We start from the raw sequence: 57196 nt of genomic DNA, 5'->3' as shown, positions 1-57196 counted from the left end.
TAAAGCGAAGGCCGGTGGCAACCGGCCCGAGTCGATCGCTGTCGTACCGCACCGAAGCCCGCTGATGCCGACGCATAGCGGGCTTTTTGTTTTTTGGCCTGGTTTTGATCTGGCCTGCGCGATGCGCGTGGCCATCGGATACGGAAAACGGAACATGGACGACTCCCTCAACTTCGACACGCTTGCCGTGCGCGCGGGCACACTGCGCAGCGACTTCAACGAGCACTCGGAAGCGCTGTTCCTCACGTCGAGCTTCTGCTTCCAGAGCGCGGCCGACGCGGCCGAGCGCTTCGCGAATTCGGAAGACTATTTCACCTATTCGCGTTTCACGAACCCGACCGTCACCATGTTCCAGGAGCGCCTCGCGGCGCTCGAGGGCGGCGAGGCGTGCATCGCGACGGCATCCGGGATGGCCGCGATCATGTCGGTCGTGATGTCCGCGCTGCAGGCCGGCGACCACCTGGTCAGCTCGCGCAGCCTGTTCGGCTCGACGCTAGGGATGTTCTCGCAGATCTTCAGCAAGTTCGGGATCACGACGACCTTCGTCGACCCGACGGACCTGAACGCGTGGAAGGAAGCCGTGCGTCCGGAAACGAAGATGTTCTTCCTCGAGACGCCGTCGAACCCGCTGACCGAACTCGCCGACATCGAGGCGATCGGCAAGATCGCGAAGGCATCGAACGCGCTGTTCGTCGTCGACAACTGTTTCTGCAGCCCGGTGCTGCAGCAGCCGCTGAAGCTCGGCGCGGATGTCGTGATGCACTCGGCGACGAAATTCCTCGACGGCCAGGGCCGCGTACTTGGCGGCGCGCTGGTCGGCTCGAAGGAATTCATCATGGGCAAGGTGTTCCCGTTCGTGCGCAGCGCGGGCCCGACGCTGTCGGCGTTCAACGCGTGGGTGCTGCTGAAGGGGATGGAGACGCTGTCGCTGCGCGTCGAGAAGCAATCGGCGAACGCGCTGGAGATCGCGCGCTGGCTCGATTCGCATCCGGCCGTCGCGCGCGTGTTTCATCCGGGCCTCGAATCGCACCCGCAGCACGAACTCGCGAAGCGTCAGCAAAAGGCGGGCGGGGCGATCCTGTCGTTCGAGCTGAAGGGCGACACGCCCGAACAGCAGCGCGCGAATGCATGGCGCGTGATCGACAACACGAAGCTGATCTCGATCACCGGCAACCTCGGCGACACGCGTACGACCATTACGCATCCGGCGACCACCACGCACGGCCGCATCACGCCGGAGGCGCGCGCGGCAGCGGGGATCAGCGAAGGGCTGATCCGCCTGTCGGTGGGCCTCGAGGATGCGGGCGACCTGCGCAAGGATCTCGCGCGCGGGCTGGAAGGCTGAGCGGGGCACGTCACGCATGTCGTGACGTGATCCGACGTGACGATGGACGAAGGGCCGTTCGCGCAAGCGAGCGGCCCTTCGTTTTTGTGCCGATGAAATCGCGCGGCTTACCCGGTGCGATCTTCGTTGGTGTGCGTGTCGTTGCGCATCGCCTCCACCATCCACCGCAGCGTGTCGTCGAGCGGCGTGACGGGCAGCTCGCCCACCGCGCGCCGCAGCTTGTCGCGCGACCCGGACAGGCTCTTCACCTCGTTGTGCCGCACGAAACGCGGATCGATCGTCACGTCGATCACGTATCCGGCGATACGCGACAGCATCGCCAGCACTTCCTTCAGCGAATACGCGCGCTCCGAGCACACGTTGAACGTCTCGCCGGCCGGCGCGGCTTCGACCAGCTTCAGGTACGCGGCCGTCACGTCGCGCACGTCGGAGAAATCGCGGCTCACGTCGAGGTTGCCGAGCGAGATCCGCGGGGCGTTGCGCGCGTAGTGCGCGACGAGCTTCGGCAGCAGGTACGCATCGCTCTGGCCGACACCCGTGTAGTTGAACGGCCGCGCGATCACGATCGGCAGACGGTCGGCCCACAGTTTCGCCGCGTATTCCATCGCGAGCTTGCTGACCGCGTAGTCGTTCGCCGGGGCGGGGGCGACGGTTTCGTCGAGCACGCCGGCCGTCGAATTGCCGTAGATGTTCGCGCTGCTGGCGAGCAGCACGGCCGACGGGCGGCGGTCGAGGCCCGCAAGCGCGGCCAGCAGGTTGCGGGTGCCGACGATGTTGACCGCGTAGGTTTCCGACGGCTCGTCCTGCGCGACATGCGCGCGCGCGGCGAGATGCACGACCGCATCGGGCCGGGCGTCGGCGGTCGCCGCGCGCAGCGCCTGTGCGTCGAGCAGGTCGACGGGCAGCAGCGTGCAGTGCGCGAAGGCCGGATCGTCGGGGCGCGCCGCACCGGGCGCGACCGTGCCCCAGACCTCATAGCCGGCCGCCTGCAGGCGCTCGGCCATGTAGCGGCCCGTGAAGCCCGTCAGGCCGGTGACAAATGCACGGCGCGACGGGCGTCCGGCTTCAGAACGTGTCATGGTGTTGATTCCGCGTCAAATCGGCTTCGACCATCATCTGGCAAAGTTGTTCGAGCGTCGTCTTCGGTTCCCAGCCGAGCTTGGACCGGGCCTTGTCGGCGCAGCCGATCAGCAGGTCGACCTCGGCAGGGCGATAGAACTTCGGGTTCACTTCCACGAGCACGTTGCCGTTCGACGCGTCGAGGCCGCGTTCCTGTTCGCCCTTGCCGGTCCATTCGATCTGGTAGCCGGCCGCCGCGAACGCCATCCGCACGAAATCGCGCACGGTCTCGGTGCGGTTGGTCGCGAGCACGTAGGTGTCGGGTTCGTCGGCCTGCAGCATGCGCCACATGCCTTCGACATATTCAAGTGCAAAACCCCAGTCGCGCTTCGCGTCGAGGTTGCCGAGCTCGAGGCGGGTCGCCTTGCCGAGCTTGATCTTCGCGATGGTGTCGGTGATCTTGCGCGTGACGAACTCGCGGCCGCGCAGCGGCGATTCGTGGTTGAACAGGATGCCGCTGCTGCCGAACAGGCCGTACGACTCGCGGTAGTTCACCGTCATCCAGTGCGCGTACAGCTTCGCGACGCCGTACGGGCTGCGCGGATAGAACGAAGTCGCTTCCGTCTGCGGGATCGACTGCACCTTGCCGAACATCTCCGACGTCGACGCCTGGTAGAAGCGCGTCTTCGGGCTCACGACGCGAATCGCCTCGAGCAGGTTCAACGGACCCAGGCCGGTCACTTCGGCGGTCGTCGCCGGCTGGTCGAACGACACGCCGACGAAGCTCTGCGCGGCGAGGTTGTACAGCTCGTCGGGCTGCGTGCGTTCGAGCAGGCGCAGGCTCGAGCCGGCGTCGGTCAGGTCGTGTTCGACGAGCGTGAGGTTCGGGTGCGTGTCGACGCCGAGCTCGGCGATGCGCCAGAAATTCACCGAGCTGGTGCGGCGGTAGGTGCCCGTGACCTCGTAGCCCTTGTCGAGCAGCAGCTTGGTCAGGTAGGCGCCGTCTTGCCCCGAGATCCCGGTGATGATGGCCTTCTTGCGAGTTTGGCTCATGACGTTGTCCTGGTAGAAACGATGGAGGGTGAAAGTCAGGCGGTCGTGCCGGCGGCGGCCGGCAGCGCACGGCGTGCGGGGCCGCGCGTCAGGCGCCGTTCGAAGCCGTACCAGCTCAGGGTCGCGTACGCGAGCGTGATCGCGAGCGCCAGCGCGGCCGTGACGAAGCGGTTCAGGTGCAGCGGCCACAGCGCGTACAGCACGCTGAGGTGGATCAGGTACACGGTGTAGCTGACGGTGCCCACGTAGACGAGCATCGGGTTCGTCAGCACGCGCTGCACGAGGCCGCGGCCGCGCAGCGCGATCACGACGATCGACGTGCACAGCAGCAGCGAGATGCTGTAGAGCGCGGCGTTCGACAGCGGCGTGTTCGCGGCGCGGAAACGCGGGAACGACAGGTGCAGCCAGCCGAGGATCGCGAGCGACACGAGCGCGCCGACGATCGCGAGCGGATAGAACGGTTCCAGCGCGCGCCGGTCGCGGCGCAGCACGATCGCGAGCAGCGCGCCGGCGGCGAGCAGGTCCATCCGGAACGGCGTCAGGTAGTAGATCGGCCAGAACGAGTCGAACCACGGCGTCGCGATCGCGCGCAGCACGGGGGCCGCGACGATCAGCGCGGCGGCGATCCACAGCAGCGCGCGCTCCGAGCACCACAGCACGACGAACGGCCAGAAGATGTAGAACTGCTCCTCGACCGCGAGCGACCACAGCACGTTCAGGCTGTCGTGGCCGATGCTGCCGAGCGACAGCCCGATGTTGGTCGAGAAGAACGCGAACCACGGCCAGTGCGGCAGCCAGCCCGCACCGAACAGGGTTGTCGACACCACCAGCAGCAACACGTACGGCGGCAGGATGCGGCGCACGCGGCGTGCGTAGAAGTGGCTGAAGTACGACTGCCCGCGCGCCTTGCGATCGAGCAGGATGCCGGTGATCAGCAGGCCGCTCAGCACGAAGAACAGGTCGACGCCCATCCACAGCGGCGCCTTCAGCGCGTGCTGCAGGAACACGGCGCCCACCGCGATCGCGCGCAGCCCGTCGAGCTGCACGATGCGGCCGTGTTGCGGCGGGGTGGGGGCCGCGGGTCGCGAGAGGCCCGTCATCGCGCCGCTCCTTCGCGACGCGCGGCCTGAGCCGGGGCGAGTCGCACATCCAATGCGTAAACGTGAACGTAATGCATGCCATTAAATGAAATATCGAATCGAAATCGATTCTAGGGAAAAGAAATCGGCAAAAAAACGCGCGTCATTTATCCGACGACAAACATTCAAATGCCGGTTATTTCGGTCGCGGGATGAACGGTCGCCGCCCGGGAGGCCCCGCCAGGCGGTGAAAAGCGGCATTTTCTACAGACTTGAAGGCGAAGGACGGTCGTAATTGCCGTTTTCGGGTGTCTTTGCGCGTCTGTTCCGGTTCGATATTTCAGGCGGAAACATCCCCAAATATTTCCAAATTTCTTGTGATTATTTTTGCTTGTAACCTGCATTGCGACGTTTGAAACCCATTTAGCGACAGGGTGCGCCGGCAGCGGTGCCGGTCGCTCTTGCATCAAGTCTGGAGAAGCGCATTGCGACGTCTGATTCTGGTAGGCATGACGGTATGCGCGACGCTGCTGACGAGCGCCGTACCGGCCGAAACGGTGTTGCCCGCGACGACGTCGTGGATCGGCAATACGTTCGGCTATGGCGACGGCAGCTGGACGCAGATCGACATCCGCGCGATCGCGGTGACGCCTGAAGGCAAGGTGTATACGAATGCGCCATGGGACGAGAGCGGCGCCGAAGCGAGCGTCTACCAGGACGGAAAGATGCTCGGCTTCGCCGGCGGCACGCACGGCTGGGGCAACCTCGGCGGCAGCGCGATCGCCGTGAACAGCAAATATGCGTACGTCGCGATCGGTGTCGGCAACGAGCGCGGCCACCTGCAGTCGCCCGGCATCTGGCCGGACAAGGGCAAGCAGTGGTTCGGCATCTCGCGCCGCACGATCGGCGACATGAAGCAGCCGGCGCCGTTCCGCGCGGCGCCGCAGGTGGCTCCTGGCGGGCGTGCCGATGCCGGCCGCGCGCGGATGGCCGCGAGCTTCATGATGATGAACGAGGTGGCGGCGCCCGCGCGCTCGGAAACGGGCGAGCAGAAGGCGGAAGTCGGCGGCCTCGCGGCCGACGACAAGACGCTGTTCGCGACGAATCCGTCGCGCGACGCGGTGGACGTGTACGACGCGGAGACGATGCAGCAGAAGGGCACGTGGAGCGTGCACGAGCCGGGCCGCATCGCGCTCGCGGGCGACGGCACGTTGTGGCTGCTCACGGACACGATCAAGGGGCCCGCGCACCTCGCGCACGTGCGCGCCGACGGTCGCAAGCTCGACGACGCCCCCGCGCTGCCGGAAGGCACCGACGCGGTGGACGTGGCAGTCGACGCGAAAGGGCGCGTGCTCGTCGCGGACAACGGGCCGCGCCAGCAGATCCTGATTTTCTCGAAAGGCGGCAAGGGTTATGCGCAGTCGGGCACGCTCGGCGAGCGCGGCGGCATCTTCGCGGGCCCGGTGCCGGGCCGGCCCGGGCCGCAGCGTTTCAACGGGCTGACGGGAGTCGGTGTCGACCGGGCGGGCAACATTTACGTGTCGATGAACGGCATCGGGCCGCGTCACGACACGATCGGTGCGGGGCTCGGTGCCGTGCTCGAAAGCTATACGCCTGACGGCAAGCTGCGCTGGCAGGTGCAGGGGCTGCTGTTCGTCGACGGCGCATGGCTCGACCCGGCGCGGCCGAACAGCGTGTACACGGGCAACAAGCGCTTCGAGCTCGACCTGTCGAAGCCGCCGGGCCAGGACTGGAAATACGTCGGCTTCCTGTCGAACCGCTTCAAGTATCCGGACGACCCCGTGTTCCATACGGACCAGTGGCCCGGCATGCCGATCGCGCGGCGCCTCGACGGCCGCACGTTCCTGTACCTGACGGACATGTACGCCGATCACCTGAAGATCTACCGCTTCGACGCGAAGCGCGACGGCGAAGTCGCGATTCCGTCCGGTCTGATCGCGGGCCGCGCGCGGCCGGTCGACAACGTGCCGAACAAGCCGCCGGGCGGCGACTGGCTGTGGCGCGACGCGAACGGCAACGGCCGGCTCGATGCCGACGAGTTCGAGATCAATACCACCGGCAAGGCGAAGGCGGGCGGCTGGGGCTGGTGGGTCGACACGAAGGGCGACATCTGGCGCACGAGCGACGTGCGCGGCATCCACCGCTTCCAGTACGGCGGCGTCGACAAGGCCGGCAACCCGATCTACTCGTACGACAAGGTCACGACCTATCCGATGCCGCAGCCGTTCACGCAGCTGCGCCGCTCGATCTACGACGCGCAGACGGACACGCTGTACGTGACCGGTTACACGGCCGACGCCCCGCCGCAGCCGGGCATCAATAAGGAAGTGGGCCGTGTGCTGGTCCGCTTCGACAAGTGGTCGACGGGCTCGCCGGTCGTGCGCTACCAGGTCGCGCTGCCGTGGCAGCTCGACGCGAAGCCGATCTTCGACCTGATCGGGATCACGGCCGAGGGCCGCTACCTCTTCGGGGTGGAGCCGGTCGGCAAGATCCACGTGTACGACAAGGAAACCGGCAAGGAAGTGGGCGTGATGAGCCCGGGCGCCGAGGTCGGCAAGGCATCCGGCTGGGTCGACGTGCCGTTCGGCATCAGCGCGTTCCGGCGCGAGAACGGCGAGTACCTCGTGTTCGTCGAGGAAGACGCGCGCGGCAAGGTGCTGATGTATCGCTGGAAACCGTGACGGACGACGTCACACAAGGCAGAAGCATGGACAAAGGCATACTCAAGAACGTTTCGATCAACTTCATCGGGCTGATCCTGCCGACCTTCGTGTCGCTGGTGACGGTGCCCGCGTACATCCACGCGCTCGGCGTCGAACGTTACGGTGTCGTCAGCCTCGTGTGGACGCTGATCGGCTATTTCGGGATCCTCGATCTCGGGATGAGCATGGCCGCGCAGAACCACATCTCGAAGGCGCTCGCGAGCGGCAACGGCGATGAAAGCGCGCGCGTGTTCTGGAGCGCGTTCTGGCTGAACCTCGGCACCGGCATCGTGGGCGGGCTGCTGATCTATTTCGGCGCGTTCATCTACACCGCCTACTTCACGAAGGTGTCGGCGGCGATGCAGCACGAGGTGTATCTCGCGCTGCCGTGGCTCGCGCTCGCGATTCCGCTGGCGAACGTGTCGTGGGTGTTCGCCGGCGCGATCAACGGCGCCGAACGTTTCGGCGTGTTCAACACGAACCAGACGATCGGCACGTTCCTGTTCCAGCTGCTGCCGCTCGGCGCCGCGTGGTGGATCGCGCCGAACCTGCAGACGGTGCTCGCCGCGGCGGTCGTCGCGCGCCTGATCGCGGCGGTGATGCTCGGCCACGCCAGCATCAAGGTGCTCGGGATCCGGCGCATCGATCCGCCGCAATGGGGCACCGCGAAAGGGCTGTTCAATTTCGGCGGCTGGATGCTGATCGCGAGCACGACGAGCATGATCGCCGACACGCTTGACCGCGTGATGCTCGGCGCCGGCATGGGCGCGAAGTTCGTCACTTACTACACGGTGCCGCAGAACCTCGTCACGCGCCTGAACATGCTGCCGAACGCGCTCGTGCGCACGCTGTTCCCGCGCCTGTCGGCGGTCGGCCGCGACCATGCGGACACGCTCGCGCGCCAGTCGCTCGAATTCCTGAACGGCGTGTTCACGCCGGTCGGCATCGTCGCGATCTTCGCGCTCGCGCCGTTCCTCACGCTGTGGGTCGGCGCGGATCTCGCCGCGCATTCGGCGCCGGTCGGTCGCGTGCTGGTGATCAGCGTGTGGCTCGTCGGCCAGGCGAGCGTCACGCGCATCCTGATCCAGTCGCAGGTCAATCCATCCCGCGCGGCCTTTGCCGGGCTCGTCCAGATGCCGTTCTTCGTCGGCGGCCTGTGGTTCGGTATCCATCACTTCGGGCTGATCGGCGCGGCGGTGGTCGTCGCGGCGCGCGCGTTCGTCGACTACGGCGTGCTGCTGTACCTGTCGGCGATCCGGATGCGCGCGATCGTGCTCGACATGCTCGCGCACCTCGCGTTCCTGCTGGCGAGCCTGTTTCTGGCGCAGGCATGGCCGGGGCTCGTCGAGTCGATCGGCATGTGCGCGGTCGTGCTGCTGCTGAACGTCGCGTGGTCGCTCACGATGACGCCGGGGCTGCGCGCGCTCGTGCGCGACCTGTTTGTCCGTCTCAATGCGAGGAGAACCGCTTGACGTCTTCCGTTGCTTGAAAGCAGCGGATTCCCACAACTGGCGATGCACGTCCGCATCGGAGAATGTTCAGAGCAGCGTTGGTATCCCGATCATGCACGACACCGCAACCATTGCAGGCCCACTCTCTTATTCGCAGTCCCGCGATACCTTTCGGCCGCGTCGTGCTGTCTTTCGATCCGCACGACGAACAGGACTGGGTAGAACCGCTTTCGTCGACTTCCTCGAACGTGACCCCGTGCGCCATCGCCTTGTAACGGAGCTTGTTGCGGAAGGACGACCAGGATGCGTCGTAGACGCTCTTTGCCATTCTGGTCCTGGCGAGTTTGGCGGCGGACACGTTGCCGACCGCGATGTAGTCGAAGCGCCGCACCAGATCGAGCGCGAGCTTGTACTGGAAATCGGCGCGGGCATTTGCCACCTTGCCGTGCAGCTTCGCGATATGGCGCTTGTGCTTGCGTGCTCGTTGCGCTTTCGCCAGCTTTTCCGCCGCGCGTCGACCGAACCGGTCGTTGGGAAGCTTCTCGCCGGTCGAAAGTGTGGCGAATTCTTTCAGACCGAGATCGATGCCGACACCGGAACGGATCGGGCGCGCGGGAACTTCGGGTACTTCGATCGCGACGTTCAGGAACCAGTTGCCGCGCGCATCCTGCGCGAAATTGGTTCCATCCTTGATCTTGCCTTCGGGAAGCGGGCGACTGTTGAACACACGGAACGTGTTGCCGGCGAAGCGAAATGCATCTCCTTCACGCTTCAGGTCACGCCCCTTCAGCGGCACCCAGCCGAGCGATTTCCTGCCGCGATAGCGCAGGTACGGGCGTCGGTGGTGGTCGCGCGACTTCGCGTATTGCTCACACGTTGCGTTGACCGTGCGGGAGTGAATGCCGAGCTCCTTGCTGCTGCCGGTTGTCAGTACGTTCAGGTCGAAGCCGGTCGGCCACCTCTTGCTCCACTTGAGCGCGTGCTTCTGCGTGTCGTTGCAGAAGTTCCAGACGTAGTTCACCGCTCGGCTCTGCTTGTTAAGCAGACCGCTGAGCGATTTCACCCGGTAGCGATAGACAAGAATCATGCCGGTCACTCTAACCTAGGAATGCCGTTTGTCGACGGCGCTCCTTTCTTCCCCGCCAACAATGGCAGGGCTTCTTGGAGCGACTGATGAATCGCGATCTGGCGGAACACGCCTTGTTGAATCTCGCCACGGCCGATGCCGCCGCGGCCGAAGCCGGCGATGTCGCCGCACTGCGCCGGCCCGTGCCGGCCGAGCGCGCCAGCGCGCGGCAACCGTCGCGCGCGCTGCGTGTGGCGATCGTCCACGACTGGCTCGTGACCTACGCGGGCGCCGAGCGCGTGCTCGAACAGATCGTCGCGTGTTTTCCCGACGCCGACCTGTTCAGCCTCGTCGACTTCCTCGACGACCGCGCGTTCGTGCGCGGCAAGCCGGTGACGACGTCGTTCATCCAGAAGCTGCCGTTCGCGCGCACCAAGTACCGCAGCTACCTGCCGCTGATGCCGCTCGCGATCGAGCAGCTCGACGTGTCGGAGTACGACCTGGTGATATCGAGCAGCCACGCGGTCGCGAAGGGCGTGCTGACGGGGCCGGACCAGATGCACATCAGCTACGTGCATTCGCCGATCCGCTATGCGTGGGACCTGCAGCACCAGTACCTGGAACAGTCGAACCTCACGCGCGGGCCGAAATCGCTGCTCGCGCGGATGATCCTGCACTACATCCGCAACTGGGATACGCGCACTGCGAACGCGGTGGACGGTTTCGTCGCGAACTCCGCGTTCATCGCGCGGCGCATCAGGAAGGTCTACCACCGCGACGCGGCGGTGATCTTCCCGCCGGTCGACGTCGACGCGTTTTCGCTGAACGCGGAGAAGGACGATTTCTACCTGACCGCGTCGCGGATGGTGCCTTACAAGAAGATCGACCTGATCGTCGAGGCGTTCTCGAAGACGCCCGAGCGCAAGCTCGTCGTGATCGGCGACGGCCCCGAGATGCAGAAGATCCGCGCGAAAGCCGGCCCGAACGTCGAGATCATGGGCTACCAGCCGTTCGCGGTGCTGCACGACCGGATGCGGCGCGCGAAGGCGTTCGTGTTCGCGGCCGAGGAGGATTTCGGGATCTCGGTCGTCGAGGCGCAGGCGTGCGGCACGCCCGTGATCGCGTACGGCAAGGGCGGCGCGCTCGAAACCGTGCTCGACCCGCAATCGAACCGGAATCCGACTGGGCTCTTCTTCGACGAACAGACGCCGCACGCGATCGTCGAGGCCGTCGACGATTTCGAGCGCGCGCCGCAGCGCTTCACGCCGGACGCATGCCGTGCGAACGCGGAGCGGTTTTCCGCCGATACGTTCCGGCGGCGCTTTCTCGACTACGTGGAAACCGCGCTGCCCGGCTCGACCGCGCAGCGCGGTACGGCCGTCGCGCCGCCGCCGGCCGCGCGCGGCCCGGTGACGCTCGTGCTCGACCAGAGCGGCGTGCTAGGCGGCGCCGAGCTGTCGCTGCTCGAGATCATGAAGCACATGCGCGCGAACGCCGACGTGCTGCTGTTCGACGACGGCCCGTTCCGTGCGGCGCTCGACGAGATCGGCGCGCGTGTCGACGTGGTCGATCAGGGCGCGCTCGCGGGCGTGCGCAAGCAGGGCGGCGTGTCGGTCGGCGCGGTGAAGCAGCTCGTGCGGCTCGTGCGCGATGTGGCGCGGCGCGCGCGCCGCGCCGAGGTGATCTACGCGAACACGCAGCGCGCGATGGTGGTCGCCGCGCTGGCCGGGCGGCTCGCGCGCAAGCCGGTGGTGTGGCACCTGCGCGACATCGTCAGCACCGACCATTTCGGCAGCAAGCAGTTGCTGGCGATCAAGTACTGCGCGCGGTTCGGCGTCACGCGCGTGGTCGCGAACTCGGACGCGTCCGCGCAGGCGTTCCGCGCGCTGACGGGCTTCACGCCGCAGCACGTCGACGTCGTGTTCAACGGCATTTCGGCCGAACCGTTCGATGCGCTGGAAGGCGTCAGCCAGGCCGCGCTGCGCGCGCGGCTGGGGTTGCCCGAGCACGCATGGCTCGTCGGCTCGTTCAGCCGCCTCGCGCACTGGAAGGGGCAGCACGTGCTGCTGGAGGCCGCCGCGCGGCATCCCGACATGCACGTGGTGCTGGTCGGCGCGCCGCTGTTCGGCGAGGACGATTACGCGGCGCAGCTGCACGAATTCGTCGCCCGGCACGGGATGGGCGAGCGCGTGCATTTCCTCGGGTTCCAGCGCGACGTGGCCGCGTGCATGACGGCGGTCGACGTCGTCGCGCATACGTCGATCACGCCCGAGCCGTTCGGGCGCGTGATCGTCGAGGGGATGCTCGCGCGCCGGCCGGTCGTCGCGGCCCGCGCGGGTGGCGTCGTCGAGATCATCGAGGACGGCGACAACGGGCTGCTCTGCGCGCCGGGCGATGCGGCCGCGCTGGCCGAGGCGCTGGATACGCTGAAGCGCGACGGTGCGCTGCGCGAGCGGCTCGTCGCGAGCGGGCGTGCGACGGCGGTGCGCCGGTTCGGCACTGAAACCTACGTGGAGCGGGTCGAGAAGATTCTCGCGGATACGGCGAAGGCCGCGAAGGCGAAAAGGCAGTAGCCGGCGCGAGCCGCCCCCCGGAACGAGCCCTCATGCGGCAATGCGCTGCGTGAGGGCTTTGCTTTTCAGCGTGGGGCCTGGTCGGGCGAGTGGCGGGCAGGTCGTTGCGTAGCGTGGCGGGCGCGTGCTTGCACGATCGCCGTTGGGGGGACGGCGGGCGATGCGAGACGGCAGCGGGATAGGGCGACGTGAGAAGGCGGTGCGAGAAGGCGGTGCGAGAAGGCAACGCGAGAAGGCGGCGCGAGAAGGCGGCGCGAGAAGGCGGCGCGAGAAGGCGGCGCGAGAAAGACGGTACCCAGGGCACCCCGCGCAGCGAAAGCCGGCCGAGGACGGCCCAGGCGGGTCGTGGCGCGGCCCGACGCCGGAGGCCTGCCTATCCGGTCAACCCGGCGTGCCGACGCGCTCAGGCCACGATAAAGCCCCCGCGCGACGGGGTGCCGCGCGGGGGCTCGGGAACCCGGGCCGGCCGGATCAGGCGGCCCGTTCGGGCGCCGGCGCGACGACGCGGGCGGGGCGGGACGGCTTGAAGCTGGCCGACCACGTCATCGCGGGCCGTTCGAACATCCGGTAGAACAGGTACGCGACCGGGATCGCGGCGGCCATGAACGCGAACGACGGCCAGATCGACAACTGCAGTTCGGAATGGAACAGCACCGAGCCGAGGCAGACGAACAGCGGCAGGTGAATCAGGTACAGCGAATAGCTGAAGTCGCCGAACCAGCTCAGCACGCGCAACGGCGGCGTCGTGCGCGGCGGGCGGGCGAGCGCGCAGTACAGGAAGCACGCGAAGCCGGCCGACCAGAGCTGGAACGCGCCGTACTGGCCGAAATGGAACGCGCCGCAGCCGGCGGCCAGCAGCACGGCGGCCGCGCCGTACCACGCGCGCGACGGCACGGCGGCCGCGTCGCGCGGCGACTGTGCGCGCACGTCGGCGATCCACGCGCCGATCGTCCAGGACAGCCAGTACGACGTGAAGAACTGCAGGTCGTGCCGTTCGAGCAGCCACGCCGACGCGACGTTGACGAGCGCGACCGCGGCCACGACCGCCGGCATGCCGATGCGCCGGCGTACCGCGAACAGCAGCGGGTAGATCGCGTAGAACTGCACTTCGAGCGACAGCGTCCACAGCGCGCCGTTCGACCCGTACGTGTAGCCGGCGACGCCCTGCAGCGAGAACAGGTTCACGAGGAACGCGACGAGGCCGACGTCGCGGATCTTGTGGCTGACGGGCTCGATCTGCAGGCTGACCGAGTCGAGCGCGAGCGTGAACAGCAGCGCGGCGAGCAGCACCGGGTAGATGCGCGCGAACCGGCGCATCCAGAAGTTCGGCGCGTCGAGCCGGTACGCGGGGTCGGCCGCGAGCTTGAGCGCCGCGTTGCGGTGGATGCAGTAGCCGCTGATCACGAAGAAGATCGGCACGCCGGCAGAGCCCCACGCGAACGGAAAGGTCAGGTAGCCGGCGATCGCGCCCGGGGTGAGCGCATGGCCGTAAGCGTGATGGAAGCTCTGCATGCCGACCCAGACGACCTGCCGGCAGTGGAAATAGGCGACGAGCAGCGCCGCGAAACCGCGCATCGCGTCGATCACGTGTTCCTTGTGATCGGCGACGGGCGGCGCGGTCAGAGACGATCCGCTGAAAGCTTGCATGCGATTCGATTCCTTGCGACGGATTGACGGGAAGTTTCATCCAATCGTAATGCGCAAGAATTCGATCAATGAATAAAAAAATCTCACCGGGAAATATCGGTATTCCACATCATGGTTTTATCGCGTTCGGAAAGCGGTTCCGCGAGGCAGGTCAATTATTTACCGATTTTTTTCTGATAGTTTGAAGCTCCAGTTGATTGATGCAAGGAGCGGCAAGATGGACATGCATTGGATCGCGAGCGCTGCAGTACTGCTGGTCATGGCCGTGCTGTCGGCGTACCGCGAGGCGCTGAAGAACGAACCGATTCGCCCGGGGCTCGAACGGGGCGGCGTGCCCTATATCGAGGAATTCGAATCGTAAGAATTTGTATCTGGAAAATCGGTAATTTGTTTCTGCCTCGGCACTCGGTTCGGCAATATCGACCGGGTTGAAAGGATTATATTTTTTCCGGAATCATTGGGCAATCAGTCCATATCGATAATGAGCGGAGTCGAATTGGCAGTACCGTCGATTCTCGATATGCCGTTCGGAACACAATCGCGCCGGGTCGCTGGTCGACGCGGCGCAGTCAACGCAATCAGGATGCGAACATGTTGAAAGTCACCAAGGCCGTGTTCCCCGTTGCCGGTCTCGGCACGCGGTTCCTCCCGGCAACGAAGGCGAGCCCGAAGGAAATGCTGCCCGTCGTCGACAAGCCGCTGATCCAGTACGCGGTCGAGGAAGCGATCAACGCCGGTATCACCGAGATGATCTTCGTCACCGGGCGCAGCAAGCGCGCGATCGAGGATCACTTCGACAAGTCGTACGAGATCGAGGCCGAGCTCGAGGCGCGCGGCAAGGAAAAGCTGCTCGAGCTCGTGCGCGGCATCAAGCCGAGCCACGTCAACTGCTTCTACGTGCGCCAGCCGGAAGCGCTCGGCCTCGGCCACGCGGTGCTGTGCGCGGAGAAGCTGGTGCACGGCGAGCCGTTCGCGGTGATTCTCGCCGACGACCTGCTGCACGGCGAACAGCCGGTGCTGAAGCAGCTCGTCGACGTGTTCGACCACTATCACAGCTCGGTGATCGGGGTCGAGACGATCGCGCGCGACGACAGCCGTTCGTACGGCGTCGTCGAAGGCCGCGAATGGGAAGAGGACATCATCAAGCTGTCGGGCATCATCGAGAAGCCCGCGCCCGAGGATGCGCCGTCGAATCTCGGCGTGGTCGGCCGCTACGTGTTCATGCCGACGATTTTCGATCACCTGCGCAAGCTCAAGCCGGGCGCCGGCGGCGAGCTGCAGCTGACCGACGCGGTCCAGTCGCTGCTCGCGAACGAGCAGGTGCTCGCGTATCGCTACTACGGCACGCGCTTCGACTGCGGCAGCAAGATCGGCTATCTCAAGGCCACCGTCGAGCTCGCGCTCCAGCATCCGGAAGTGAGCCGCGAATTCGAGGCCTACCTGCGTACCTGCTTGCCCGCGCTGGCTGCTGTCGCTTAAGCAGCCTCGCGCTCCGTTGTTTCAGGTGGTGGTTGTTCCGTTGGCCCCGGCCGCTCGCGCGCCGGGGCTTTTTTGCGTATACGGGCGAGCGGATGCGTGATTCTGGTGCGCACCGTCGAGGTGAGTGCGGTGACGGGTTTGCCGTGCGAGCGTTGCCGTGTGCGGAGCCGGACGCCCCGGCAAGCATGGGCGTCACGCCTGAAACCGGTGCCGCGACGGGTGACCGGGCGGCCTCTGTCGCGATTCGATTGCGCGCTGCACGTCGATGTTCGGTGCCGCAGCGGTGCTGCCGGTGCCGGTCGATGACGGGGCGCCACGCCACGCTGGCCGGGTGTCAGCTTCCGGGTGTGGCCCGAATCGCGGTTTTCCCGTTCGATCGTATCCGCATCCGTGCGGCGTTCAACGTGCCGACGTGCCCGGCTGTGCGACGAACCGCCGGGCCAGCATCGCGGCGACCGGCTTCTTGAAGTCGAGCAGCCGCTTTTCGAGGTAGCGCCAGGACAGGTGCGCGAGCAGCACGGCGAGCGCGAACTGCAGCATCTCGGGCAGCGTTTCGCGGACGATTTCCGGTATTGCCCCGTGCGCGAAGTGCGCGGGCAGCACGCCGAAGCGTGTCGGAATCAGGTTGTGGAACAGGTAGAAGCCGTAGCTGATCGTGCCGAGATAGACGAGCGGCGCCCAGTCGAGCAGCGCCACGACCGGATGCTCGGGTTCGCTGACGATCCACAGCAGCAGGGCGCCGAGCGACGCGGACAGGCCGAGATCCGCGAGGCCCGCGATCGCGTCGGGGAGTGCCGTGCATGCGGGCAGCACGAGGAAGAACACGACGCCTGCCGCGCCGAGCCAGCCGGGCGGCACGCGGCGCACGGCGTCCGCGCCGCGTCCGGCAAGCGCCATCGCGCCGACGCCGCCGAGCGCGATCAGCGCGAAATTCCACGGGGAAAATGCGTAGATCAGCACCGGCGACGCGTCGCACAGGTAGAGCGCGAGATGCGCGAGCGCGCACAGCACGACGGCCGCGATGCCGAGCGCGACGTGTCGCGCGGCCGGCACCGCGAGCAGCGCGAGCGGCGCGATCAGATAGAACTGCTGTTCAACCGCGAGGCTCCAGAAGTGCGACGTGGAGCCCGGCCAGCCGTCCTTCACGACGCCGATCCAGTAATTCGACAGGAACACCGCGTGCCACGCGAGCCCGAGATTGACGCCGCGCTGGTAGAACAGCGCGTGCGCGATCGCGAGCGCGGCGAGCAGCAGGTAATAGACGGGAAAGATCCGCAGCGCGCGCTTCGCGAGGAACAGCGCGAGCGCATGGCGGCGCGTCATGGTGCCGCATTCGACCGCCTGGCGATTGCGATGCAGCTCGCCGACGATCAGGAATCCGCTGATGAGGAAAAACGTCCACACGCCAAGCTTGCCGACGTCGACGGCAAGGACGTGGCCTTTGTGGGACAGGAAAACGAGGATGACGGCGAGGGCTCGCAGGCCGTCGAGTCCTTTGACGTATCGGGCTTCGCGCATGGAGGCATCCGGGCATTGAGCGCGCCCAGTATAGGTGCGCAAATATCGAACGTAATTCGCGTTCGGATGCATACGTGAAGGCGTTTTCTGATGCTGGAGCGTCGACGAAATCGCCCGCATGCAAAAAAACCTGCGGGAAACCCCGCGAAAACGCACAAAAGTACTCCACGAAGCGTCACGGCGCTTGTAGAATCCGGCGTTGAAGCGCGCGCGTTGCACGCTTCGTGTATCCAACGACCACACCTGGTAGGAGAAACATGGCGACTTCCGCAAAAAAGGTGGCCAAGAAGGCTGCCGCACCCGCCACCAAGAAAGTGGCTGCCAAAAAGGCTGCGCCCGCGAAGAAAGTAGTGGCAAAGAAGGTTGTCGCGAAGGCGGCACCGGCCGCTCCGACGCCGCTGAAGGACAAGTTCACGAAGGCATCGCTCGCAACGCACATCGCTGAGCGCGCAGCTGTCGAAGTGAAGGCGGTCAAGGCAGTGCTCGTCGCACTCGAGAACGTCGTGCTCGGCTCGGTCCACAAGAAGGGCGCGGGCGAGTTCACGCTGCCGGGTCTGCTGAAGATCACGGCACAAGTCGTGCCGGCGAAGAAGAAGCGCTTCGGCAAGGATCCGTTCACGGGCGAAGAGCGTTGGTTCCCGGCGAAGCCGGCCAGCGTGCGCGTGAAGGCACGTGCGCTGAAGAAGCTGAAGGACGCGGCAGCGTAATGCCGCGCGGCGGCTACCGAATGCATTCGGCAGCCGTTGCGAAGTCCGACGATCCCCGTACGCGAAAGCGTGCGGGGATTTTTATTGCGCTGCGCAAAGCGCGCGGCCGCGAAGAAGTGCAGAAGTGCAGAAGCGAAATGGCGGAAAGGCCGGTTCGACGTGTGATGCACGCCGGACGACGAGTCGTGCATGCGCCATGACGAACGGCAATCCACTCACAGGGGCTCGCGCTCGCCGCGCCGGTTGCGCCTGTTGCGCACGCATCGCGAGACACGCGCATCGTGACTGAAACCATTCCCGACGAAATCGCGGCGCAGGTCGCCGCCGCATGCGACACCATCGAGCGGCATCTCGGCGCGACGCTGAACGCGATCCACCTGTTCGGCTCGGCGCTCGACGGCGGACTGAAACCGCGCAGCGACATCGACCTGCTGGCGACGGTGTCGGCCCGGCCCGACGAGCCGACGCGGCGTGCGCTGATGCTCGGCCTGCTCGCCGTGTCGGCGCCGCCCGGCTGCACAGGTGGCATGCGCGCACTGGAAGTGACCGTCGTCGCGCACGACGAAATCGTGCCGTGGCGTCATCCGGCGCGACGCGAACTGCAGTTCGGCGAGTGGCTGCGTCACGATCTCGAAGCCGGCATCGTCGAGCCGGCGCTCGTCGATCACGATCTGGCGATCCTGTTGACGAAGGTGCGGCAGCACAGCGTCGCGCTGGCCGGCCCGCCGGCTGCTGCGTTGCTCGAGCCGGTGCCTGAGGGGGATTTTGTGGCCGCGCTGCTGGCGACCGTCGCGCAGTGGCATGCCGAACCGAGTTGGCGCGGCGATGAGTGCAACGTGGTGCTCGCGCTCGCGCGCATCTGGTACAGCGCCGCGACCGGCAGGATCGCGCCCAAGGACGTCGCCGCGACATGGGCGCTGGAGCGTCTGCCGGCAACGTACCGTCCGGTTGTAGCGGCGGCGCGCGCCGCCTATCTCGGCGGCGAGGAAGCCACGGCGATCCTGTCGGGCGAACCCCTCGCCGCATTCATCGGCTACGCGCGGCGAACGGTCGAATCGATGCTGTCGACGTCGCAGCCGATGCCGCGAACGTAGCCGGCTTGCGGGCGGGGCCGACGAGGGCCATGGGCGTTTGCGACGCTGTCGCACGCGTTTGCAGTCGAACCGGACGCCTGTCCGGCGACCCGGCGCATCATTCGCACGCGCTTATGCGATGTGCATCGTCAGCCGGCCGTACCGGCAAAGGCGGCCTTCAGCACGGCGTCGTCGAGCTTGACCATCTGCATCATCGCGGCGGCCACGCGCGTGGCCTTGACGGTGTCGCGGTCGGACATCATCGGGATCAGCGCTTCCGGAACGATCTGCCACGAGACGCCGTAGCGGTCTCGCAGCCAGCCGCAGGCGTCGGCCGTGCCGCCGTTGTCGAGCAGGGCGTTCCAGTAGCGGTCGAGTTCCGCCTGGTCGGCGCAGCTGACCAGCAGCGAGATCGCGTGGTTGAACGTGTCGGTGCGCGGGTGGCTCATCGCGAAGAACGGTTGCCCGAACAGCTCGAACTCGACCATTCGCGTGCCGTCGGTGCCGGGCACCGCCGTGACGCGCACGATGCGCGAATCCGGAAAGATGCCTGCGTAGAAGGCCGCTGCTTCTTCGGCTTCCGTCGAATACCAGAGGAACGGCGTGATCTTCTGAATCGTCATGACGAATCTCCTGTCTGTATGGATTGGCCGGGGCGCAAATCGCGTGCCGGCCTCTGTACGACGGATGAAGGCCGTCGAAATCGACACGCCGGGGCGAACGGCCGTCGCTCCGGGGACGTGGCACCGACAGTGCGGATGGTAGTCGTCCGGCGCACCCGTGGCGAGCGAGCCTGGCATCAGGAAACCGCGTTTCCGGCGCATTGCGGCCGTCAGGCGCCGCTGCCGGCCGGGTGACGAGTGTCGGGTACCCGGACATCGGCCATCGGCCCGTGCAGGCCGTGCGGGCCAGCCGGCGACGGACGAAAAAAAAGCCAGCCACGGCTGAAACCGGGGCTGGCTTTCCAGGTCGGCGGCAGGGCGTCGGAGACGCCATGCACGCCGGGTACGTCGTTTTTAGAACTTGTGGCGCAGGCCGAGTGCGACCAGCTCTTGCGAGCTCTTGCCGGCGATACCGTACGAGCCGATCGACGCTTGCGCATCGGTGCCGTCCGCATTCTTGCCGCTTGCGTGTTGATACGCACCAACCAGGTAGATGTCCGTGCGCTTCGACAGCGAGTAATCGGCGCCCAGCGAAACCTGATGGTACTTGCCGTTGTTGTCGCCGTTGCCCTTCGTGTAGATGTAGCCGAGGCCGAGCAGCAGCGGTGCCGATGCCTGATACGTGACGAACGCGCGACCCGTGTTGTACTTCTGGTTCGTGCCGAACGCCGAGTTGCCGTCCGCCTTGTATTGCGCGTTGCTGTAACCGGCGCCGACCGTCACCGGGCCGAATGCGTACTGGCCGGCCACTTGCGCGATGCCGATCGACGTCGACGACGTGAACGCGTTGTTGATGAAGGTCGTGCCCGAATCGCCGTCGAAGATCGCGTCCGACGAGCCGGCCCAGCCGCTACGCGTGCCGCTGGCGCTGAGTGCCGATGCGTTGTTTGCGTGGAAGTAGCCGGCAGCCAGGCCGAGCGGGCCGTTGTTGTACGCTGCTGCTGCTGCCCACGTCTGACCCTTGCCGGTCGAACCTGCAACACCGCCGAATGCGTACATCGCTTCGACTTGCAGGCCTGCCCAGACCGGCGACGTGTACTTCACTGCGTTGCTGACGCGCAGGCTGTTGTCGTTGTTGTCGACGTCGCCCGGCGTGGCGAACACGCTGCCGAAGTAGTTGTCTGCCGTGACTGCCTGGACCAGGTCGACGAGCGGGTCATATTGGCGGCCCAGCGTGACCGTACCGTACTGGTCGCTCTGCAGGCCGACGAATGCCTGGCGGCCGAACATGCGGCCACCCTGGCCCAGTGCGCCCGATGCCGAGTTGAAGCCGTTTTCCAACTGGAAGATCGCCTTCAGGCCGCCACCGAGGTCCTCGGAACCCTTCAGGCCGAAACGGCTGCCTTGCAGGTTGCCGCTACCCATCGACCACGAATTGTTGCCTTGACCTGCGTTACCGTGAACATAGGTGATCGACGTGTCGATCACGCCGTACAGCGTCACGCTCGACTGTGCCTGAGCAGCGCCGGCGGCGCCCAGCAGGGCGAGCGAGAGGGTCGAGAGAGCAAGTTTCTTCATCGTTGAGTTTCTCCACGCAAGTGATTCATCGTTATTTGTTGCGGATTGGAGAATAGCTCAGTGCCATAGACGCAAGAAAGCCTAAAAAATAAAGTGTCTCGAAAAGGTAACAGCGCGAAAAAGTCCATATATATCAAGCACATCAACGACTGTTCCCATTTTTGAAATAGTTGACATTTGCTGCGGCGCGATTGTTTCAAAAGTTGACGCGCATTGCGGCAGGCAGCCTGTTTTGGCACGTTGGCGGACGGAAATGGATGCTTGCAAACGTTTGCGGTTGCGGCAACGAAGCCGGGGCATGCAAAGGACGTATCAACATCACGCGAATGCGCGGCGGACTGCGTGGTTGCAGGAACGCAGACGGGTGTGCGGGGCCGCGCCGCGACGTTGCGAACAGCGTGAATCAGTCGTCGCGCATGCGATCGACGGGCCGGTCGGCTTGAGCGGACGCGGCCGGTGCGGTACCGGCGAGACGATGCGCGTTGCCGCGGGCCGCCGCGAATTCCGCGCCGAGCAGCAGCACGATCGCGGAGAAGTACAGCCACATCAGCAGGACCGCGAACGATCCGGCCGCGCCGAATGCACTGGCGGTGCCCGCGTGCGCGAGGTACAGCGCGAACAGTTTCTTGCCGCCCGAGAACAGGATCGCGGACACGATGCCGCCGATCGCGGCGTCGCGCCACGCGACGCGCGCATCGGGCAGGAACTTCATCAGCGATGCGAACGCGGCCGCGAGCACGGCGATGCCGACGAAGAACTGCACGAGGTTCGTGACGACCACGTACGGCGAATTGCCCAGCAGCCAGGTGCCGACGAACGTGATCGCGGTGTCGAGCACGAGCGACACGATCAGCAGGAACGCGACGCCGAGCACGAGCCCGAACGAGATCAGCCGCACGCGCACGAGCCCGAGCATGCTCGACCAGCGGTTCTCGGTGGCCGGCCAGATCACGCTGAGCGCGGCGCTGAGCGACGCGAAGGTGGCCGACGCGCCGATGGCCAGCGCGGCGAACGAGATCAGGGTCGCGAGGCCGCCGCGCTCGCCCGCGCGGTGCGCGTTCTGCACGATCGTCTGGATGCTGGCCGCCGCGTCGTCGCCGATCAGCTGGTGCGCCTGTTCGAAGACCTGGCCGCGCGCGGCGTCGTCGCCGTAGAACCAGCCGGCCACGGCAATCACCATCACGAGCATCGGCGCGAGCGAGAATGCGGAGAAGAATGCAATGCCCGCGGCCATCGCGGAGCAACGGTCGGCCGAGAAGCGCTTGAACGCCGTGAGGGCCCAGTTGGCCTGTTGTTGCGCGAGACGGGTGGCTTCGGAGGTGATCTGTCGTTTCATGACGGTTCGGTGGCGCGCGGAACGCGGGTCATCGTTGGTAATCAGACAATTCAGTATTGATCCGAAGATTCGAACATAGTTGCGCGAACTGTCTATAATTCCTTTCAGTTTCCTCACCCCCACAATAACGCCGAGACCAGCCATGCTCCAAATGTCCCGGCGCCAGTTCCTGAAGGTGACGGCTACGTCGCTTGCCGGATCGAGTCTAGCCCTGATGGGCTTCTCTCCGTCCGAAGCGCTCGCCGAAGTCCGACAGTACAAGCTGGCGCGCACCGTCGAAACGCGCAACACCTGTCCATACTGTTCAGTGGGTTGCGGCATCCTGATGTACAGCCTCGGAGACGGCGCGAAGAACGCGCAGCCGAGCATCATCCACATCGAAGGCGATCCCGACCATCCCGTCAATCGCGGCACGCTGTGCCCGAAGGGCGCGAGCCTGATCGACTTCATCCACAGCCCGAACCGCCTGACGCACCCCGAGTATCGCGCGCCCGGCTCGGACAAGTGGGAACCGATCTCGTGGAACGACGCGCTCGACCGTATCGCGAAGCTGATGAAGGCCGACCGCGACGCGAACTTCGTCGAGACGGCGGAGGACGGTGCGAAGGTCAACCGCTGGCTGACGACCGGCATGCTGGCCGCGTCGGCGGGCAGCAACGAGGTCGGCTACCTGACGCACAAGACGGTCCGCAGTCTCGGGATGCTCGCATTCGACAATCAGGCGCGTGTCTGACATGGCCCGACGGTGGCAGGTCTTGCCCCGACGTTTGGCCGTGGAGCGATGACGAACCATTGGGTCGACATCAAGAACGCGGACGTGATTCTCGTGATGGGCGGCAATGCAGCCGAGGCCCATCCGTGCGGTTTCAAGTGGGTAACGGAGGCGAAGGCGCACCGCAAGGCGCGGCTGATCGTCGTCGACCCGCGCTTTACGCGTACGGCCTCGGTGGCCGACTACTACGCGCCGATCCGCACCGGCACCGACATCGTCTTCCTGGGCGGTGTGATCAACTATCTGCTGACGAACGACAAGATCCAGCATGAGTACGTGAAGAACTACACGGACTTCTCGTTCATCGTGCGCGAGGATTTCGCGTTCAACGACGGCATCTATTCCGGCTACGACGCCGAGAAACACGCATACCCGGACAAATCGAGCTGGGACTACGAGCGCGGCGACGACGGCTTCGCGAAGGTCGATCCGACGCTGCAGCATCCGCGCTGTGTATACAACCTGCTGAAGCAGCACTACGCGCGCTATACGGCGGACATGGTCCAGCAGGTCTGCGGCACGCCGAAGGAGAAGTTCCTGAAGGTGTGCGAGATGCTCGCGACCACCGCCGTTCCCGGCCGCGCCGGCACGGTGCTGTACGCGCTCGGCTGGACGCACCACTCGATCGGCGCGCAGATCATCCGCACCGGCGCGATGGTGCAGCTGCTGCTCGGCAACATCGGCATCGCCGGCGGCGGGATGAACGCGCTGCGCGGCCACTCGAACATCCAGGGGTTGACCGACCTCGGGCTGATGTCGAACCTGCTGCCGGGCTACATGACGCTGCCGATGCAGGCCGAGCAGGATTTCGACGGCTACATCAAGAAGCGCGTGCAGCAGCCGCTGCGGCCGAACCAGTTGAGCTACTGGAAGAACTACAAGGCCTTCCACGTCAGCTTCATGAAGTCCTGGTGGGGCGACGCGGCGACCGCCGAGAACAACTGGGCCTACGACTACCTGCCGAAGCTGGACAAGCAGTACGACCTGCTGCAGGCGATCGAGCTGATGAATGCCGGCAAGATGAACGGCTACATCTGCCAGGGCTTCAACCCGCTCGCGGCGGCGCCGTCGAAGGTGAAGACGGCGGCAGGGCTCGCGAAGCTCAAGTGGCTCGTGATCATGGATCCGCTCGCGACCGAGACGTCCGAGTTCTGGAAGCATCACGGCGACTACAACGACGTCGACGCGTCGAAGATCCAGACCGAGGTGTTCCGTCTGCCCACCACGTGTTTTGCGGAGGAAAACGGTTCGCTCGTGAGTTCGAGCCGCGTGCTGCAATGGCACTGGAAGGGTGCGGAGCCGCCGGGCGAAGCGCGTAGCGACCTCGAGATCATGTCGGGGCTGTTCCTGCGCATGCGCAAGATGTACCAGACGGACGGCGGCAAGTATCCGGACCCGATCGTCAACCTGACGTGGCCGTACGCGAACCCGGAAAGCCCGACGCCCGAAGAGCTCGCGATGGAGTTCAACGGCCGTGCGCTCGCCGATCTGCCCGATCCGAAGGACCCGGCCAAGACGCTCGTGAAGAAGGGCGAGCAGCTGGCCGCGTTCGCGCAACTGAAGGACGACGGGACGACCGCGAGCGGCTGCTGGATCTTCTGCGGAGCCTGGACGCAGGCCGGCAACCAGATGGGCCGGCGCGACAACTCCGATCCGACCGGCATCGGCCAGACGCTGAACTGGGCGTGGGCCTGGCCGGCGAACCGGCGGATCCTGTACAACCGCGCATCGTGCGACGTGAGCGGCAAGCCGTTCGACCCGACCCGCAAGCTGATCGGCTGGAACGGCAGCGCGTGGAAGGGCGCCGACATCCCCGATTTCAAGGCGGACGAACCACCCGAAAACGGGATGGGGCCGTTCATCATGAATCCGGAAGGTGTCGCGCGCTTCTTCGCGCGTGCGGGGATGAACGAAGGCCCGTTCCCCGAGCACTACGAGCCGTTCGAAACGCCGATCGGCACGAACCCGCTGCACCCGAACAACCCGCTGGCGCTGAACAACCCGGCCGCCCGCGTGTTCCCGGACGATCGGGCGTCGTTCGGCCAGGCACCGGAGTTCCCGCACGCGGCGACCACGTACCGGCTGACCGAGCATTTCCACTACTGGACCAAGCATGCGCGGCTGAACGCGATCATCCAGCCCGAGCAATTCGTCGAGATCGGCGAAGACCTCGCGAAGGAAGTCGGCGTCGCGCATGGCGAGCGCGTGAAGGTGTCGTCCAAGCGCGGCTACATCATCGCGGTCGCTCTCGTCACGAAGCGGATCAAGCCGCTGATGGTCGACGGCAAGAAGGTCCAGACGGTCGGTGTCCCGTTGCACTGGGGCTTCAAGGGTCTGACGAAGCCCGGCTATCTCGCGAATACCCTGACTCCGTCCGTGGGTGACGGCAACTCCTATACACCGGAATTCAAGTCGTTCCTGGTGAAGGTCGAAAAGGCGTAAGGGGAAAGAGATGGCATTGCAATCGCTGGATATCAAGCGCGTCTCGGCCACCACGACGCCACCGCCCACGGTGCGCGAACCGGTGACCGGGAGCGTCGCGAAGCTGATCGACGTATCGAAGTGCATCGGCTGCAAGGCATGCCAGACGGCGTGCATGGAGTGGAACGACCTGCGCGACGAAGTCGGCACCAACGTCGGCGTGTACGACAACCCGGCCGATCTCTCCGAGCACTCGTGGACGGTGATGCGGTTCGCCGAATACGAGAACCCGGCGGGCGACCTCGAGTGGCTGATCCGCAAGGACGGCTGCATGCACTGCGAGGATCCGGGCTGCCTGAAGGCGTGCCCGTCGCCGGGCGCGATCGTGCAGTACAACAACGGGATCGTCGATTTCCACGAGGAGAACTGCATCGGTTGCGGCTATTGCGTGACCGGCTGCCCGTTCAACGTTCCGCGGATCTCGAAGAAGGATCATCGCGCGTACAAGTGCACGCTCTGTTCCGATCGCGTCGCGGTCGGCCAGGAACCGGCCTGCGTGAAGACCTGCCCGACGGGCGCGATCGTGTTCGGCACCAAGGAGGACATGAAGCAGCACGCGGCGGAGCGGATCGAGGACCTGAAGGAGCGCGGCTTCGAGCATGCGGGGCTGTACGACCCGCAGGGCGTGGGCGGCACGCACGTGATGTACGTGCTGCACCATGCCGATAAACCGTCGCTGTACCACGGGCTGCCCGACAACCCGTCGATCAGCCCGATGGTGAAGCTGTGGAAGGGCATCGCGAAACCGCTCGCGGTGGCCGGCATCGCGCTGACCGCGCTCGCCGGGTTCTTCCACTATGTCCGGGTCGGTCCGAACGAGGTGAGCGAAGAGGAAGAATCGGCCGCGCGCGACGAGGCGCGACGCATCAAGGAGGACGCGAAATGAACCACGACGACCCCAACCTGATCGTCCGCTACACGCCGAACGAGCGCACGAACCACTGGATCACCGCGATCACGTTCGTGCTGCTCGCGCTGTCCGGGCTCGCGCTGTTTCATCCGTCGATGTTCTGGCTGACCGCGCTGTTCGGCGGCGGCCAGTGGACGCGGATCCTGCATCCGTTCGTCGGCCTCGTGATGTTCGTGTCGTTCGCGATCCTGGTCGTGCGCTTCTGGCACCACAACGCGCTCGATGCGGACGACCGCCAATGGCTGAAGCAGATCGGCGACGTGCTGACCAACCAGGAAGACAAGCTGCCGCCCGTCGGGCGCTATAACGCCGGGCAGAAGCTGCTATTCTTCACGCTGGTGGCGTGCCTGTTGCTGCTCCTGCTGTCGGGAGTCGTGATCTGGCGGCGTTACTTCTCGTTCTACTTCCCGATCGGGGTGATCCGCGCGGCCGCTGTCGTGCATGCCGTGGCGGCCTTCGTGCTGATCGCGAGCATCATCGTGCACATTTACGCGGCGTTGTGGGTGAAGGGCTCGATCGGCGCGATGGTGCGCGGCACCGTCACGTTGGGCTGGGCTCGCAAGCATCACCCGAAGTGGTTCCGTGAAAGCGTGAAATAACGCACCGGAGCGGGGCGGCTCGCCAGTTGCGGCGGGCCGTTCCGCCAACCGCCGGAATCGCCCGAAAGCGCCGATGCGTCGGCGCTTGTTTATTTGGAAGACATTTTTGTGACACAACGCATCCTCGAACCGACCGAGATCTCGACACTCGATCATTCGGCCATCCCGCGCTTTCGCCTGCCGGAGCGCGCCACCGCGTTTTCGGCGCGCGCCGCGCGGCTGCGCAAGCTGGCCGACCTGAACCCGATCAGCGGCTACCTGCGGCTGATGGCCACCGTCGCCGATGCGCAGCACGCGACGCTGCAGACGCTGGAACTGCCGCTGCCGTCGAAGGAAGCGATCGCGCTCGCGCAGCAGCATTCGATGCCGCTCATACCGGCGCTCGACGGCGAGCGCAACCCGCAATGGCGTGCCGTGCTGTACGAACTGCTCGACCGCGTCGAAGGCGCCGGGCTCGTCAACCCGCAGCTCGCGAAGCTGCTCGACCGGCTGCGCCTGATGGCGCCCGCCGAACTCGACGCGCAGGCCGACGCGATCCTCGCGCTGCGCTTCGCCGAAGTCGACCCGGCCACCGCGCCGTTCCTGATGGCCGCGCTGCAGGTCGTCTGGACGGATCTCGCAAGCTGCGTTGCGCCGGCCGACGTCCCGTATCTCGACCAGCCGGGGCTGTGCCCCGTGTGCGGCACGCACCCGGTCGCGAGCGTCGTGCGGGTCGGCGGGCAGTACCAGGGCTACCGTTTCCTGCAGTGCGGGCTGTGCACGACCGAGTGGCACATGGTGCGCACGAAGTGCTCGCACTGCGATTCGACGAAAGGCATCGCGTATCACGGGATCGAGGGCGGCAGCGAAGCCGTCAAGGCCGAATCGTGCGACGAGTGCAAGACCTATCGCAAGATCGGTTATCAGGACAAGGACTACGAGTTCGAGCCGCTGGCGGACGATCTCGCGAGCCTCACGCTCGACCTGCTGATGAACGAGGCCGGTTACCAGCGCAGTTCGCCGAACCCGCTGCTGTGGCCGGACGTCGCGCGGGAAGCGGATTGACGACATCGGCCGGGGCGGCGCGCGAGCGCCGGCGCCGGCCGACTGCGAAGCATGAGACTGGAGCCACCACGACGTGACCGAACCCGGTTTGAATGAACTGAATGCCGTGCTGGCGCGTGTGCCGTCGGTCGAGCGCGTGCTGTCGTCGGCGCCGCTGCAACCGCTGCTCGCCGACTACGGCCGCACGCGCGTGCTGAACGCGGTGCGCGCGGAGCTCGAACGCTGGCGTACCGCCGCGCAGCACGATCCGGCGGGGGCCGAACCGCTCGACGAACCGCGCATCGCCGCGGCCGTCGCGCGCGCGCTGGCCGCGCAGAGCGCGGGCGCGGTGCGCACCGTGTTCAACCTGACCGGCACCGTGCTGCACACGAACCTCGGGCGCGCGCTGTTGCCCGACGACGCGGTGCGCGCGGTGGTCGACGCGCTCACGCGCCCCGTCAACCTCGAATTCGACCTCGCCACGGGCCGCCGCGGCGATCGCGACGACCTGATCGACGATCTGCTGTGCGAACTGACGGGCGCGGAAGCCGCGACCGTCGTCAACAACAACGCGGCGGCCGTGCTGCTGGCGCTGTCGGCGCTGGCGACGAAGCGGGAAGTCGTCGTGTCGCGCGGCGAGCTGGTCGAGATCGGCGGCGCATTCCGCATCCCCGACATCATGAGCCGCGCCGGCGCCAGGCTGCGCGAAGTCGGCACGACCAACCGCACCCATCTGCGCGACTACGCGGAGGCGATCGGCCCGCGCACCGCGCTGCTGATGAAGGTGCACTGCAGCAACTACGCGATCAGCGGCTTCACGAAGGAGACGTCGCTCGCCGAACTCGCGCCGCTCGCGCGCGAGCACGGGCTGCCGGTCGCCGTCGATCTCGGCAGCGGCACGCTCGCCGACCTGACGCAATGGGGCCTGCCGCACGAGACGACCGTGCAGGAAACCGTGGCCGCCGGCGCAAACGTTGTCACGTTCAGCGGCGACAAGCTGCTTGGCGGGCCGCAGGCCGGCCTGATCGTCGGCGATCGCGCGCTGATCGCGAAGATCAAGAAACATCCGCTCAAGCGCGCGCTGCGCGTCGGCAAGCTGACGCTCGCGGCGCTCGAACCCGTGCTGCGCCTCTACCAGTCCCCCGAGTTCCTGCGCGACCGGCTCACGACACTGCGCCTGCTGACGCGCCCGCACGGCGAGATCGCCGAGGCCGCCGAACGCGTGCGTCCGGCGCTGCAGGCCGCGCTCGGCGGCGGTTTCGACGTAGCGGTCGAGCCGATGTTCAGCCAGATCGGCAGCGGTGCGCTGCCGGTCGACCAGCTGCCGAGCGCCGGGCTCGTCGTGCGCACGGCGGACGGCAAGCGCGGCGGCCGCGCGCTCGCGCAGCTCGAGAAGCGGCTGCGCGAATGGCCGCGCCCGGTGATCGGCCGCGTGGCCGACAACGCGCTGCGGCTCGACCTGCGCTGCCTCGAAGCGGCCGACGAGGCGGCGTTCATCGCGCAATGCGTACCGCTCGCGGGGCCCGCTGCATGATCGTCGGTACCGCCGGACACATCGACCACGGCAAGACGACGCTGGTGCGCGCGCTGACGGGCGTCGATACCGACCGTCTGAAGGAAGAGAAGGCGCGCGGCATCTCGATCGAACTCGGTTATGCGTATACGCCGCTCGACAACGGCGACGTGCTCGGCCTGATTGACGTGCCGGGCCACGAGAAGCTGATTCACACGATGGCGGCCGGCGCGTGCGGGATCGACTTCGCGCTGCTCGTGATTGCCGCCGACGACGGCGTGATGCCGCAGACGCGCGAGCATCTCGCGATCCTGCAACTGCTCGGCGTCACGCATGGCGCCGTCGCGCTGACGAAGTGCGATCGCGTTGACACCGCGCGCGTGGCCGAGGTGCGCGACGAGATCGCCGCATGGCTGAACGATTCGACGCTGGCCGGCGTGCCGATCTTCGAAACGCGGGCGACGGCCGTGGACGATCCGGGTGTCGCCGCGTTGAAGCGTCACCTGGCCGACGCGGCGATCGCGTGGCGCGCCCGCCGCGACGACGGGCTGTTCCGGCTCGCGGTCGATCGTGTGTTTACGCTCACGGGGCAGGGCACCGTCGTGACGGGCACCGCGTTCGCGGGCCGCGTCGCGACCGGCGATACGCTCGCGATCGTGCGCACGGGCGGCGCGGCGCGCGTGCGCAGCATCCATGCGCAGAACCGGCCGGTCGAGTCCGGCCGCGCGGGCGAGCGTTGCGCACTGAACCTGGCCGGGGTCGACAAGGCCGATGTCGAGCGCGGCGATACCGTGGCCGATGCGCGGCTCGTCGCGACGTCGCCGCGTCTCGACGTCGAATTGACGCTGCTCGCGGATGCGGGGCTGACGCTCACGCACTGGGCACCGCTGCACGTGCATCTCGGCACGCTGCATCGCGTCGCGCATGTCGCGCTGCTCGACGGCGATACGCTTGCGGCCGGCCAGCGGATGCGCGTGCAACTGGTATTCGACGAGCCGGTGTTTGCGTTGCCGGGCGACCGGTTCATCGTCCGCAATCCGCAGGCGACGCGCACGGTCGGCGGCGGCCGCGTGCTCGACCCGTTCGGGCCGGCGCGCAAGCGTCGTACGCCCCAGCGCCGCGCGTGGCTCGACGCGCTGGCCGAATGGCTCGACGCAGGGCGTCTCGATGCGCTGCTCGCGCAGGCGCCGCTCGGCGTCCCGCGCGCGATGCTCACGCATCTGACGGGTTTCGCGCCGAACGCGCTGGTTTTGCCGGATGACGCGCTGGCGATCGGGCAGCGCGATGCCGCATCGAATGACGGCGCGGTGATTGCCCATGCGCACTGGCGTGCGCTGCAGACGCGGGCGATCGATACGCTGCGCGCGTATCACGAGCGCATGCCCGACGAGCAGGGGCTCGACGCCGCGCGGCTGCGGCGGATGGCGGCGCCGCTCGCCGGCGATGCGCTGTGGCGCGCGCTCGTCGATGCGCTGGTGACCGGCGGCGAAGTGGCGCGAAGCGGGCCGTGGCTGCACTTGCCGTCGCATTCGGTGAGCCTCGAGCCGCGCGAGGAAGCGCTGGCGCAGCAACTGCTGCCGCTGATTCATGCGGGGCGCTTCGATCCGCCATGGGTGCGCGACCTGGCCCGCGACACGGGGGCGGCCGAGGACGCGGTGCGTACCTTGCTGCGCAAGCTCGCACGGCGCGGCGACGTGCACCAGGTCGTGCGCGACCTGTTCTATCACGCGGACGTCGTGCGCGAACTCGCGGAACTGGTTGCGCATCTCGCGCCGTCGCGCGACGGCGGGCTCGATGCCGCGACGTTCCGCGACGCGACGGGGCTGGGCCGCAAGCGTGCGATCCAGATTCTCGAGTTCTTCGACCGGGTTGGGTATACTCGCTTCCACCGCGATCTTCACTTCCTGCGGCCTGACAGCGGTTGGGCGGGTATTCAGGCGTAGGCGCTCGTTGTTCTTTGTTTTTTCCCACGACGGAAGGCATTCGTATCCGGTGGTACGGCTGGACTTCAAATCCAGTTGGGGGTGTCAGACACTCCCGGGTCAGTTCGACTCTGGCTGCCTTCCGCCACAATGGTTTCGGGCGATTTGGGCTGCTCCGAACGGGGCACCCTTACGCTAAGGGTGTGGTTTTTTCTGCCCGATTCGTGCAACTGGATCACGACCGTCCGATCTTCTTGACGGTTTCTGCGAGGCGGTCGGTCACCAGGTGAGCGTATCGCTTGGTCGACGTAGTCGTCTCGTGTCCCGGTACCTAAGAGACCGTATACAGGTCGATGCCGGTATTGATCATTTCTGAGGCGGCGCTATGGCGGAGATCGTGAAACCTCACCCCCAAGTGGCCTGACTTCCGGCGAGCCTTAATCCACTCGTCCTTGATTTTCCATGCTGGCTCAGTGAATTCGCACGCATCAATCCGGCGAACCGAATCGACCAGTCGTACAGGTTAAGCGCATCCTGATCTTCATACTCGGGGGCGTACTTTGTTAAGACCCCGTAGCCTACCCTTGAGGTCTTTCCATTCGGAACCCGTGTCAGTAACGTGGATTCGGACGCATTCGCCAATCGTTACGATCGGTTTGCGTGCTCCCGTGGCAATTGCGTATACTTCGACGTCCCATTTACGGCCCAAATCGTCAGCTTCGCGCGCAGAAAGTCCTGCAGGGATGAGTTTTGTTTTTCGGATACGTACGTCTTCGATGACGCGCTCGAACGTCCAGCGGAACCACCGGTGGCCTCCTTCGCACTCACGCGCTTGCCTTTTGATAGGTCCATGCTAGGATCCGTCCTGCCTCAAAAGGTGCGTTGAAGCAATACAGAACAAATTTGTGATGCGTGGGTACGAGATGAACTGCGAGCCGCGTGTGATGGAAGACGGCATGTTTGCCATCCAGGTTGAAGTGACCAAGAACTTCTCAGTAGAGTAGCCTTGTCGCTACGAATAACATGAATCGAATGTCCTCGCGGGTCATGTCCATTGCATTCAAATTCGATATGGGTGTCGCACCTCATGCAGCCCGGCTCTTATGTTTCGTGCCCTGTCTCGCATTGATTATCCCGAGGATTGCATACGCGTGCGGTGACGGTAGCTGTGCGGCGGGTCTTGCGATCTATCTGCTTCTTGGATTGGCCGCAATATGGCTCGTCTTTAGCGTCTTCATGTTCTGGTGCTTCCGGAAGTATCGGATGCGCAAGCGACTCGGATTGACGCTGCTGATCGCATTTGGGCCGCTTATTTGGCTCGTGATCGTGATTTTGCTGGAGCTGTTTCAAGACCAATTCAAGTGATGCTTCGGGCGGCATCCAAAATTCGCACCGCGTCTGCGTCTTGCCTCCTTCGAGGATGGCGTGCACCATCGGGCCGTTGAACAAAATCGGGCGTTCTTTCACGGGCGGTTATCCGCGCCACAGTTTGGGCAGTCGAGTGAGTAGCGGCCGGATCCCATGCAGTGCACGCGGTTGGAATGCTGTTTTCGAGGCTTCGTCAGCGTGATTCCGGTTCCAGCGAGTGCCTTCGCGCTTGATATGCTGGACGTCGACGGCTGGCCGCTACTTCGAGTCGATGTAATCCTTCGGCCCCGGAATATCGGTTTCGTGCGCGTTATGGGCCGCCTGCGTCTGTCCCCGGGTATAGACGTGCGCCTTGCGCAGGTCGGTCGTATAGCCGTTGCCGTTCTGCGTCCACCACCATTGCCGACAAAGCTGCGACTGTCCTCCAGATAGAAACCATTGATCACGATGTCTCTCCTACGACCGGCTTCGCTGCTTCACGTGCAGCACGGCGGTTGGCAACGAATTGCTCGAGCCACTCGACGGCATCGGCCGGTGAGCCGAGCGATCCGGTAACTTTGCGCCGCTTGTTCATCGGGCCACACTGCTCGAAGGTAATCGCGACCGTGCCAGCGGCGATAGCGGTGGCGCGCTTGCTGATCGCGATGTCGTAGTGCTCGTCGCGCGTGCCGGCGTGCTGAATCCATTTCGGATTGGTGCCGATCTCACGCACCATGGCCAGAAGCTCCTCGGAGGTATCGGCGATGAGGTGCGACATCTTGTAGACGCGGCCGCTCCTCGTTTTGAGTTCGCCAATCGTGCGCAGATACATGTCGTCGACGTAGACGGTCATGCCTCACCTCCAGCGCGGGCGGCTGCGGGGAGGCGTAGAGCGGTGTGACAACTGCGCCGTCATGCTGTTCAGCCGAGTGAAGCGTGTCACGCTCGTTGACGAACACCGAATGCCACGTCTCCGTTGCGGCCTTACCGGGCCATACGACTTGCCATGCCACCGCTTCCGCCGCCATAGCGGGCGAGCGGGAGTGTGCGACGCGGCTATTCCGCGCGTCGACAAGTCCCAACTTCTCACCGAATTCGACGTGCGTGCTGCAATCGCATTTCGTACAGACGATCAGATCGCCGCCGAAGTTGGCTTCGTCGTTGAGCGTCATGCACCTCGGTTCGCCGCCGCAAAAGGGACACGGCAGCAGTCCGTCGATCGCCCCTTCCGCCCCCCGTCTCGTTGGCAGATGCAGCTCGGATACGAACCATTTCGCCATACGCGTTTGCGTATCCCTGCATCTGGTGCGCAGTGAAGACCGCTTTGCCATCGGAACTCGTGATGACTGCCTCCGGGAGCAGGGGAAGCGTCGGCCATTCGAACGCCGCCCGCTCGTCCGCCGGCGAGGGTGCGGTAATGGGTTTGCCCAGCGCCCACAGGAACATGCAGAGGTTCGCCACGTCACGCGGATCACCTTTCCCGACGTGCTCGCGCAGCATCCGCGATAGCTCGGCAGGATCGCATTGCTCCCAGCCACTTCGGCCTTTGGTGCGGGCGTCATCAAGCTTGTCCTTCATCGTGGCCGCGAACATATCAACTGCGGCGAACTCACGGCTCCGTTCGTCGATCGGCGCTGCTGCGGGCTGCTTGACAGGGTATCCGCCAAACAGATGCGCGATGAATTCGCTCAGGATGAAGCGATCGTCAGCGTTCGGGGCGCGCGACGAATTGTTTTCGCCGACGATTTCGAACGTCTCGATTGCTGCGAGAGCGTCTTGCGCCGTGATCGGTGCGGGCTGCTCGACAGGGGATGCGGAGTTATCCATGATTTGCTCCTTCAAGCTCCGTCTCCGCCAGTTCGCAAAAAATGCCGCATTCGATCTTCGGCTCGTCGTCGTAGCGGCCTACGTCTGGCGGGAGTTCGTCCAAATGTGTCCGCTTGCCCTTGTGCCGGCATATGGACGCGCCGATCAGGCGCTCCAGCTTCGTCATGCGATCGTAGGCAGCCGGAAAGTCGACCCGGATCTTGTTCCAGTAGCCAGCGCCGCCGTTGGGGCATTGAACGTCGCTGGCACATCTGCATCTGTGTTGAATGTGACCCTGTTGATCAACGGCGCGAATACGTCCGGTGACTCGACGATTTCATCGTAGTCTCAAATGGGGTGCGCGCCGATCCTCGCCGGACAAACGGTGACTGTCACCCTGCAACCGACGACGCAATCCACTGCGCCAGGCGTGGCAATGGGGATGCACGTGCAGGCAATGTTCGTTCCGAATCCCTGATTTTTGAGGCAGTCCAATGAGCATCGGATATTACGTTTTCGCGAACGCAGCGGGGCAAATCACCGGATCCGGATCGACGGCGGATGGTACGATTCCCGAGGGAGCGATCATCTGCACCCAGAGTCAGGCCGCCAATCCGCTGGCCTGTGCCATTGCCGATAGTAGCGCCGTCGAGGCGAGCAGCGCTCAGCTTCTGGAGCAGGCCCAAGCGGGCCAGATCTCCATCGTCAATGCCGCGTATGCGGCCGCGATCATGGAGCCGGTCTCGTTCAAGACTGCTGCAGGCGCGACTGAATCGTTTCAGGCTGATCCCGGCAGCCAGTTGGTACTGATGCAAGCTACGCAGGGCTATGCGCTGGCTGGTAGTGTGCCCGCCGGTTTCTACTGGGTTGCAGTCGACAATACGCAGGTACCGTTCACGCTCTCGGATCTCAGCGAGTTGTACCAGGCGATGCTCGATCGCGGCTGGGCTGCGTTCCAGCGCAAGCAAGCCCTGAAGGCTCAAATTGCAGCGGCTACGACCGTCGCTGCCGTGCAAGAAATCTCGTGGTGATCGAGCTATGAAAAACAGTTTTTTTCGATCGTTCGGTTGCGTGCTGTTCTATCTGGCGGTTAGCGCGAATTTCGCGCTGGGTCAAAGCCTACCCGGATTCGTGACCGGTCAGCTACTGACCGCGCAACAGCTCAACAACGCCTTCTCGAATGTCTTGCCGCTCAATGGCGGCTCGCTGACCGTGCCGACGCTCATCGCTGGAAGCGCCAGCATTTCTGGCGGGACGATCACCGGTCTGTCGTCTCCGCTCCCCATCGCGTCCGGTGGCACTGGCACGGCGACCGCCACTGGGACGGGGGCCGTGGTGCTCTCGAATTCCCCGGCGATCGCGAACGGCCTGAGTGTCTCGAACGGCCGCGACGTCATCACGGTAAGCAACAATGCGAACAACGTTCTCGTGCTGGGGGGGACCGGAACGAGTAACGCAAAGTTCATCGCAACGACGTCGATGGGCGGTTTCATCGCGGCACCCGATACTACTGTGAACGACGGCGTTGCGGTGAAGTCGGACTACGTCAATACGATGGTGCTGCAGGGACTCAACTCGAGCGGCACCGCAGGCTATGACACCAACCTGACGCTGTATCGGCCGTCCAGCACAAACAATTCTTTTCTCGGCGTGACGATGTCGGCAAACCCGACAGCCGAGCAGCATCTGTGGATGGGGACTGACTATGTGAACAACCGCTATGTCTTCACGCAGACGGTGACCGGCCCAGGCGCTTATTTGCAGACCATGTTCCGCAACGGACAGGCGGATGCGTTTAGCATCGGGGCCGGGACGACTCCGCCGACAACGTTCTACGGCGGTGGCGTCGTACTCGCTGGATCGGAGGGCAATCAGATCACATGGAATCTCGGCGGCGAGACGTGGTCATGGAATCTATCGTCTGGCGGAAACTTCTATGTCCGCGAAGGGACGCACAACAAGTTTCCCCTCACAATCGTTCCGAACTCGACGGCTGCGCTCAATATCAACGCGACTTCCTCGACATTCACGGGCGGCCTCGATTCGACGGCCATCGGGCTCAACACGCCGAGCACGGGAGCATTCACGACGCTGTCGGCGTCGAGCACCGTGAGCGGACCGGGCTTCTCGAACTACCTGGCTTCGCCGCCGGCCATAGGCGCGACGACGGCGAATACTGGGCGCTTCACGACGCTCTCGTCGACCGGTACCGGCGCGATGCCGCTCTACAGCACGACCGGTACCGGCGTGAACGCTCCGCACATGGTCCAAGGCACCGTCGCGCTGGCGTCTGGCTCAGCGACGGTCACGCTCAGCGGATCGGCGGTTTTCTCGTCCGCGTCGACCTACACCTGCACCGCTAACGATACGACCGCCGCGAATGCGGTGAAGGTGAGCCAGAGTTCTGGCACGTCGATCACGTTCACGGGCACCGGCACGGATTCAGTTCAGTTTTTGTGCGCCGGTAGTTGATCCGCTTCGCGTAAGACCATGCACAGCCGCCTTCGGGCGGCTTTTCCACTTCTGGGGGATGAATGACCGACAACGTATCGGGAAACGCACGCGTCGATGAGCGGTTCCGTGCAGGAGAGAGGCGCTTTTCAAGACTTGAGAGGCGTATCGACGCGAGCGACGAGGCCGTGAGAGAGCACCTTCAAAGGCAGGACGAAAAGATCGACTCGATCGTCGCATCAGTCTCAAAAATTCAGACTAACGCGCAATCGATGATCGACACCTGGGAGGGGGGCGCACGCGTCGTGCGTGCTCTGTGCCGACTCGCATGTCGCCGGCTTCGGCCGCTGCGTCGACGTCGCTCGCTGGCGCGCCGCTGCAATGAAGCTCGAAGAGCAGAAGCACGACAACGGCACGCGGTCGATGCTGTTCGAGTGCCCGGACTGCGACATGCTACGCATCGTCTATCTCGAGGATGGCCGGCCCAACAGTCGGCCCATGTGGCAGTGGAACGGCAGCATGGATAGGCCGACGTTCGCACCGTCACTGCTGCCTCTACCCATGGGACGACAACCGGGAGGAGTGCGTCTACCATTCGTTCGTGCGAGACGGACGCATTCAATACCTCGCTGACTGCACGCATGCGCTCGCCGGCCAGACGGTAGATCTCCCGGAGATCGAGCCATGACCCCGCGCGATTATGTGCTGCTAGCGCAGGAGGCGTATTCCGCAAAGCCGGATATCGGTAACGCGGACAGCGCCTCGCGCGCGATCGTGCGGCAGACGGCCGGTGGCCTCATCGTCGCTTTCCCCGGTACCGACAACCTCGATTGCGTGGTGGCCGATCTGGATGCGCATCCGATCGACGTGATCGTCATCGGCCAGGTGCGCCATGGCTTCTGGAAGGCGTGGGGAGCGATCACCGTCGATGTGCTCGCCGCGATCGACGGTCGGCCGGTGACGCTTGTCGGGCATTCGCTCGATGCGGCGATCGCGATCATGGCCGCGGCGGCAATAGTGATCGGCGGGAATCCGCCGTCGGCCGTCTACGGATTCGAGCCGTCGCGGCTGAGCACAAACGGGAGCGTTGGGATCGTACTCGCGAAAGTGCCACTGAATCTGTACAAAAACGCGAGCGACGTCGTGCCCGAACTACCGCTCAATTGGCGTCACGCCGGCGCGATCCAGCAGATCGGGCGTCCGATGTTTCCGTTTCCCAACGTCACTGATCATGCGATCGCGGCATTGTCATGAAAGGGCTCCTGTTGATAAGGTTGCAGCCGGCGAAACATTTGCGGCGCGTCTGTAATACAATGACTATTCCGAGACCAATATGTGGTCGACTCAACGATAATAGAGAATAGCGTTCTATGTCAGATATTCAGAATGCGAAGCGGCGCGTAGCAGCTGTGTTTAATAATTGCGTGGGAAAGCATACTCGAATTGAAGTCGGGTATGCTGTTAATCTTAATGAAACAAGCCTGGAAGGTGGTGTGAAAATTGGAGCGTGGACATACTCCAATGAGGGTACGAATATAAAGCATGCCACGATAGGAAGATATTGCTCGATAGCCCCAAGAGTTACCATTTCTCCGAACAGGCACCCAACAAACTGGCTTTCCACACACCCGGCAGTCTTGTCCAGGTCTTTGCCGCAATATAACGACAACGTCAATCGTAATGTTGCGATTGGAAATGATGTTTGGATAGGAACTGGCGCAGTAATCATGGCGGGCGTAAGAATTGGAGATGGGGCGGTAGTCGGAAGTAATACGATTGTTACGCGTGATGTCAATCAGTATGAGATTGTCGTTGGAACGCCTCAACGCGTTCTTAGAAAGCGGTTTTCAGATGAAACGATCGATAAACTTTTGAGGCTGCAGTGGTGGGATTATGATATTTGCAGCATTGCTGATGCGGATGCTATAGATTTTTCGAATATTGAAAAATCTATCGATCTTCTGCAAATTCTGATTGATCAGGGGAAAATCAAAGAAATCCCGGGCGATGTTGCTATAGTATCGGTTGGAGATAAGGCAAGGTTGCACACCAGCGACTGACCGAGCATTCTCGTGCAAGTCCGTGCTGCCATAGATCCTCGATGTCGCGAGTGATATTGCAACCACACTCGATTTGGAATTTGTCAGAGAACGAGCCGTTATCGTGGAAGATTGACAACCCTCTGGAAGGTGATATTGCGACGCGGCGATGATGCGGTGGCCTATGTTAGGTGGAGTGTCCCATACACTTCGGGTAGAATCCGCACGCTCACAAAATGTGAGTTTTGACAATTATTCAAAAGCGACGGCAGGCCTCCTTATGTTGAAGTTCTTGGGCATTGGTGCACAAAAGTGTGGTACGACATGGTTGTATCACGCGTTATCCCGCCATCCTTCCGTGGCGTTTCCTGGCGGGAAGGAGGTACATTTTTGGGATGTGCATCGTGCTCGCGGCCTTGCCTGGTACTCTGACATTTTTTCCGATGCGACGCGAACCAATGGCGACATCACGCCTGCTTACAGTTTTTTGCCGCTTGATGTCATTCGTGAGGTCGGGGCGTTCGCGCCAGACCTGCGCTTGATTTATATGATTCGCGATCCTCGGGAGCGGGCTTGGTCATCGGCGCGCATGGCGCTTGCGCGTGCGGAAATGACCCACGAGGAGGCGTCAGACGAGTGGTTTATTGATCATTTCCGGTCGAGTGGCTCATTAGGGCGAGGCGACTATGAATCCTGCATTCGTAACTGGCGGTCAGTCTTTGGTGCGGAACGCTTGCTAGTTGTCCGTTACGAGAGCTTGGCGGAGGACGCTGTCGCCGTCGCCAATTGCTGCTTAGCTCATCTTGGAGTTTCAGGCGCCCGGTTCGGCGAAGAGGATCGCGCTGTTTTGCAAGAGCGGAAGTTTGAGGGTGATGGCGTTCCCTTGCGCCCCTCATTGCGTCGGATTCTCGATGCATTGTACTCAGAGCGGGTATCTTCGCTCGGTCGGTACTTGGGTGAAGATTTTTCGGCTTGGCAAAGCTGATTTTGCTCGATGGGGAGGCCGAAGGCGTGATCCTGAGGCCTGAAGACTGAGAGGAGTGGTTGACGACGTCGAACGTCGAGGCGGCGCGCTCGATGCTGCAGCTATTCACCGTTGACGAGATGGTTGTGGAGTTAGCGTTATCGAGCGTGAACAGTGAGAGCTAGACTTCCGTGGTCATGCTGGAGGTCCTATGGACACTTACGAAATCGACTGAAAGAAGGCTCCGAAGGCAGCGCGCTGGCGGGCGATGAATGCCAACGGTACCGCGGATTGGATCCCTGTACCGAACATGACCGGCAACCTGATTTCGGGTGTGGATTTTTCTGCCTTTGCACGCATGATCACTGTATGCTTTTACAGCGTTGACGAATGACAAAACCCGCATGGGGTCAGTGCTCCGAAGCCTGTCGACTGATTGTGCGTCCGGTGGAATCGCCTTCAAATCCAGTTGGGGGTGTCAGACACTCCCGGCTAGGTTCGGCTCCTGCTGCCTTCCGCCATTCAACGCATCCCCGACTCACCGGAACCTACCGATCGCCCCCCGCCATATCGCTCGACAGCCGGGCCGCGACCGCACGCGCGGCCAGATCGAGCAGGAAACCGAGCACGCCGATCACGAGGATCACGGCTGTCAGCTCCGAATACGCGAGCCGGTCGCGCGTGTCGAGAATCAGGTAGCCGAGCCCCGCGCTCACGCCGAGCATTTCCGCCGGGACCAGCACGATCCACAAGATGCCGATCGCGAGGCGCACGCCGGTGAGCACATGCGCGGCGATGCCCGGCACGTAGACATGCCAGAGCATTTCCGCGCGCGTGGCGGCAAGGCTTTCGCCAAGCTGGACCCAGCGCCGGTCGAGATGCGCGACACCCGATGCGGTGCTCATCACCAGCGGCCACACCGCGGCGAAAGCGAGCAGGAAATACACCGCGCGATCGCCGACGCCGAGCGACATCACCGCAAGCGGCATCCACGAAAGCGGCGAGATCATGCGAAGAAACTGCAGCGTCGGCGACAGCGTCCGTTCGAGCCAGCGCAGACGGCCGATCGCGAATCCCAACGGCACGCCGACCACGAGCGCCCACGCCAGCCCGACGGCGATGCGCCTGAGGCTGGTCGCCGCATGCACGAGTAGCTGATCCTCGGTGACGAGCGACGGCAGCGCTTCGAACGCACGCTGCGGCGCGAACTGCGCGGCCATCGCGTTGTGGCCCGCGAGCAGCGTGACGGCGAGCCACCACAGCGCCAAGGCGGCCGCCAGTCCCGCACCGCCCAGCACGATGCTGCGCCAATGCGCGGACGCGGGCACCGGACGCCGCGCCGCCGCCGACGTTTCCCGAGCGAGCACGCTAGACAACGATCGTCTCCTTGCGTGCATAGCCGCCATCCTGGCCGAACGCCGACAAGCCGCCCAGCGCTTCGATGCTCTTCTTCACGAACCGGTCGTCGACCAGATCGCCGGCGACCCGCTTCGGATCGAGCGACGCGAGGAACTGGCTCGCGCCTTCCACCTGGGTCGTCTTCAACCGGCGCACGAGTTCTTCCGTATAGCTCGGGTACGGATACGGCTGGAAGTCGATGCGTTTCACGCCCCAGTTCGCGTGCTGGATCGCGCGATCGCCGAGATAGCGCCCCTGATCGGCTGCTTGCGGCGCGAGCACGCGTGCGAGCAGTTGCGAAGGATGCGGCGTGTAGCGGTTCGGGCCTTCCTTCGACAGCAGCCTGGCCGCCTCTTGCGGATGGGCGCGCGTCCACAGCTGGGCGTTGACGATCGCATCGACGACTTTCTGCGACCACGCCGCGCGTTGCGTCAGGTCCTGCTCGTGCATGAAGATCACGCAGCACGCGTGGTTGCGCCAGACGTCGCCGGTGAAGCGGAGAATCTTGCCGACGTTCAACTGCTCGGCGGCCGCATTGAACGGCTCGGCGACGATATATCCGGCGATCTTTTTCGACGCCAGCGCGGGCGGCATGTCGGACGGCGCCATCACGACCAGGTTGACTTCCTTCGGCCCCGGCTGCCCCGACTGCTTGAGCACGGGTGCGAGACCCTGCGCGCGCAGCAGGTCCTGCAGCACGACGTTATGCACCGAATACCAGAACGGCACCGCAACCGTCTTGCCACCGAGGTCCGCCACGGTGTTGACGTCGGGCGCAACCGTCAGCGCAGAGCCGTTCACGTGATTCCATGCGACGACCTTGGCGGGCGCCTTGCTGCCGTAGCGCGCCCACACGGTCATCGGCGACAGCAGATGCACGACGTTGACCTGTCCCGACAGAAACGCCTCGACCAGCTGCGCCCAGCTTCGCAGCAGCGTCGGCTTCTCCGCCTGGATGCCGGCCGCGTCGAAGTAGCCGTTGTTGTGTGCGACGAGCAGCGGCGCCGCATCGGTGATCGGCAGGTAACCGATGCGCACGGGCGCATTCGGATCGGCTGCCGCGCGCGCGTCGGATGCTTTCAGCAGCGGCGCCGCGCCCGCGACGGTAAAGAGCGACGCGAGCTTCAGCCATTCGCGTCGTGACATCGGTACATTGCACATGAGGATTCCCCGCGGGTATCGGCCGGATTCAGGCGGCTGCTGAAATCGAGTTCTGCAGCGCCTGGAGAATGGAGATGCGCAGCTCGCCGAGCGAGCGCACTTGCGTGTGCCGCGGCTGCGGCAGTTCGACGGTCCAGCGTCCGACCAGCGTGCCGCGCTTGCCGAGCAGCACGATCCGATCGGCGACGAGCAGCGCTTCGTCGATATCGTGCGTGACGAGAAGCGCAGACGCGCCGGTGTTGCGCACCGCGGCAATCAGGAGCTGCTGCATGTCGGCGCGGGTCACTTCGTCGAGCGCGCCGAACGGTTCGTCGAGCAGCAGCGCGCGCGGCGCCCGCGCCAGGCAGCGCGCCAGCGCCGCGCGCTGTGCCATGCCGCCCGACAACTGCGACGGCAGCGCGTGCCGTGCATGGTCGAGCCCGACGGCGGCCAATGCGTTCGTCACGCGTTCCTTGCGGTCTGCACGTGTCAGGTGCGGTTGACGCGCGAAGGTCAGCCCGAACCCCACGTTCCGCTCGACCGTGAGCCACGGCAACAGGCACGGGTCCTGAAACGCGAGGGCGACCTCCGGGCGCGGGCCGTCGACGGGCTCGCCATCGACGCGAATCGTGCCGGATGCGGTTCGCGTCAGGCCGGCGATGGCCCGCAACAGCGACGACTTCCCGCAACCGCTCGGCCCGAGCAGCGCAACGAGTTCGCCGGGCGCAACCGACAGATCGACGCCGTTCAGCACGCTGCGCGATCCGTACCGCAACGTGACGCCGTTCGCGACGATGTGCGCGCCTTGCGTCATGCTGCCGCCGCCCGTCGATGCCGCGCGAGCTGCGATTTCAACTGCACGAGGCTCGGCGTCACGATCGGGATGAACGACGCTTCGCGCACGCGCCGCGCGCTGCCGCTCTGGCCGCGCAGATAGCCGCGCCCTCCGGTCGCTTGCACTTCGAGCGAGACCGCCTGCGAGACGGTCTCGACGAGCGCGATGCGCAGTTCGAACATCGCGGCAGGCGCGTGGAGAAAGGTGCCGTCGAGCACACCGCGCTTCAACTGCTCGGCCTGATCGGCGAGCGTCGTTTCGAGTTCGCGAATTTCCGCGCCGATCGACGCGCGCGATGGCTCGCTGGCATCCAGCGTGGCCAGCAACGCGCGCCGCGCCAGCCCGATCGACATCCCGCATTGCAAGCCGAGAAACGCCGGGCGCACGCGCGCGAGCCAGGCCGGTGCGTCGGCCGCGAGGCGGTACGATTCGTCGAGGACGGTATCGCTCACGCGCAGCGCGGCCGTATTGCTTGCGCGCAGGCCGATCAGGTCGAGATCGTCGCTGCGCTCGACGCCTCGCGCGTCGTGCGGAATCGCGAAGACGGACGGCGGCGTGCCGTCGTCGTGATCGAATGCGGCCGCGGCGATGAAGCCTTCGCGCCGCAGGTTCGTGATCCACGGCAGTCTGCCGTTCAGCACGAACGCGTTGCCGCTGCGGGCCGCATGCATCTGCAGCGGCTCGATGTCGGACAGATACTTCATCGCGTTCGAAAGACCGGTGGCGCCCGCCACTTCGCCGTCGAGCAGCGGCGTCAGCCAGCGCGCACGCAGCGCGTCGTTGTCGCTCTGCAGTACGTATTCGATGAAGGTGCGATGTCCCCACAGCACGAATGCGGCCGTCAATGAGCGTTGCGCGACGGCGGCCACCGTGTCGATCGCGTCCGCGATCGTGCCGCCCGTGCCGCCCATTGCCTCCGGCACACCGACGGCGACGGTGCGCGAGCGCACCAGCTGCGGCAGGATGTCCGCCGCCCGCGACGGGTCGACGTCGAGCGCGTCGGCATTTGCTTCGAGCCATGCGTCGAACGCATCGGAGCTCGCCGGCGCGGTCATGCTGCGCGCGCCGTCGGCTCCCAGCGATACGCTTCGAGCTGCGGATTCAGTTCGTTGCGCGCCAGGTTGTTCGCGAAGTTGCAAAGCGTCGCGAGGCTCACGCCGAGTACCACTTCAAGCGCGCCGGCATCGCTGTAGCCGGCCGCCTTGAACGCGGCGAGCGCTTCGTCGGACACGGCGCCGCGCGTCGCGATCACGTCGCGCGTGAACGTGGCGACCGCATCGAGGCGCGCGTCGGACAGCGAGCGCTGGGCGCGGACCTCGTCGACGAGCGCGGCGGGCAATTGCGCCTTCTTCAGCGCGACGGCCGTATGGCCGGCCACGCAGAAACCGCAGCCATGAACGGCGGCGGCGGTGATCTGCACGATTTCGCGCTCGGCCAGCGTGAGGCCGCTGCGTGAATTGATTTCACCGACGGTCAGGTACGTTTCGAGCGCAACCGGTGCATTGGCGAGTGAGGCTACGAGATTCGGCAGGAAGCCGTTGGCGGCTTGCGACTTCTGGAGAAACGAGCGGCTGGCTTCGGGCGCGCTTTCGACGGTTTGGAGGGGCAGGCGGCTCATGGCATCCTCGATCGGAAAGCCGTCATTGTTGGCGGCGCCGGTCGAGCCGGCAATGCGCGGCCGTCTCTGTTTCATGCGCGTTTGTCTTGCGTCAATGCACGGGTGTCGCGCCGGTGCGCTCCGGGGCGCGGCGGCAGGTGCCGGGCGGCAGGCCGGTGACGCGCTTGAATGCCTGCGCAAAGGCGGATTCCGACTGATAGCCGACATGCTCGGCCGTGCTGAGCGTGGATGCCCCCTGCCGCAGCATCTCGGCCGCGACCTTCATGCGCAGCAGCGCAAGGAACTGCGCAGGCGGCTGTCCGCATGCCTGCGCGAACTGCTTGCAGAAGCGCGCGCGGGACATGTGGCAAAACGCGGCCATCGTGTGCGTGGTCCAGTCGTCGCCGGGTTTCTCGATGATCGCGCCGACGAGCGGCGTAAATTCGGCACGCCGCATGACCGACCACAGGCCCGGCGCAAAATCGTCGCTGCTCGCGACGGCACGCAGTGCATAGAAGAACAGCGCATCCGTCAGACGATTGACGAGCGGCGACGGTGCATCCTGGGCACGCGCCGCTTCGGTGCGGATCAGGTCGAACAGCGTGCGCGCGCCTGCCAGCTTCGCGTCGTCGTGGCGCGCCAGGAGGTGATCGGGCATCAGGCCGGCGATCGCGTCGCCAAGATCGGAACGAAACTCGAAGAAACCGCATGCCAGCGCGACGTCGCCCGGGGATGACGCAGGCTCGGCAAGCGGCGTCATCGTGCCGATCCGTACCGTGTATTCGTCGTCGGACGGCGCAACCGCGTCGGGCGTCAGGCAATGCGTCATGTCGTGCATCAGGAACACCGCGTCGCCGGCGACGAGGCGCGTGCTTTGCGCGGCACGGCCGTTCCGGGTGGGCAGGTGCAACCAGCATGCGCCTTCGAGCACGAGGTGGAAGCTCGCGCGCTGATGGCCGGCCGTCGATGCGCGATAGACGCCGCAATACCGGCCCACGTGAAACAGCGTGCTGCGCAGTTCGAGTCCGGAGAGCAGCCAGTCGGCGGCCTGTTCGGCGGAGTTCGGCATGGTGGGCGAAGGCGGGGAAGCCATTGGGAAGTCGACGGCGGGTTCCGAGCTTAGCGCCGCGACGTTGCGCGGTAAAACAAGCGATCGTGGAATGCATATGGGCGTGCGGCATATGCGTTCTTCGGTGGCCGGCGTCGGCTCGGCCGAGCCGGATTGCCGATCGGCCCGCCTGGGCGGCCGCGATCGATAAAACTTGATCGGTAGAAGCACTAAAGCTTCAATGATTTTTTTCCGGGCTATAGTGGAATCACTGAAGGTAGACGCGGCGTGCTTTGCCGATACCGTTCAGGTAATGACTGTAGACGGGTGCTGCATGAAAAATAACATCGACAAGACCGCCGGGCCGATCTGGGGCGTGGCTGCAGGATTGCTTCTCGCGGCCGCAGGATTGAGTCTCGGCATATTCCCGACGTCCCTGCACGGTTCGGGTAGCGCAAACGACTTCATGGCGTCCGGTGCCGCGATGCTGGGCATCTTCCTCGTCGTCTATTCCACGCGCGAATTGCGCAGGAAGCGCATGCACTGAGCGGTCGCGCGTCGCGGGTTCACGAACAGCGACGCGAGCCGGCTGCCGGCCGGGGCATGCGCTCGTCCGTCGCGCGCTACGCCTTGCGGATTTCGTGTTGATGGACGAGTTCGACGATTCGCTTCGTCGGAATGCTTGCGCGCAATCCGTCGACGCCGTCGATCGGAAACCACTTGCATTTCTCGATCTCGTTGTTCGCTTGCGGCGTCTGGTCCGGGCCGACTTCCGCGAAGAACACGTGATGGATCTTTGCGAGCCCGGTGAACTGCATCGAATAGACGAGCGTCTGGCCGGTTATGCCGGTTTCTTCGGACAACTCGCGATGCGCGGCTTCGAGCGGCGATTCCCCGCGCTTGATCGTGCCGCCGGGAAGGGCCCAGCGCGACGCCGCGCGGGCGACGAGCAGGACTCGTTCACCGCGGTAGCAGACGACGGTCGCGCGTTCCTTGACGGGGACGGCGGGCGTCTCGGGGGTGTTGTTGGGGGCGGGAGCTCGGGGCATGTCGTGATTCTAACCAGCACAAATCGATCGGCCAAGGCGGCATGACCGGGTTTGACCTTTGATCGCCGCCGACACGGGGTCGATAACCCCGGGGCACGTCGAAAGCGCAGTTCGGCGTGCGCGTCTCGTGGCGTGTGACGTGTGGCTTGTGCCGCGCCGGACGCCCTTGCGATGGCGGGCTGGTGCCGGTTCACGACGTGGTGGCTGTCGTGCGTACGCTGCTGCAATTGTCCGATGCCGCGTTCGTACGGGAACCGGTGATGCCGGCGATAGCGGACGGGCGGTTCCAGGTGTGACGCGGCGCCGAGTGGAATCAGGGCAACGGGTGGCGCGAGCGGAATCGGCCGGTTGGCGATACGCCGATCGCGTTGCCCGCAACGAGAGCCGCGGGCGCCGGCCGGCACGACGCGCGGTGCGGCCCGTCAGGCGCACCGCGCATCGTGCGGATCATCCGCTTACTTCTTCTCCGGCAGGAACCAGTTCATTACGAGCGCGCAGATGCCGCCCGTCGCCACGCCCGATTCCAGCACGTTCTTCAGCGCGTGCGGCAGGCTGTTGAGGATGTCCGGCACCTGCGACACGCCGAGGCCGAGCGCAAGCGACACCGCGATGATCAGCAGCGCGCGGCGATCGAGCTGGACGCCCGCGAGGATGTTGATGCCCGATGCGGCCACCGCGCCGAACATCACCATCGCCGCGCCGCCGAGCACGGGTTCCGGCACGGCCTGCAGCACGCCGGCGACGACCGGGAACAGGCCGAGCACCACGAGCATCCCCGCGATCCAGATGCCGACGTGGCGGCTGGCGACGCCGGTGATCTGGATCACGCCGTTGTTCTGCGCGAACACCGAGCTCGGGAACGTGTTGAACACACCGGCCAGCAGCGAGTTCGCGCCGTTGACGAGCACGCCGCCCTTGATCCGCTGCATCCACACCGGGCCTTCGACCGGCTCGTTCGAGATCTTGCTGGTGGCCGTGACGTCGCCGATCGCTTCGAGCGACGTGACGAGGTAGATGATCAGCATCGGCACGAACAGCGACCACGAGAAGCCGATGCCGAAGTGCAGCGGCGTCGGGACCTGGAACAGCGCGGCCTGGTGCATGCCGGTGAAGTCGAGGCGGCCGAGGAATGCGGCCGCGAGATAACCGATGACGAGCGCGATGACCAGCGCGGTGCTGCGCACCCACACGATCGGCACGCGGTTCAGCAGGATGATCGTGCCGAGCACGAGGCCCGAGAGCGTCAGGTTCTCCGCGCTCGCGAAGGTGCCGTTGGCCATCGCGCCGAAGCCCCCGCCCATGCTGATGAGGCCGACCTTGATCAGCGTGAGGCCGATCAGCAGCACGACGATGCCGGTGACGAGCGGCGTGATCAGGCGCTTCACGAACGGCAGGATGCGCGACACGCCCATTTCGACGAACGACCCCGCAATCACGACGCCGAAGATCGCGGCCATCACGGTTTCGACCGGCGTGCCTTGCTTGACCATCAGGCTGCCGCCGGCGATCAGCGGGCCGACGAAGTTGAAGCTCGTGCCCTGGACGATCAGCAGGCCGGCGCCCAGCGGGCCGAAGCGCTTGCACTGGACGAAGGTGGCGATGCCGGAAATCACCAGCGACATCGACACGATGAGGGTCGTATCGCGGCTGGACACGCCGAGCGCCTGGCAGATCAGCAGGCCGGGCGTGACGATCGGCACGATGATCGCCAGCAGGTGCTGCAGCGCTGCGACGAAGGCGACCATCGGCGCCGGCCGGTCGTTCGGGCCGTAGACGAGGTCGCGGGCCGCATCTGCGGCGTCGGCGCCATGGGCGGCGGGTTGGGCGGAGGAGGCGGGTTGCATGGCGAGCGGGCCGGACAAGGTGGAAAGTGCGGCATTTTAGCCGAACGGCCTGCCGCCGCCGCCGGGGGCGCCGCAATAGCGGGAATTCGGCGGATCGGGAAAACGGTGGCGGATCGGCGCCCGGGCCGGCCGTGATCGCGACGCCCGCCGGTCAGCGGGGCTGCCGCGATGCGCGCGCGGCCGGGTTGGCGGTCGCGGCGGTCGTCGGATGGAACCCGGGCAGCCCGGGAATCCGCTGCTCCATGAACTGCAGGAACGTGCGGGTCCTGAGCGGCAGATACCGGCGCGACGCATACACGAGGTGCAGCGCATGCGGCGGCACCATGTCCCACTTCGGCAGCAACCGGACGAGCTGCCCGCTGTCGATCAGGTCCTGAACCAGCCACGCCGGCCCGCTGCCCACTGCGTTCCCGGCGAGAAAGCATTCCCGCAGCGCCATCGAGCTGTTCACGCGATACCGGCCGCGCACCGGAACGGCGACCTGCTCGTCGCCGCGGGCGAATGCCAGTTCGTTGCCGATGTCCGCGCGTGCGTAGCTGACGTACTCGTGCCGCGCCAGGTCTTCCGGCCGGCGGAGCCTCGGTGCCTGCGCGACGTACTTCGGCGTGGCGACCAGCAGGCGGGGCGACGACGCGATGGGGCGCGCCACGGCATCCGGCGGCAGCAGATGGCCGAGGCGGATGGCGACGTCGACGCCTTCTTCGACCAGGTCGATCACACGGTCGGTCAATTGCAGCTCGACCTCGATCTCCGGCCATGCGGCGAGGAATTCGAGCACGAGCGCGTTCAGCCTCAGCTCGCCCAGCCCCATCGGCGCATTGACGACCAGCTTGCCGACCGGCCGCACCGTTTGCCCGCGCACCTCGGCCACCGCGCTCGCGTATTCGTCGATCACGCGCTTGCAGCGATCGTAGAACCGGCGGCCTTCGTCGGTGGGCGCGAGGCTCGTGGTCGAGCGTTCGAGCAGGCGGACGCCCAGTTCCTTTTCGAACGCGGCGACGATCTTGCTGATCGTCGGCTGGCCGGTGCCTTCCTCGCGCGCGACCGCCGAGAAATTGCCGAGCTCGATGGCGCGGACGAACACGCGCATGGATCGCAGCGATTCCATCTTATTCCTTCGGGGAATGAACCTTATTCAAGTCTCCCACGTTCCTGCGCAATGGAGAATGACCTAACGTTCGCGAACCTTCAATCCCTGACGAGGAGTCGACATGAACGAGGCAACGCAATCTTCGGCACTGGACGGTGCGCACGTCGTGGTATTCGGCGGAAGCTCCGGAATCGGTCTCGAGGCCGCGGCCGCCGCGAAGGCAAAAGGCGCGGGCGTCACGTTGGTCGGCCGGACCCGCGCGAAGCTCGAGGCCGCCGCGCAAGCGATCGGCGGCGCGCGCATCGCAGTGGCCGACATCGCGGACCGGCAGGCGGTGCAGGCCGTATTCGACTCGCTCACGCGCGTCGATCACCTGGTCGTCACGGCCGGCCGGTTCATTGCGGGCAAGCTGAACGAGACCGATCCCGATCAGCTGCTCGCCGCGCTGCAGGAACGTATCGCCGGGCCGGTCTATGCGATCCGGGCCGCGTTGCCGCTGATGCCGGCGACCGGCTCGATCGTGCTGACCGGCGGGCAACTGTCGGATCGTCCGGCCGCGCACGGCACGTCCGTCATAGCCGCCGCCGTGCGCGGCGTCGAGGCGCTGGCGCAGTCGCTCGCGCTGGAACTGAAGCCGATTCGCGTGAACGTCGTCGCGCCCGGATTCGTCGAGACACCGCTGTACGACGCGTTCGGCGCGGAAGCGCGCGACACGATTCTCGTGGGTGCGGCGTCGGCTTTGCCCGGCGGCCGGGTCGGGCGCGCCGATGAAGTGGGGGAGGCGATCGCGTTCCTGCTGGGCAACGGCTTCATGAACGGCGAGATCCTGCACATCGACGGCGGCGGCCGGCTGGTCTGAGCCGCGTGTCAGCCTGCGGCGCGCGGGCCGGTGCGGCGCGCCGGCGGGCGTGATGTGTGGGGTGTGCGGGTATCCGGATACGCGCGCTGGCAGACGGCGATGACCGCATCGCGCAGGCTGCGATGCACGGGGTCGCCGTGCATGCGCGGATGCCACAGCGCGGAAACGAGGATCCCGGGCAGGCGCACCGGGATCTCGAAGCTGCGCAGCCCGAGGGCGTCCGTGAGCCCCGGCGAGAATGCGTTGCCGAGGCTCGAGCGCGGCACGAGCGCGATCAGGTCGGTGCTGGCCGCGACACGCATCGCATCCGGGTAGCCCGGTACGACGACGCGCACGGCGTCGCCCTGGCCGGCCCCGTCGGTCGGGTCGTCGGCCGGCCCGCCGAAATCGCCGAGCTGCGACGCGATCACGTGACGGCAGGCCGCATAGCGCGCGGGTGTGATCCTGCCCGATGCGAACAGCGGATGCCCGGCGCGTGCCACCGCGACGTGCCAGTCGCGGAACAGCATGCGTGTGTGCAGTTCGGGGGCATCGTCGCCGCGTTTGCCGATTTCCAGATCGACGGCGCCGTCGCGCAGCGCTTGCGGATCGCGGTCGGGCTTCGGGACGAAGCGGACGCGCACCTGCGGCGCGATTTCGCCGAGTGCGGCGACCACCGGGCCGGACAGCATTTCCATGAACGATGCGGCCGCGCGGATGGTGAACGTGGACGCGTGCGTCGCCAGATCCACGTCGGCCGTTGCCGGCCGCAGCACCGCGCGCGCATCGGTTGCGATCGCGTGCACGCGGTCGCGCAACGCGGCTGCGTGCGGCGTCGGCACGAGCTTGCGCCCGGCGCGCACGAGCAGCTGATCGCCGGTGGACACCCGCAGCCGCGTGAGCGTGCGGCTCATCGCGGACGTGCTCAGGCCGAGCCGGCGCGCGGCGCCGGTCACGCTGCCTTCCGACAGCAGCACGTCGAGCGCGGTGACGAGGTTCAGGTCGATGTCTTCCATGGCGACAGGATACGCCACGGCACGATATGACATGGCGTTCGATGCAACTATGGTTTGAGTCGGATGCGTCTGGCGCCTGTCTGGACGCGCACCTATAGTGGCTGCATGACGCAACCCGGCAAAGGCGGACACCATGCAATCGACTGTATCGAGTAAAAACGCACCGACGATCCTGCTCGTCGCGGCCTCGCGCGGCCTCGGGCTCGCGATGGCGGAGCAATTCCTGAGCAAGGGCTGGAGCGTCACGGGCACCGTACGGGAAGGATCGGGGCGCACGCGGCTGCACGACCTCGCCGACCGGTTTGACGGCCGGCTCGACATCGAGACGCTCGACATCTGCGAGCCGGCGCAACTGGCGGCGCTGCGCGAGCGGCTGTCGGGCCGGCGCTTCGACATGCTGTTCGTGAATGCGGGAACGACGAACGAGCCGACCGAAACGATCGGCGAAGTGACGACCGACGAATTCGTGCGCGTGATGGTCACGAATGCGTTGGCGCCGATGCGCGTGATCGAGACGCTGCAGGATCGCGTGACCGCGGGCGGCCTGATCGGTGCGATGTCGTCGGGGCAGGGCAGCGTCGCGAACAACGTCAGCGGGATGCGCGAGGTCTATCGCGGCAGCAAGGCCGCGCTGAACCAGTTCATGCGCAGCTTCGCGGCGCGCCAGGCCGATACGCGGCGTGCGATGGTGCTGATGGCACCCGGCTGGGTCCGCACGGAGCTGGGCGGGCCGGATGCGCGCCTGACGATCGAGGAAAGCGTGCCGAGCCTCGTCGACGTGCTGGTCGCCAAGCGGGCGCGCCCGGGGCTCGAGTATCTCGACTATCTGGGGCGGACGGTGCCGTGGTGAAGCCGCGTTGCAAAGGATCGCCGTGCCCGGCGTCATGCCCGTGGCATAAGTTGTGTTCGCAACGATTTGGAAAAGGCGACGACACGCCGCTCGCTGCATCGCACAACCGGTCGCGCTTGACACAGGCGCGTAGCCCGCCGTAAATTGCGCAGGCAGATCTAGATAAGAGACTATCTGTAAGATGGTCTCTCCATGCGTCGATCGCATCTGCAATGTCGAGCCTCTTACAGAACAAATATACGGAGGCCGATTGTGCAAACGATCGCGGTCAAGCTTCATGGCATTGAAGACGTCATCTCCTTTCTCGACACTCGCCCCGGCATCGCGGGCAGGGCGGGGCTCGTCTGGTGGCTGTCGCTCGGCGGGCTGTTTCTCGACGCATTTTCCAACTCGGCATTGAGCGTCGGCCTCGGGCCGATGACGCGCGAATTGCATCTGTCGGCCGCGCAGGTCGCGTGGATGACGTCCTTCGCGTCGTGGGTCGCGATCGCGTTCAACCCGATCGGCGGTTGGATGGCCGACCGCTGGGGGCGCGTGCGGCCGCTGATCGCGGCGAAACTGCTGTCGGTGATCGGCGCGCTGCTGGTCGTATTCGCGCCGGATTTCAATACGATTCTCGCCGGCCGCTTCTTCGTCGGGATGGCATACGGAATCGACTTCGCGATCGCGATGGCGATGCTCGCGGAGTTCACGCCGGGCCGCCTGAAGAGCCGGCTCAATACCTGGCAGGGCATGTGGTACACGGCCGTCTGCCTGAACCTGCTGCTCGCGCTGTTGTTTCATGCATGGCAGGTCGGCGATTCGATCTGGCGCTACTCGGTGGCGGCTACCGCCGTGTTCGGCGTCGCAATCCTCGCGCTGCAATGCGCATTCCTCGTCGAAAGCCCGATCTGGCTCGCGCGCAAGGAGCGTCTCGACGACGCGGCGCGTGCGATGACGCGCATCTACGGGCACGCATTCGCCGCCGCGCCCGTGCATGAACGCACGCCCGTCGTGAATCCGGCCACGCGCGGCTTCGCGAACGTGCTGCTGATCTTTCGCGGTGTCTACCTGCCGCGCACGATCCTTGCCGCGACCGTGCAGATCGGCCAGTCGATCGAATACTTCGCGATCGGCTGGTATCTGCCGCTGATCAGCGCCGCATTGTTCGGTACCGATTTCGTCTACGCGACACTCGGCGCGCTGGTGTTCAACCTGTTCGGGATCGTCGGCGGCTTCTCGTCGTCGGCGGTCGGCCGCCGTGTCGGCCTGCGTCGCGCATCGGCGATCGGGTTCGCGGCGGTCTGCGCGATGCTGGTCGTGCTCGGGATGTTTCATGCGCGCATGCCGCTGTGGCTGTCGGTCGTCGTGCCGTCGCTGTTCATCCTGTTCCACTCGGCCGGCCCCGGCGCGAACGGAAAGAGCCTGTCGTCGTTGTCGTTTCGCGGCGAGTTGCGCGCAGGCGCAAACGGCATCGTCGGCGCGCTCGGCTCGATCGGCGCGGCGTTGGGCCTGCTGGTCTTTCCGCTGTTTCGCGCGCGCTACGGCCTCGAACATACGTTCCTGATCCTCGCGATGGTGCCGTGCGTCGCAAGCGTAATCTGCTTCGCGATCCGCTGGGACCCGACGCGCACGACGATCAATCCCGACAACGAACCCGACGCGCCGCACTTCGGCGGCGACGCACGCGCAACGTCGGCCTTCCTGAACCCCGCCATCGAGAAAACGCAGCGATGACCGATTCCCGAAACGCCATTCTTGCCATCGACGAAGGCACCTCCGGCACGCGCGCCGCGATCGTCGACGCGAGCGGGCACGTATCGTGCCTCGAATACCTGCCGCTGTCGGTCGAGAGCCCGCGGCCGGGCGTCGTCGAACAGGACGCGAACGTGATCCTCGACAAGACGCTCGCGGTCTGCCGCGCGACGCTTGCGCGGGCGCGAGCAGAGCGTGTACGCATCGTCGCGCTGGCGCTTGCGACGCAGCGCGCGACGGCCGTGCTGTGGGACACGCGGACCGGGCGCGCGCTCGTGCCCGCGATGGTCTGGCAGGACACGCGGCATGCAGCCGAGCTCGACCGTCTCGCCGCCGACTGGGACCGCTTGCTCGTGCCGCAGGTCGGCCGGCCGGCGGGCGTGCGTTCGCCGTACTTGTGGGCCGCGCACCAGATGCGCACGTCGCAGGCGGTCACCGACGCCCATCGCGCAGGATGCCTCGCATTCGGCACGATCGACACGTGGCTGATGTGGCATCTGTCCGATGCGGGCGAATGCGTGACGACACCGACCCATGCGACCTCGGCGAGCGCGTATCTGCTCGGCGAGCATCGCTATTTCGAACCCTGGCTCGACGCGCTGGGCTTTCCGCATGAACTGCTGCCCGTGTTGCGCGAAGACGCTGATACGTTCGGCCGCACGCGCCGGGACGTGCTCGGCATCGACGTGCCGATCCTCGCGTGCGCAGGCGACCAGTTCGCGGGTGCGGTCGGGCTTGGCTGCGTCGAGCGCGGCCAGGCGATGTGCGTGCACGGCACCGGCAGCTTCGTCGACCTGCTGACCGGCACGGCGCGTCCGGACACCGGCTCGCACGTGCAACCCGGTCACGCGCACGACGGCACGCTTGCGATGACCGCACGGCGGCACGACGGCGTATCGCATTACTCGCTCGAAACCTTCGTTGCGACGACGGGTTCGGCACTGCGCTGGGTCTGCGAAAAGCTGCGCTGGTTCGACGATCCCGCGCAGATCAGCGCGCTGGCGGCCACTGTGCGGTCGTCGCGCGGCGTGACCTTCATCCCGGCGCTCACGGGCCTGCGCGTGCCGAGGATGGAGCCGAATGCACGCGCGTTGCTGTCGGGCATCTCGATCGCGACGACACAGGCCGAAGTCGCGTACGCGGTGCTCGAAGGCATCGCGCATTCGGTCGCATCGTGCATGGAGGCCAACCAGGCCGTCGCGCGGGCCGACGTATCGGAGCTGATCGTCGGCGGCGGGCTGGCAGGCAGCGACACGCTGCTCCAGATCCAGGCCGACGTGAGCGGCGTGCCGGTGCGCCGGATGCGCGAAGGCGATTGCGCGAGCCTGCGCGGCGCGGCGTTTCTCGCGGGCGCATCGGGGCTGCTGTGGGAATCGCTCGACGCGGCCTGCGCGACGCTCGTCACCGACGCCGTATTCGAACCCTCGACCGACGCAGACCGCCGGCAGCGCCGGCGCGCGGCGTGGCACGCGCGAATCGCGTCCGAGCTCGCGCACGCAACCGATTTCGCTCACGCGTAAGCACGGAGAACGACCAGCATGATGTTTTTGCCATCCAGAAAACCGAAGACGGATCGTGCCGGCATGACCGGCACCGAGCCGTTGCGCGTGAATCGCGACGAGCACCTGGCGCGACTCGAGACGGACGCGTTCGACGTGCTGATTGTCGGCGGCGGCGTGACGGGCGCGTACGCGGCGTTCGATGCGAGCCTGCGCGGGCTGCGCGTCGCGCTCGTCGAGAAGAGCGATTTCGCGTCGGGCACGTCGTCGAAATCGTCGAAGATGGTACACGGCGGGTTGCGCTATATCGAACAGGGCAATCTCGGGCTTGTGCGCCATTCACTCCTCGAACGGCAGCGATTGCGGCGCAACGCGCGCCATCTGGTGCAGCGGTTGCCGTTCCTGTTCCCGGTGATGGAGCGCGAAGGCGTATTTGACAAGCGTCTCGCGAAAGCTTTCGAAAGCCTGCTGTGGACCTACGACATCGCCGGCGGCTGGCGCGAGGGCATCCTGCATCAGAAGCTGACGAAGGCCGAGGTGCTGTCGCATTGCCCGACCTTCAACGAAACGTACCTGACGGGCGGCTTCATGTATTTCGACGCGCGCGTCGACGATGCGCGCCTGACGTTGAACCTCGTGCGCACGGCCGCGTTCCACGGCGCGGCGGTGGCGAACCACGCCCGCGTGGTCGAGCTGACACGCGACGGCCACGGCAAGGTCGATGGCGCGATCGTGCATGCCGACGGCCGCGAGCGGCGCGTGCGCGCGCGCGTGGTCGTGATGGCAACGGGCGTATGGCTGCGCGACTGGACCGGCGCCCGCAAGGGCGACACGTCCGCGCTGCAGGTGCGGCCCGCGAAGGGGGTGCACGTCGCGATCCCGTGGCTGAAGATCCGCAACGACTGCACGGTGACGATCCCCGTGCCGGGCCGCAACCGCCGCGCGACGATCACGCGCTGGGGCAACGTGTCGTATCTCGGCACGACCGACGAGGACTACGACGGCGATCTCGACGACGTGCACTGCACGCGCAAGGAGCTCGATTTCCTGCTCGAAGGCGCACGCTCCGCGCTGAAGGCCGACCTGAGCGCGGACGACGTGGTCGGCAGCATCGCCGGATGCCGGCCGCTCGTCGGGCCGCC

Annotated in this window: 49 protein-coding genes and 1 tRNA gene (1 of these 50 only partly in view); 28 read left to right on the top strand and 22 right to left on the bottom strand. The window is 65.5% G+C overall.

Going from position 1 to position 57196, the window contains the following annotated elements:
- Window positions 1–154 precede the first annotated feature (154 nt).
- On the top strand, window positions 155–1345 hold the full coding sequence (locus tag APZ15_RS19425; protein WP_027791151.1) for an O-succinylhomoserine sulfhydrylase: 1191 nt from the start codon (window positions 155–157) through the stop codon (window positions 1343–1345).
- A gap of 107 nt (window positions 1346–1452) precedes the next feature.
- Here APZ15_RS19425 and APZ15_RS19420 read toward each other — a convergent pair whose 3' ends face one another.
- Genes APZ15_RS19420 through APZ15_RS19410 form a run of 3 tightly spaced genes read right to left on the bottom strand, consistent with a single transcriptional unit; the run spans window position 1453 to window position 4557 of the window.
- On the bottom strand, window positions 1453–2424 hold the full coding sequence (locus APZ15_RS19420; protein WP_027791152.1) for an NAD-dependent epimerase/dehydratase family protein: 972 nt from the start codon (window positions 2422–2424) through the stop codon (window positions 1453–1455).
- A complete protein-coding gene (gmd, locus tag APZ15_RS19415) occupies window positions 2411–3457 on the bottom strand; it encodes a GDP-mannose 4,6-dehydratase (RefSeq protein WP_027791153.1) in 1047 nt (348 codons plus the stop codon). Before gmd ends, APZ15_RS19420 begins: the two co-directional genes overlap by 14 nt.
- Before the next feature lie 35 nt (window positions 3458–3492).
- A complete protein-coding gene (locus tag APZ15_RS19410; protein ID WP_027791154.1) occupies window positions 3493–4557 on the bottom strand; it encodes an acyltransferase family protein in 1065 nt (354 codons plus the stop codon).
- 488 nt (window positions 4558–5045) lie between these two features.
- On the opposite strand from APZ15_RS19410, the gene APZ15_RS19405 reads away from it, so the two are divergent.
- Both APZ15_RS19405 and APZ15_RS19400 read left to right on the top strand, forming a co-directional pair.
- Window positions 5046–7238: an NHL repeat-containing protein gene (locus APZ15_RS19405; protein ID WP_034196032.1), complete on the top strand. Its 2193-nt coding sequence runs from the start codon at window positions 5046–5048 to the stop codon at window positions 7236–7238.
- 26 nt (window positions 7239–7264) lie between these two features.
- Entirely contained in the window at window positions 7265–8731 is a 1467-nt protein-coding gene (locus APZ15_RS19400; RefSeq protein ID WP_027791156.1) for a flippase, read from the top strand.
- Here APZ15_RS19400 and APZ15_RS19395 read toward each other — a convergent pair.
- A complete protein-coding gene (locus APZ15_RS19395) occupies window positions 8709–9797 on the bottom strand; it encodes an RNA-guided endonuclease InsQ/TnpB family protein (RefSeq protein ID WP_049098272.1) in 1089 nt (362 codons plus the stop codon). The two genes, APZ15_RS19400 and APZ15_RS19395, sit on opposite strands and share 23 nt — an antisense overlap.
- Before the next feature lie 86 nt (window positions 9798–9883).
- Between APZ15_RS19395 and APZ15_RS19390 the strand changes: the two genes are divergently transcribed.
- Entirely contained in the window at window positions 9884–12349 is a 2466-nt protein-coding gene (locus tag APZ15_RS19390; protein WP_027791157.1) for a glycosyltransferase family 4 protein, read from the top strand.
- A gap of 471 nt (window positions 12350–12820) precedes the next feature.
- Here the strand turns inward: APZ15_RS19390 and APZ15_RS19385 are convergent, their stop codons facing one another.
- Complete coding sequence (locus APZ15_RS19385; RefSeq protein ID WP_027791158.1) at window positions 12821–13996, bottom strand: acyltransferase family protein; 1176 nt, start codon at window positions 13994–13996, stop codon at window positions 12821–12823.
- 217 nt (window positions 13997–14213) lie between these two features.
- On the opposite strand from APZ15_RS19385, the gene APZ15_RS41790 reads away from it, so the two are divergent.
- Together APZ15_RS41790 and galU are read left to right on the top strand one after the other, a co-directional pair.
- Window positions 14214–14357, top strand: coding sequence for a hypothetical protein (locus tag APZ15_RS41790; protein ID WP_006479318.1), 144 nt, complete (start codon window positions 14214–14216; stop codon window positions 14355–14357).
- 230 nt (window positions 14358–14587) lie between these two features.
- Complete coding sequence (galU, locus tag APZ15_RS19380) at window positions 14588–15475, top strand: UTP--glucose-1-phosphate uridylyltransferase GalU (protein ID WP_021162860.1); 888 nt, start codon at window positions 14588–14590, stop codon at window positions 15473–15475.
- 399 nt (window positions 15476–15874) lie between these two features.
- Here the strand turns inward: galU and APZ15_RS19375 are convergent, their stop codons facing one another.
- A complete protein-coding gene (locus APZ15_RS19375; protein WP_027791159.1) occupies window positions 15875–16993 on the bottom strand; it encodes an acyltransferase family protein in 1119 nt (372 codons plus the stop codon).
- A 257-nt stretch (window positions 16994–17250) separates the two neighbouring features.
- On the opposite strand from APZ15_RS19375, the gene APZ15_RS19370 reads away from it, so the two are divergent.
- Both APZ15_RS19370 and APZ15_RS19365 read left to right on the top strand, forming a co-directional pair.
- Window positions 17251–17700: an HU family DNA-binding protein gene (locus APZ15_RS19370; protein WP_011355701.1), complete on the top strand. Its 450-nt coding sequence runs from the start codon at window positions 17251–17253 to the stop codon at window positions 17698–17700.
- 281 nt (window positions 17701–17981) lie between these two features.
- Window positions 17982–18794, top strand: a complete 813-nt coding sequence (locus tag APZ15_RS19365; RefSeq protein ID WP_027791160.1) for an AadA family aminoglycoside 3''-O-nucleotidyltransferase — start codon at window positions 17982–17984, stop codon at window positions 18792–18794.
- 128 nt (window positions 18795–18922) lie between these two features.
- Here the strand turns inward: APZ15_RS19365 and APZ15_RS19360 are convergent, their stop codons facing one another.
- From APZ15_RS19360 to APZ15_RS19350, 3 genes are all read right to left on the bottom strand, one after another.
- Window positions 18923–19396, bottom strand: a complete 474-nt coding sequence (locus APZ15_RS19360) for a VOC family protein (RefSeq protein WP_027791161.1) — start codon at window positions 19394–19396, stop codon at window positions 18923–18925.
- Between the two features lie 393 nt (window positions 19397–19789).
- Window positions 19790–20953 (bottom strand): porin, encoded by a 1164-nt coding sequence (locus tag APZ15_RS19355; protein ID WP_027791162.1) that lies wholly within the window; start codon window positions 20951–20953, stop codon window positions 19790–19792.
- Between the two features lie 403 nt (window positions 20954–21356).
- Complete coding sequence (locus tag APZ15_RS19350) at window positions 21357–22289, bottom strand: YihY/virulence factor BrkB family protein (RefSeq protein ID WP_027791163.1); 933 nt, start codon at window positions 22287–22289, stop codon at window positions 21357–21359.
- A gap of 142 nt (window positions 22290–22431) precedes the next feature.
- Between APZ15_RS19350 and fdnG the strand changes: the two genes are divergently transcribed.
- The 7 genes from fdnG to APZ15_RS19310 all read left to right on the top strand — a co-directional run bounded on the left by fdnG (window position 22432) and on the right by APZ15_RS19310 (window position 31657).
- On the top strand, window positions 22432–25503 hold the full coding sequence (fdnG, locus tag APZ15_RS19340; protein WP_080982985.1) for a formate dehydrogenase-N subunit alpha: 3072 nt from the start codon (window positions 22432–22434) through the stop codon (window positions 25501–25503).
- 10 nt (window positions 25504–25513) lie between these two features.
- On the top strand, window positions 25514–26428 hold the full coding sequence (gene fdxH / locus APZ15_RS19335) for a formate dehydrogenase subunit beta (protein WP_027791166.1): 915 nt from the start codon (window positions 25514–25516) through the stop codon (window positions 26426–26428).
- A complete protein-coding gene (locus APZ15_RS19330) occupies window positions 26425–27051 on the top strand; it encodes a formate dehydrogenase subunit gamma (protein WP_021162866.1) in 627 nt (208 codons plus the stop codon). Before fdxH ends, APZ15_RS19330 begins: the two co-directional genes overlap by 4 nt.
- Window positions 27052–27159: 108 nt before the next feature.
- Window positions 27160–28095, top strand: coding sequence for a formate dehydrogenase accessory protein FdhE (gene fdhE / locus APZ15_RS19325; RefSeq protein ID WP_027791167.1), 936 nt, complete (start codon window positions 27160–27162; stop codon window positions 28093–28095).
- Between the two features lie 73 nt (window positions 28096–28168).
- Window positions 28169–29608, top strand: coding sequence for an L-seryl-tRNA(Sec) selenium transferase (gene selA / locus APZ15_RS19320; protein ID WP_027791168.1), 1440 nt, complete (start codon window positions 28169–28171; stop codon window positions 29606–29608).
- The gene (selB, locus tag APZ15_RS19315; RefSeq protein WP_027791169.1) at window positions 29605–31530 is read left to right on the top strand and encodes a selenocysteine-specific translation elongation factor; all 1926 of its coding nucleotides are present in this window, start codon (window positions 29605–29607) and stop codon (window positions 31528–31530) included. Before selA ends, selB begins: the two co-directional genes overlap by 4 nt.
- 31 nt (window positions 31531–31561) lie before the next feature.
- A tRNA-Sec gene (locus APZ15_RS19310) sits at window positions 31562–31657 on the top strand.
- A 953-nt stretch (window positions 31658–32610) separates the two neighbouring features.
- Here APZ15_RS19310 and APZ15_RS41035 read toward each other — a convergent pair.
- The 3 genes from APZ15_RS41035 to APZ15_RS42220 form a co-directional block, all read right to left on the bottom strand.
- On the bottom strand, window positions 32611–32976 hold the full coding sequence (locus APZ15_RS41035) for a hypothetical protein (protein WP_099318702.1): 366 nt from the start codon (window positions 32974–32976) through the stop codon (window positions 32611–32613).
- A 343-nt stretch (window positions 32977–33319) separates the two neighbouring features.
- The gene (locus APZ15_RS19300; RefSeq protein ID WP_027791171.1) at window positions 33320–33709 is read right to left on the bottom strand and encodes a DUF4031 domain-containing protein; all 390 of its coding nucleotides are present in this window, start codon (window positions 33707–33709) and stop codon (window positions 33320–33322) included.
- A gap of 233 nt (window positions 33710–33942) precedes the next feature.
- Window positions 33943–34683 (bottom strand): hypothetical protein, encoded by a 741-nt coding sequence (locus APZ15_RS42220; RefSeq protein ID WP_057056470.1) that lies wholly within the window; start codon window positions 34681–34683, stop codon window positions 33943–33945.
- Here APZ15_RS42220 and APZ15_RS41030 point away from each other — a divergent pair.
- The 7 genes from APZ15_RS41030 (at window position 34682) to APZ15_RS39500 (ending at window position 40137) form a co-directional block, all read left to right on the top strand.
- A complete protein-coding gene (locus tag APZ15_RS41030; RefSeq protein ID WP_138143383.1) occupies window positions 34682–35008 on the top strand; it encodes a hypothetical protein in 327 nt (108 codons plus the stop codon). The two genes, APZ15_RS42220 and APZ15_RS41030, sit on opposite strands and share 2 nt — an antisense overlap.
- 148 nt (window positions 35009–35156) lie before the next feature.
- Window positions 35157–35693 (top strand): DUF4376 domain-containing protein, encoded by a 537-nt coding sequence (locus APZ15_RS19290; protein WP_027791172.1) that lies wholly within the window; start codon window positions 35157–35159, stop codon window positions 35691–35693.
- A gap of 7 nt (window positions 35694–35700) precedes the next feature.
- Entirely contained in the window at window positions 35701–37134 is a 1434-nt protein-coding gene (locus APZ15_RS42215; protein WP_226153230.1) for a hypothetical protein, read from the top strand.
- Window positions 37135–37494: 360 nt separating this feature from the next.
- Window positions 37495–37746 (top strand): ubiquitination-like system serine protease family protein, encoded by a 252-nt coding sequence (locus APZ15_RS42210; RefSeq protein WP_226153229.1) that lies wholly within the window; start codon window positions 37495–37497, stop codon window positions 37744–37746.
- Between the two features lie 51 nt (window positions 37747–37797).
- Window positions 37798–38367, top strand: a complete 570-nt coding sequence (locus tag APZ15_RS19275) for a lipase family protein (protein ID WP_027791175.1) — start codon at window positions 37798–37800, stop codon at window positions 38365–38367.
- Between the two features lie 116 nt (window positions 38368–38483).
- Window positions 38484–39173, top strand: a complete 690-nt coding sequence (locus APZ15_RS42710; RefSeq protein WP_080981998.1) for a CatB-related O-acetyltransferase — start codon at window positions 38484–38486, stop codon at window positions 39171–39173.
- 217 nt (window positions 39174–39390) lie between these two features.
- The gene (locus APZ15_RS39500; RefSeq protein ID WP_158605825.1) at window positions 39391–40137 is read left to right on the top strand and encodes a sulfotransferase domain-containing protein; all 747 of its coding nucleotides are present in this window, start codon (window positions 39391–39393) and stop codon (window positions 40135–40137) included.
- Between the two features lie 527 nt (window positions 40138–40664).
- On the opposite strand, the gene APZ15_RS19270 is transcribed toward APZ15_RS39500, so the two are convergent.
- The 6 genes from APZ15_RS19270 to APZ15_RS19245 form a co-directional block, all read right to left on the bottom strand.
- On the bottom strand, window positions 40665–41492 hold the full coding sequence (locus APZ15_RS19270) for an ABC transporter permease (protein WP_370448762.1): 828 nt from the start codon (window positions 41490–41492) through the stop codon (window positions 40665–40667).
- Window positions 41485–42675, bottom strand: coding sequence for an ABC transporter substrate-binding protein (locus APZ15_RS19265; RefSeq protein ID WP_027791177.1), 1191 nt, complete (start codon window positions 42673–42675; stop codon window positions 41485–41487). Before APZ15_RS19265 ends, APZ15_RS19270 begins: the two co-directional genes overlap by 8 nt.
- Window positions 42676–42703: 28 nt before the next feature.
- The gene (locus APZ15_RS19260; protein WP_021162872.1) at window positions 42704–43468 is read right to left on the bottom strand and encodes an ABC transporter ATP-binding protein; all 765 of its coding nucleotides are present in this window, start codon (window positions 43466–43468) and stop codon (window positions 42704–42706) included.
- Window positions 43465–44544, bottom strand: a complete 1080-nt coding sequence (locus APZ15_RS19255) for an acyl-CoA dehydrogenase family protein (protein WP_027791178.1) — start codon at window positions 44542–44544, stop codon at window positions 43465–43467. The genes APZ15_RS19260 and APZ15_RS19255 overlap by 4 nt, the downstream gene beginning before the upstream one ends.
- Window positions 44541–45107: a carboxymuconolactone decarboxylase family protein gene (locus APZ15_RS19250; protein WP_027791179.1), complete on the bottom strand. Its 567-nt coding sequence runs from the start codon at window positions 45105–45107 to the stop codon at window positions 44541–44543. The genes APZ15_RS19255 and APZ15_RS19250 overlap by 4 nt, the downstream gene beginning before the upstream one ends.
- A 91-nt stretch (window positions 45108–45198) precedes the next feature.
- The gene (locus APZ15_RS19245; protein ID WP_226153228.1) at window positions 45199–46179 is read right to left on the bottom strand and encodes an AraC family transcriptional regulator; all 981 of its coding nucleotides are present in this window, start codon (window positions 46177–46179) and stop codon (window positions 45199–45201) included.
- Window positions 46180–46468: 289 nt separating this feature from the next.
- On the opposite strand from APZ15_RS19245, the gene APZ15_RS19240 reads away from it, so the two are divergent.
- A complete protein-coding gene (locus tag APZ15_RS19240; RefSeq protein WP_027791181.1) occupies window positions 46469–46681 on the top strand; it encodes a hypothetical protein in 213 nt (70 codons plus the stop codon).
- A gap of 76 nt (window positions 46682–46757) precedes the next feature.
- On the opposite strand, the gene APZ15_RS19235 is transcribed toward APZ15_RS19240, so the two are convergent.
- The 3 genes from APZ15_RS19235 to APZ15_RS19225 form a co-directional block, all read right to left on the bottom strand.
- Window positions 46758–47183, bottom strand: a complete 426-nt coding sequence (locus tag APZ15_RS19235) for an NUDIX hydrolase (protein WP_027791182.1) — start codon at window positions 47181–47183, stop codon at window positions 46758–46760.
- Between the two features lie 455 nt (window positions 47184–47638).
- Window positions 47639–49027 (bottom strand): nucleobase:cation symporter-2 family protein, encoded by a 1389-nt coding sequence (locus APZ15_RS19230; RefSeq protein WP_027791183.1) that lies wholly within the window; start codon window positions 49025–49027, stop codon window positions 47639–47641.
- A gap of 151 nt (window positions 49028–49178) precedes the next feature.
- A complete protein-coding gene (locus APZ15_RS19225) occupies window positions 49179–50135 on the bottom strand; it encodes a LysR family transcriptional regulator (RefSeq protein ID WP_027791184.1) in 957 nt (318 codons plus the stop codon).
- Window positions 50136–50238: 103 nt separating this feature from the next.
- Here APZ15_RS19225 and APZ15_RS19220 point away from each other — a divergent pair, with 103 nt between their 5' ends.
- Window positions 50239–50976, top strand: coding sequence for an SDR family oxidoreductase (locus tag APZ15_RS19220; RefSeq protein WP_027791185.1), 738 nt, complete (start codon window positions 50239–50241; stop codon window positions 50974–50976).
- Between the two features lie 8 nt (window positions 50977–50984).
- Here the strand turns inward: APZ15_RS19220 and APZ15_RS19215 are convergent, their stop codons facing one another.
- Window positions 50985–51971 (bottom strand): LysR family transcriptional regulator, encoded by a 987-nt coding sequence (locus APZ15_RS19215; protein ID WP_027791186.1) that lies wholly within the window; start codon window positions 51969–51971, stop codon window positions 50985–50987.
- A 133-nt stretch (window positions 51972–52104) separates the two neighbouring features.
- Here APZ15_RS19215 and APZ15_RS19210 point away from each other — a divergent pair, with 133 nt between their 5' ends.
- The 4 genes from APZ15_RS19210 to APZ15_RS19195 form a co-directional block, all read left to right on the top strand.
- Entirely contained in the window at window positions 52105–52821 is a 717-nt protein-coding gene (locus APZ15_RS19210) for an SDR family oxidoreductase (RefSeq protein ID WP_027791187.1), read from the top strand.
- A 252-nt stretch (window positions 52822–53073) separates the two neighbouring features.
- A complete protein-coding gene (locus APZ15_RS19205) occupies window positions 53074–54537 on the top strand; it encodes an MFS transporter (RefSeq protein ID WP_027791188.1) in 1464 nt (487 codons plus the stop codon).
- Window positions 54534–56075 (top strand): FGGY family carbohydrate kinase, encoded by a 1542-nt coding sequence (locus APZ15_RS19200; protein ID WP_027791189.1) that lies wholly within the window; start codon window positions 54534–54536, stop codon window positions 56073–56075. Before APZ15_RS19205 ends, APZ15_RS19200 begins: the two co-directional genes overlap by 4 nt.
- Before the next feature lie 18 nt (window positions 56076–56093).
- Window positions 56094–57196, top strand: partial view of a glycerol-3-phosphate dehydrogenase/oxidase gene (locus APZ15_RS19195; protein WP_027791190.1) — the 5' portion only. It continues 577 nt past the right edge of the window; the window shows 1103 of its 1680 coding nt (coding positions 1–1103); its start codon is at window positions 56094–56096; the stop codon falls past the right edge of the window.

This window comes from Burkholderia cepacia ATCC 25416 (assembly GCF_001411495.1).
Lineage (GTDB): Bacteria > Pseudomonadota > Gammaproteobacteria > Burkholderiales > Burkholderiaceae > Burkholderia > Burkholderia cepacia.
Note: the sequence above shows the minus strand (reverse complement) of the source record. Positions and strands in the feature narration are given on the sequence as shown.

Excerpts from the sequence above, each read along its gene's own strand:
- fdxH (WP_027791166.1), top strand. The coding sequence starts at position 25,514 with ATGGCATTGCAATCGCTGGATATCAAGCGCGTCTCGGCCACCACGACG.
- APZ15_RS19260 (WP_021162872.1), bottom strand. The coding sequence starts at position 43,468 with ATGACGCAAGGCGCGCACATCGTCGCGAACGGCGTCACGTTGCGGTAC.
- galU (WP_021162860.1), top strand. The coding sequence starts at position 14,588 with ATGTTGAAAGTCACCAAGGCCGTGTTCCCCGTTGCCGGTCTCGGCACG.
- gmd (WP_027791153.1), bottom strand. The coding sequence starts at position 3,457 with ATGAGCCAAACTCGCAAGAAGGCCATCATCACCGGGATCTCGGGGCAA.
- APZ15_RS19235 (WP_027791182.1), bottom strand. The coding sequence starts at position 47,183 with ATGCCCCGAGCTCCCGCCCCCAACAACACCCCCGAGACGCCCGCCGTC.
- APZ15_RS41790 (WP_006479318.1), top strand. The coding sequence starts at position 14,214 with ATGGACATGCATTGGATCGCGAGCGCTGCAGTACTGCTGGTCATGGCC.
- APZ15_RS19240 (WP_027791181.1), top strand. The coding sequence starts at position 46,469 with ATGAAAAATAACATCGACAAGACCGCCGGGCCGATCTGGGGCGTGGCT.
- APZ15_RS19385 (WP_027791158.1), bottom strand. The coding sequence starts at position 13,996 with ATGCAAGCTTTCAGCGGATCGTCTCTGACCGCGCCGCCCGTCGCCGAT.
- APZ15_RS19220 (WP_027791185.1), top strand. The coding sequence starts at position 50,239 with ATGAACGAGGCAACGCAATCTTCGGCACTGGACGGTGCGCACGTCGTG.
- APZ15_RS42215 (WP_226153230.1), top strand. The coding sequence starts at position 35,701 with ATGAAAAACAGTTTTTTTCGATCGTTCGGTTGCGTGCTGTTCTATCTG.
- APZ15_RS19410 (WP_027791154.1), bottom strand. The coding sequence starts at position 4,557 with ATGACGGGCCTCTCGCGACCCGCGGCCCCCACCCCGCCGCAACACGGC.
- APZ15_RS19390 (WP_027791157.1), top strand. The coding sequence starts at position 9,884 with ATGAATCGCGATCTGGCGGAACACGCCTTGTTGAATCTCGCCACGGCC.
- APZ15_RS19360 (WP_027791161.1), bottom strand. The coding sequence starts at position 19,396 with ATGACGATTCAGAAGATCACGCCGTTCCTCTGGTATTCGACGGAAGCC.
- APZ15_RS19425 (WP_027791151.1), top strand. The coding sequence starts at position 155 with ATGGACGACTCCCTCAACTTCGACACGCTTGCCGTGCGCGCGGGCACA.
- APZ15_RS19370 (WP_011355701.1), top strand. The coding sequence starts at position 17,251 with ATGGCGACTTCCGCAAAAAAGGTGGCCAAGAAGGCTGCCGCACCCGCC.
- APZ15_RS19400 (WP_027791156.1), top strand. The coding sequence starts at position 7,265 with ATGGACAAAGGCATACTCAAGAACGTTTCGATCAACTTCATCGGGCTG.
- APZ15_RS19300 (WP_027791171.1), bottom strand. The coding sequence starts at position 33,709 with ATGACCGTCTACGTCGACGACATGTATCTGCGCACGATTGGCGAACTC.
- APZ15_RS19375 (WP_027791159.1), bottom strand. The coding sequence starts at position 16,993 with ATGCGCGAAGCCCGATACGTCAAAGGACTCGACGGCCTGCGAGCCCTC.
- APZ15_RS19330 (WP_021162866.1), top strand. The coding sequence starts at position 26,425 with ATGAACCACGACGACCCCAACCTGATCGTCCGCTACACGCCGAACGAG.
- APZ15_RS42710 (WP_080981998.1), top strand. The coding sequence starts at position 38,484 with ATGTCAGATATTCAGAATGCGAAGCGGCGCGTAGCAGCTGTGTTTAAT.
- APZ15_RS19210 (WP_027791187.1), top strand. The coding sequence starts at position 52,105 with ATGCAATCGACTGTATCGAGTAAAAACGCACCGACGATCCTGCTCGTC.
- APZ15_RS19255 (WP_027791178.1), bottom strand. The coding sequence starts at position 44,544 with ATGACCGCGCCGGCGAGCTCCGATGCGTTCGACGCATGGCTCGAAGCA.
- APZ15_RS19265 (WP_027791177.1), bottom strand. The coding sequence starts at position 42,675 with ATGTGCAATGTACCGATGTCACGACGCGAATGGCTGAAGCTCGCGTCG.
- APZ15_RS19245 (WP_226153228.1), bottom strand. The coding sequence starts at position 46,179 with ATGGCTTCCCCGCCTTCGCCCACCATGCCGAACTCCGCCGAACAGGCC.
- APZ15_RS19395 (WP_049098272.1), bottom strand. The coding sequence starts at position 9,797 with ATGATTCTTGTCTATCGCTACCGGGTGAAATCGCTCAGCGGTCTGCTT.
- APZ15_RS19250 (WP_027791179.1), bottom strand. The coding sequence starts at position 45,107 with ATGAGCCGCCTGCCCCTCCAAACCGTCGAAAGCGCGCCCGAAGCCAGC.
- APZ15_RS19230 (WP_027791183.1), bottom strand. The coding sequence starts at position 49,027 with ATGCAACCCGCCTCCTCCGCCCAACCCGCCGCCCATGGCGCCGACGCC.
- APZ15_RS19215 (WP_027791186.1), bottom strand. The coding sequence starts at position 51,971 with ATGGAAGACATCGACCTGAACCTCGTCACCGCGCTCGACGTGCTGCTG.
- APZ15_RS42210 (WP_226153229.1), top strand. The coding sequence starts at position 37,495 with ATGAAGCTCGAAGAGCAGAAGCACGACAACGGCACGCGGTCGATGCTG.
- APZ15_RS41030 (WP_138143383.1), top strand. The coding sequence starts at position 34,682 with ATGATTTGCTCCTTCAAGCTCCGTCTCCGCCAGTTCGCAAAAAATGCC.
- APZ15_RS19350 (WP_027791163.1), bottom strand. The coding sequence starts at position 22,289 with ATGAAACGACAGATCACCTCCGAAGCCACCCGTCTCGCGCAACAACAG.
- selB (WP_027791169.1), top strand. The coding sequence starts at position 29,605 with ATGATCGTCGGTACCGCCGGACACATCGACCACGGCAAGACGACGCTG.
- APZ15_RS19290 (WP_027791172.1), top strand. The coding sequence starts at position 35,157 with ATGAGCATCGGATATTACGTTTTCGCGAACGCAGCGGGGCAAATCACC.
- APZ15_RS19200 (WP_027791189.1), top strand. The coding sequence starts at position 54,534 with ATGACCGATTCCCGAAACGCCATTCTTGCCATCGACGAAGGCACCTCC.
- APZ15_RS19275 (WP_027791175.1), top strand. The coding sequence starts at position 37,798 with ATGACCCCGCGCGATTATGTGCTGCTAGCGCAGGAGGCGTATTCCGCA.
- APZ15_RS19225 (WP_027791184.1), bottom strand. The coding sequence starts at position 50,135 with ATGGAATCGCTGCGATCCATGCGCGTGTTCGTCCGCGCCATCGAGCTC.
- APZ15_RS42220 (WP_057056470.1), bottom strand. The coding sequence starts at position 34,683 with ATGGATAACTCCGCATCCCCTGTCGAGCAGCCCGCACCGATCACGGCG.
- APZ15_RS19355 (WP_027791162.1), bottom strand. The coding sequence starts at position 20,953 with ATGAAGAAACTTGCTCTCTCGACCCTCTCGCTCGCCCTGCTGGGCGCC.
- APZ15_RS19405 (WP_034196032.1), top strand. The coding sequence starts at position 5,046 with ATGACGGTATGCGCGACGCTGCTGACGAGCGCCGTACCGGCCGAAACG.
- APZ15_RS19420 (WP_027791152.1), bottom strand. The coding sequence starts at position 2,424 with ATGACACGTTCTGAAGCCGGACGCCCGTCGCGCCGTGCATTTGTCACC.